The sequence below is a fragment of the Bartonella sp. AP3QHHD genome, assembly GCF_042195765.1.
Classification (GTDB): Bacteria; Pseudomonadota; Alphaproteobacteria; order Rhizobiales; family Rhizobiaceae; genus Bartonella.
The window spans coordinates 1-55,835 of the sequence record NZ_JBHIPC010000049.1; the positions used below are offsets into that span (position 1 = coordinate 1).

Below are 55,835 nucleotides of genomic sequence, written 5' to 3' on the forward strand. Positions count from 1 at the left end.
GTTTAGGGTTTCGCCTTTTTTGTTTACTTTTTCATGTGCCGCGTCTGGATTGGCTTTTAGATATTCCCCAAGACGTCTTCTGCCTTGCACGTGTTTGTATAAACGAGCTGGAAGATATGGATCTAATTTTTCAGCAGGTAAAGGCGTGTCTGGTTCACATAACACACCCTTAATATTATCTTTGTGTAGTCTTTCTAATTTTTGAGCTTCGAGATAAAGCTTTTTGGCAAGGCTTAAGCTGAACATCCCACATTCAGAGGAGCTTCGTTGAATATCCATTTCTACCATGGCAAAATGAATATTCGGAAATTGGTGATGTTCAATGGATTGTCGCGTCCTTAATGCAAGTAATGCGGGAAGCGTGTCACGCAGTAAGGTCGGTTCAAAAAAGATCAAAGATGTTTTATTATCAATGGTTTGATGATCGACAACCGCAAAATGAATTCCCCTATCTTGTGCGTTAACGATCAGCCTAGAAGATTTTATGCCCTTTTCGAGCGTTTCTTTGAGTGCAAGGGCAAAGCCGTCAGGGGGGCTTGTAAGTTTGAGATTCATCTCTGGATATTTACGATTTGCTTGATCGACCAAGGCTGGCATCATGTAAAGATCTAAAATATCATAATAATTTTTGATCCAACTGCCATCGGCATTATGCTGTTCTAAACCAGCAACAATATCTTTTAACTCGGCACGGTTGAAAGGGGTGTTTTTTATTTTTTCAATGTTAAGCCGTTCTAAATGTGCAGTAAGAGTGTCTAATGATGCATTTGCATGCGCTCCTTCAGGTGCGCTTGCTCCTTCTGGTGTTTGTGAGGAATGAGGTGGGGGAGAATCTTGTGGCTTCATAATCTTAGCCTCTATGTTGATGATCGATAGGTGGTATTATCTTCTTCAATTTTGGCTAAACAATGTTTTGAAAAACAAGCCTTTGCATCTTGAAAGGTGAGGCGATGAGAGCATAATGATGCCGTTTTCATATTTTTATGCGTGTATTGCTCATCATTGCTGTGATGTATTATATTGGTATTTTATGGGGGGATTATTAGGGCGTTCTATTGGGAGCCCGTGAATACGGCTTGTTTTGAAAATCTCAAAATTATAGAGTTGTTGGTGATGCAAATTGGGTGATGCAAAAGAAAACAGTCAGAAAAAGACGAAAGATACCTTCAAACCGTAAAGTTTTAAACATTGTCGCAAGACACACTGTTTTATAACAGTCTATAATAACTTATAATAGCCTATAATAATGCGAAAATTTTATGATGAAATCTGGACACAGAAAACCCCTTACCGCACCCGTCATTAAATACGATTTTTCAGATTCTGTCAACCGCAAAACGATTATTTTTCCTCCTTTATCGCGGGAAAAATCTACAGAAAAAAGCTCATTCATTGGCTATGCAGCAAAATATCTTGTTTTAATGGAAAAGTTTTTGATGTGGCAAAAAACATTTTCTCCTTTGAGAAAGGAGGGGACAAGATGAAGGGAGAATTGTGGTTTTGAAATCCGTGGTATTTTATTGATGGAATTGGGAAGGCGGTGGTTGGAAGGTATTGCGGGGGCAAAGCTTTAGGTATTGCGCAGGGGGTGTTCCGAGGGGGATGACGAGGTGGGGGGCTCGTGGGTGCTTAGAGGCGTGATGGCCCTTCGAGTGGCTGTTGGGGTCTCTAAAGATTTCTGTATAAAGATTTATTGAGTAAATGCTTTTTCTCCTTTGAGAAAGGCGGGGACAAGATGAAGGGAGAATTGTGGTTTTGAAATCCGTGGTATTTTATTGATGAAATTGGGAAGGCGGTGGCTGGATGGTGTTTGCGGAGCAAAGCTTTAGGTGTAGGCGATTTGTGTGGGTGAATTGGGGCTATGCTGGCTGTCGTATTAGTGGTGATGTGATGGGGGGGGGAGGGTTATCGGTGCAGTTGTTGATGAGGGAGGAGATTGTTGGTAGGGGCTTTTTCTTTCGTTTAAGGGATGATGCTTTTAATTGTGTCAAAAATCAACGGGTTGTTTTAATGATAAGCTATTTATTTATAGTGGATATTTTATCGTTATTTATCTTGAATGAGAAACCCAGATTATGCTGAAATAAAAGCCATAGCTCTTGTCCGTCATAAGATCAGAAGAGCCATATAGAATTGTACAAGAAAAGATGTAAAATGACGATAATGAATTATCTGAAGAGCTAAGGATGTCGCGATATTGGGGGAAGCGTATGATGAGGGTGATTTGTTACAATGGGGGGTAGAGGGGAGAATGTTGCTGTTTTAAAGAGGGGGCAATATTTATCCTGCCCATGCCGTGAATATGCCGTGAAATATTGTCCTTTGAGGCATGGATAAGTGAGGTATGGGTAGATATAAGGTTAAGTCTCTTTGACAGTTGAAGTATTTTTTTAAGGGCGTGGTGGATATTTTTAAGCTTGTTTGTTGTGCGCTTTAAGCTTGTTAACCCATGAAATTTTATGAAAGGGCAAGCTCAGTGGATCTCAAGTGTCACTTGCCAAAGGGGGACTTTATAAAGGCGCTGGTTATAAAGAGGCATGTTATAAAGGAGGGGGAGAATCTTTATCCTGTGAGGGGGAGGAAATGATGGGTGTTTTAGCCAAGGCTCTTTTGGGTAGAACTGTCAAAATGTTTATAAAGGGCATCAAGAATAATACGCAACGAACCAACAAGATTAGGCAGCGGTTGATCTTCTATAACAAGATAGTGTAATGCCGCATGAAAGTTGTGTTGACGATGTAGATATTGTGCTTCTTTAATCGCTTCTTGCATAGCTTCATAGTGTTCGGTTGCTCTTTGGACCCATTGCTTTTTTGCTTTCTCATCTGATGCGCTGTGCGTAAAACCATCATAATAACCGTTTGGTAAACCTTTTGCACATAAATAGTCGTTTCTAATTTGCAAGTATTGTTGCGCCGTGTCATATTGCTCTTTACTGATGCCTGATGAAGCCTCTTTATAGCCAAGCAAACAAAGACGCCCAATATAGGTTCCGACAAGCGGATTTTTCGCTTCTTCGAAGCTTAAACCAAAGTGTTTTGCACGCATTTCAATCGCAGATTGAAGCGCAGATTCGCTGGAATTTTGGGCACGTGAAATACAGCTATTGGGCTCTCGCTTTCCTGTTATTTTCGATCTACTGCGTTTTTTACGTATTTTCATGAACTTAACCATTTGAATGAAAAAGAAACTGTCTGTTGATGGGGGACAGTGATGTAAAAAGCACTTGGCGCAAATATTGGGGGGAGCAAATACTTAAGAGGGGGAAAATACTTAAAAGGAGGAAAATACTGGGGGAGTGAGCAAATACTGGGAAATATTAGCCGTTGCAGATCAAAAAACAAACGATACTAAAGGCGTTTTAAATGCAAAGAAAAGCAACGGTGTGGGGCGAAAAAATCATCTTTAAGGTGGTTTCTTACCTTTTTTATCTTATCCCTATCAGTCTTATCTTCCGCCCCTATCATGCTTATTTTTTTATTGCTAGCGGATTATTTGCTTTTTAAATATTTCTTAACTGTTCTTGAGAGATTGAAGGAAAATTTTTGTCAAATGTGAATGAAAAAATAACAATGGATTTCAAGGGCATGTCATCGTCTTTCTAATAGGAAGTTTTTTCTAATGGGATTATTTGTCTCTTTTTTCACGAGCGCTTTGTGGAAATTTTTCAATTCCACTTTTGAAAGGTCATTGTTTTCTTAAGTTGGAAGCTTTTTATTTGGGTTCTCTTATTTTTTTGTTGTTGGGCGCTTTCCCAAGATATTTGATATACATCACGCTGTTAAGCATACTTTTATCCTTTATAGGAGATATATTGTCTTCTGTTGAGTGGCAGAGAGCGGCAAAAAGCAAACCTCTACATTCTATTATAATAGCATAAGATGCCCTATATTTTCAAATAAAATATCGTTTATCGGCTTAAAATAAACTGTGAATGATCTCGCTATTTTGTTTGGTGTATCCTTTATAGCGTATAAAAATCTCCGTTTTAATGGATCTCATCATAAGACGAGGGGATGTCGTTTAAAGGACGGAATGCATTATCGAAAGAAGCTGTTTTTATAAGTGGAAAATGCCTTTATAAAAAGATGCTTTTATAGGAGATGCCTTGATGAATGTAGGGGCTGTGAGATATTTCATCTTTAATGAAGAATTTTTAAAATGAAGCCTTTTTGATTAAGAAGCTTTCAAATGAGGATTAAGGTTGTTTGTCGCACGTTTTTCATACTGGATAATCGATTGCTTGTTTGACTTTGTTTTGTGTTGCTTTTTAAAGAGCCATGTCTTAGGGCTCTCTTTTGCCCATTTTTCAAGGGTGCTCATGAAGGGTATAACGATAAAGTCCCCAATGAAATCCATATAAAGTTTGAATAATATAAAATCTATTGCACACTTCCATTTTTACGCTTGTGAAGAAGAAAGTCCGTAGCATCACACATTTTGCCAGTCCTCTTGATCAAGACGTTTTACTCTATAGAGAAAGGGCAACAATGCTTTTAAAGACCTTGGGGTGGAGGGGGAAAATTGAAAGAGAAGAGGGACATCTATTTATTTACGAGACCGTGAAGGACAGTTTCTCTCTCTGGATGAAAAAGATTTTGTGCAATTTAATTATGGAATTGTGAGAGGCGCTGGTATTCATGCGGCGGCGTGCCAAATAATTAATCCTTATCATTTTAGGGCTTTGCCAGATTGACAACGAGGCTTTAAGGCAAAGGGATTGGAAATTTTTGAGGAAAAGGTAAGCCGTCCAGTGATTACGTTGTGCACTCGAGAAAGCTTGAGAAGAGGCAATGACTAAGGTTGATTTGGGACTGAGGTTGATCTTGGCCGCGTGCTTGGCTTTCAATAGAACACCCTTCCTTGGGAAAAGGGGTGTTTTGGCTTGTAAGCGCGCATGTATAAGCGCGTATAGGGCAATGAATAAAATATTTAGAAGGGAGATTATAGTGCTTGCATTACTCTGAGAAGGGTGCTAAGCGAATTTACCGCGCTGGTGGCGTGCTATCAAATATTGAAGAGTGGGAATTTTAGAAGTGGGGGAGTATCCGTATGATCGAAGATAAATCACAACACCAATCTGCCCATAAGGGAGATAAGGCTTTTGTATCGCAGCCAGTGTTGGATCAATCAGAAGCTTTCAAAAAATGGACGGCTCTCTCAACAGGCGATTATATCATCATTTGTTGTTTGGCTATCCTCTTGTTGGTGCTTTTTTCCGCGTCTGCCTATATGAGCCCTTTGGAATTTTTTCACGTTATATCCAAGGAACAGCTCCAAGCACTGGGAAAAATGAAACAAGAAGATTTTCAAGAAATGAGTCAGAGTTTTATACAGATTCCTGCGATCGAATTTCTTCGTAACTTCGGGTGGAATGGTGTTTGGGCTTTTTTATGTCTCTTACCGCAAATAATTTTTGGCGTCCTTTTCGTGTTGTTTCCGCTCTTTTCTATTTTTAACGCCATTTCTAAACGGGATGCGAAGGAAATGATGAAGCTGTGGGAAACATTGCCAGAGCAGCAACAGCCAGACAACCAATCTCTCAACAAAATATGATAGGGGAGAAAAGTGATCACTTCTATAATGCCTCTTTTAATAACTACATTATTGATCTCCTTAGGGATAGCTATCTTTATTTATTCTGCGTGGAGCATGGTACTCTTTTCTACCGTGAAGATCATCTTGGCCATTTATTATTCTTTGATAAAACGGGCAGTACTGTTATGTAAGATGCGAAGGAAATTAAAAAAGGGTGCAGCGCAGAATTTGAGGCATAATCAGGCAGAGGGTAGAGGACAGAATACAGTTCTTGCAACACAGTTCAGTGCCTTTTCTTTTCAAGAATCTTTGCTTCTCTCAAAAAAAGATTATAAAATAATCTCTTGGATGGCTTTCATTGCAGTTGCGCTTTTTATACATGCTGTGCTTTTTTCGTCTTTTATTGCACGATATGCGACTGTTTCACACAATAATCCGTTGTTTTTTTTGTTATTGATTGAAGCGCTGCCGTTTTTGTTTATTTTGGTATGTAGTGCCATCACTTTACCTGTCATTTTAATTCTCCATAGTTTCCTTCATTATGGCGTGAAAAAAACAGTAAAGAAATTAGAAACATTTGCTTGAGAAGAGAATGAAAATGATGATTTCATATCAATGCGATAGGGGAAAAAAGTGAGCATTATGATACAATATTTGAGTTTTTTAGGGGGCATCATCATTGCCATTTTAATGTTTATGGTTATGATTAGGCTTCCTTACCTGTTGATCAAGCATATGAAGTTGTCTTTTAAACTCACTCAAGACGTGAAAAAGAGTACGACGCAACAAAAGCAAGCCATACAACAGTTGCGCAACGATCTGGGAGAAATGAAAAGACACAATCTCGCGCATAAGACACTTGATGCGAAAATACGCTTTCTTAACTTTAAAGAATCTCTGCCTCTTTATTCAAAAGAATGTAAAATAATTCTTTTTATTTTTATCCTCTTTACCGTTTTGCAATTTGCTTTCTCTATCGTACATTTGGTATGGTGGAAGGATAGTATGGTCAGTTTTATAGTACCGCGGTTTTCAATAGGTCGCATTATTTATGGCCTTCTATGGTTAGGGGTTCTTCTCTTTTCTCCGATCATTGGGATCATGTGTATAAAATTAACGAGAAAATTGAACAAAATGCTTCAACAATTGGAAGAAGCGATACAACAACGTGATCAGGTAATCCGTATGCAGAATGTGGTAGGGAGACAAAATGACGAGTAGTCTTATAACATTAATAGCCATTTCTTTCCTGTTCTTTACGCTCTTAGGTGTTTTAATATGGGCGCCAATCGTTGTCATTTATTACCTGTTTATCAAGCGTGCGAGGCTTTATTGTCGCGTGAAAAAGGAACTGAAATGCGTGCTTAATGAACGCGATATCGCCTTAAAACAGAACTCCCCAAAATAAAAAGCAGCAGAATGTTTGATAAAAAGCAGCTTTCTCTTGTTTGGCAAGACTATAAAAAAATATTCTATCTTTCTACGGTCATGGCGACTGCTCCAATAGTTATAACTGTTGTCGTTAAGATATGGAGAGGGCAGGACTTTGTTTCTCTTGTCGTATTCGAGCCACTGGCATGGCTGCTTGCCTGTACTTTTTTATTCTTACCGATTGTTTTTATTATGCGTTTTATCGTGACCCGTCAGTTGAACAAAATGATACGGCAATTAGAAGAAGAGGTTGAGCAGAAAGGAGCTCCCGTCATATTATATGATGTGAGTGAGGGGAAAATGAGCGAGGGGAAAAAGTGAAGAGGGCTTTTATTGAGCCTTGCCTTTGACTTGTTCATTAAGGAGCATGGGGGACACTTCTCGTTTTATGCCTTTTTATATTTGTGTCGTGTTTTTGAGAAAAATTGAGGCTCTTGCTTGAGTGCTGGGGGGAAAATGAAGAGGGGCTGCTCTTGGACTTTACTTGCTGTTGTTCTCTTAAAGAGAGAAAATCTTGTAACTTATTTTCTTTTTATCAAGCATAAAAATGTGTCTTACCAAGCGATATTGAGAGCGAAAAATCTATACTTAAAGCAAAAGATATTCTGGTGTTTGGGGAAGAAAAGCCCATTTTTTGCAGGTGGAGAGGCAAGACGCATAGAGAAGGTGAGCCAAAAGCACACGTTTTGCTCCATAGAAAGTGTAACAGTGCTTTTAAAAAGCTTGAGGTGGAGGGAGAAAATTGAAAGAAAAGAGGGACATCTATTTATTTACGAGACTGTTATTTATTTACGAGACCGTGAAGGACAGTTTCTCTCTCTGGATGAAAAAGGTTTTGTGCAATTTGGTTATGGAATTGTGAGAGGCGCTGGTATCCATGCGGCGGCTTGCCAAATAATTAATCCTTATCATTTTAGGGCTTTGCCAGATTGACAACGAGGCTTTGAGGCAAAGGGGTGGATTTTAAGGCAAAGGGATTGAAATTTTTTGAGGAAGAGGTAAGCGTAAGGCATTTATGCTGTGTACTTGAGGAAGTTTTCGATGAGGGCAATGAATGAGGTTGATCTTGTCCGCGTGCTTGGCTTTCAATAGAACACCCTTCCTTGGGAAAAGGAAATTGTTCTATCTCTCAAGTGGACTCTTCTTTGCTACACTACCTTGGGGCTTTGGTATTGAGGGCTGATGTTAACATTTGGCAGCTTTCTCATAAAAACTTTATGGAAGATGAAAGTTTGGGCTTTGAAAAAAAATATCGAAAAAATCTATTTGGGCCGGTTTTGCTAGATGATTCAAATCGTCATAAAGACAAAGCAACTTCGTTACGATTTTCTTGCACTCGTTTGCTTCTTCTTTGGAAAGCAGCTTATCTTCCTGAAAATAAAAAGAGCACTTAGAATTTTAGAACCATAGACCCAAATTTGTGCAATAGAAGAAGATATTTTTATGAAAATTTGATCGAGGAGAAAAGAGAAGCCTTAAGACAATAGGGGGTACACTGTGAGTGATGAAAACATGATGTTTGAAGGTGATGGAAAAAAATGCACCGCTGATATTGTCTTTATAAAAAATGAGGGATACAAGCGCGTGATATTGATTGAACCCTCATCCATTGTGAGGACGAAAGCTTCAGTTCATGAAAATGGCTTAGAAATTGAAACAAATGAGGGGTAAAAATGAGGGGCAATGGAAAAAATGCACCATTGGATGAAGAGCCACGGTCTTTTTCGCTGGAAGAAACGTTTCTGACAAGCAAAAATTATAAAGTCATCTTTTGTATTGCTTTCATTGTGTCAGCTTTAAGAACGGCTCTTCTCTTCTTACTCATGTGGCTTGAGTGGAAGTTGGCGGGGTGGGAAGGGGATGTCATAACAGTTCTCTTTTGCATCGTGCAGGTTATATTAGATTTAATTTTTGTATTCATTCCTGTTGCCTTTGTGGTCCGTATCATCTTTACGCGTTTGTTGAAAAAAAAGCTCGATAAATTGGATCAAGTAATTTGGCAGCGAAGAAAAAACAATTATCAACAAAACCGCGCGTGAAGGGCGGGCAGAAAATGAATACAGGTCTTTATATATTCTCATGTGTTGTAGGAGCACTTCTCTTCGTGCAATGTTTGAAGGTGATGAAAAAAAATGCACCCTTGATATTGTCTTTATAAAAGATGAGGGATACAAGCGCTTGATATTGATGAACCCTCATTCATTGTGAGGACGAAAGCTTCGGTTCATGAAAATGACTTAGAAATTGAAACAAATGAGGGGTAAAAATGAGGGGCAATGGAAAAGATGCATCATTGGATGAAGAACCACGGTCTTTTGCGCTTGAAGAAGCGTTTCTGACACGCAAAAATTATAAAGTCATCTTTTGTATTGCTTTCATTGTGGCAGCTTTAAGAACGGCTCTTCGCTTCGTACCCATGTTGCTTGGGTGGAAGTTGGCGGAGTGGGAAGGGGATGTCGTGGCAGCTCTCTCGTTAATTATGGAGCTTATATCATGGTTTATTTTTTTGTTCATCCCTGTTGCCTTTGTGGTTCGTATCATTTTCACGGTTCTGTTGAAAGAAAAGATCGATATGTTGGAGCAAGCAATCTGGAAGCGGAGAAAAACCGCTTCTCAACAAAACAGCGCATGAAGGGGCGGAGAAAATGATAGATATTAAAATGATGGATATTATTGTTGTACTCTCGTGGGGTGTGGGCTTGACGCTTTTCACGCTGCTTTCTGCCGTGGTCGTGATGTTTATTTGGGCATTGTATTACTCTACTTTCAAGCGGGTGAGACTATATTGCCAAGTGACAAAAGAATTAAGCCGCGTGCTTGAACAACCTGTCGCTTTTGAGCCGTCCAGTGAGGAAATGCCGATGATTAAGCCGTTATCTGAGGTAAAAGAGTTTTCTCTTTCTGATGAGAAAATCCTAACGATGGAAAGTGCAACGGCGCTTTTAAAGAGTTTGGGATGGAGGGTGGAAATTGAAGGAAAAGGGGATCATTTGGCCACCTATTATTTACCAGATCGTGAAGTGCAGTTTCTTTATAATGCTGAGAAGGGGTATCCGCGATTTGATTGTGCAATTGCGGTGGTTTCTGGTATCCATGCGGCGGCTTGCCAAACAATAGACCCTTATAATTCTGGAGGTTTGATTGCTCTTGAATTGAGTTTTGATGTGAAGGGGTTGGAAATTTTTGAAGAAAAGGTAAGCGTTGGATGTTTACGTCGTGCACTCGAGAAAGCTTTAGATGAGGCAATGACTGAGGTTGATCTTGGCAAGATGCTTCACTCTCAATATAGAATCCTGCCTTGGGAAAACAAAACGGTGGTCCCTCGGTTGGCTTCTTATTCCCTGCGTTATCTTGCGGCTCTGGCTTTGATGGGCGATGTTGAAACTTTACACTCTTATCACAAAAGCTTTATGGAAGGTGAGAAGCTGGGCTTTGAAACAAGCATCGAAGAAGAGCATCTGGAACGCGCGATGGTGATTGCTCAGGCGGTAGAAAAGACAAAGCAACCCAGTTACGATTTGCTTCAACAGGCGGCAAAGGATTTTTCCATGGAGGTAGAAAGCTATGAATGTTTTAGAGCTACAGATCCCAATTTGTGCAATAGAAGAAGAGATTCTTATGAAAATTTGATCGAGGAAAAAAGACAAGAATTAAGGCAACAGGGATATTTTGTTTACGAAAAGGACGCAATTTGTGAGGTTGATGGAAAAAACTATCGTCCTCATATTCTTTACATAAAGGATGGGGAGTTAGAATATATGGATGTAGAAATTAGGATTGATGAAAAAATTTATTGAGAAAAATAAAGAGTTTAGATAAATTAAAAAGAGCTTAAACCTAAAAATAATGCGTAAAAAGCGCGAAGTGTAAAAGCAGAGGGGAACAATGCAGGAGAAAAAAGCAACATTTGAAGTGTCTTTCTTTTCATTCAAAAAATTTATGGTGTCTTCAGTGGAAAGGCGTAAAGGGGTGAGGAGCTGTGAAATAATAGGGCGCCGCTTTTTCACTATGTTTTGCACATGTCTTATCATGATGGCTTTAGAAGTTCCTGCTGGTGCAAAATCTCTGGTACAGCCGTTGCAATGGATAAAATGGGAAGGAATTGGTTATCTTATTTTTCTCTTACCAGTGTTGATTTGGTTTTGTCTTCTCACTCCTCTTCCGATCATTTGGGGGCTTTATCGTTTTAAAGAGCGCAGATTGGAAAAAATAAAGAAAAAACTAAAAGAAAAAATAAAGCAGCAAGAGATTAATCAATGAGACTATACGCATGAGGGGTGAGATCGCGCTTTTTATTTTGTTTCTGCCGTTTGGATATTTTCTTCTAAATGCAGTTACAGTTTTTGCCATTTTCGTGAATATGATTATTGTGGCGCCTTATTATTCTTTAATCAAGCGTTTGAGGCTCTATTACAGAGTGAAAAAACAAAGACGTTTGATGAAAGAACACCCACAGCGTTTTTGTTTCTTTGAAAAAAGCGGAAAAGAAAAAGAGAGAGTGCCGCAAAACTTAGCACTAGAAACACAGATAAGTTCCTATTCGTTAAAAAAATGGCTCGCTTTTTCACGCAAAGATTATATCCTCCACGCATGCCTCTCTTTCATCATTATGTTTTTCAAAGCTTATGTCTATGTGATTTGCTCTAAAGGGATAGCTGAGATAGATGAGAGCAGATTTGAATATATTATCATTCTCTTGTTTTTCTGGTTTTTTTTATCGGTATGTATTTTTGCAACGATCCCTGTTGTTGTGATCCTTCGTGAAATTTTAACCCATCGATTGAAAAAGAAGATTCAGCAGTTGGAAGAAGTGACTGAAGCAACCCAATCAATCAATTTATACCATACAAATTAATTTATAAAGGGAAGGGGATAAAATGCATTACGAAATAGCGGCATTTTGGACGGTGATTTTGATCATTCTGCTGGGGGGTGTTTTTGATTTTTTCTTAACAATACCCATTGTGGCACTGTATATTTCTTTTATAAAGCGTTTGATATCGTATTACAAGGTTACACGGCAATTAAATGCAGCGCTGAAAAAGCGTATGTAGCGCTCATGTCATGGGGGGAGGTGTGAGTTTTAGATCATGCCATTGCTTCACAGCTTGGGAGGAGGGCATGGATTATTTTTCTCATTTTACGCTGATCTCTGTTTGAAAAGGGCTGATGCCAATTAATAGGCTTGTAATAGGCTGTGGCTGTTTATCAGAAGTTTTCCTGTTTTCTGTGAATTTGCAAAATCGTAAAAACGTGAAACTGTAATGGCAAGGATGTATGGTTGCTTAAGAGCTGTGAGGGTTTTGGGGCGGTTGGGGAGAAGAGAGTGGCAATGGAGGCGTAAAGGCTGGATTGTGAAATGCGTCAAAATTGGAATGGGGGATTGGGAGAATGGAGGGCGTTGGGGGAAAAGGGTTGATGGCAATGAATAGGCTGATGATAGGCTTTAATGGGGCTGTTGATCGGCAGTTTGCTTGTTTTCTGTGAATTTGCAAAATCGTAAAAACGTGAAACTGTAATAGGGTATGTGGTTGCTTAAGGGCTGTGATGGTTGTGGGGAGGGGATAAGCCCGTGTGAGGAGGAAAAAACGTTTGGTTCTGAAGCTGTTGATATAAGGATGCTGTTTAGAGGCGTAAAGGAGGGGAACTGTTCGTTCACAAAGCTTATGATGTAGAGAGTATAGGCTATTCAAGAGGATGTTCGGGTATGGATAGAGATTGAGGGGGCTCGGCTTCTTTGCATGGCAAGAGGTATTGATCATAAGTTTTGTTTATTCATATGGTTTTTTATGGCATCCAGTACCTGTTGGCTTATCTCCTGATGTGTTAGCCATCGTAAACCTTTTGACGTTGTTTTTTGTCCTAATTGAATGGGGATAAAATCAACTTTGTTTTTGCGCGCGCACTCGAGGATCATTTGATCATGCGTGTTGGAACCAAGAATATGAAGAATACATGGTGGTTTAGGCAAAAGAGCTAACTGCTCAATTAATGCGCAAGAAAATGCATGGGCAGGTGAATGAATCCATAATATGCAATATTTTAGATCATGCCATTGCTTCACAGCTTCTAAAAATTGTGCCTTTGATGCTGCACAATCATAATCCAATGGCACACACATATGCTGTTTTTGCAATGCCTCAAGCTGGACTTTATGGGAAAGAAAGCGTGCAGCAATAATCACTTCTTGCGGCTCTAGTGATTGATACAAAGGGGCAAGCATCCCTGTGCCCCCTACCACTAAATAACGATAGTGCGCATCCTTTTTTTTCATGCCCCCTCCCTTATTGCTTTAAATCCCACCTCTTTGCTTTAAAAATGTGTACATTTCATCAGCAAGTCTTTCACAACGTGTTTGTACCTCGTCACTTATAACTTTCCAAGTACGACCTTCATCATCTGAGGAAAAATCTTCGTTGGAAGAGGCGATTTGACATTGGAGTGCATAGCCATAAAGCGTGCGCACCAACGGCAATAAATGTTCACACGGTTGTGCGCATTTTTTGGCGGTACTTCCATGAGAGATAAGCCCAACAGGTTTATTTAAAAAGGCATTATAGCTCAAATTATCAAGAGCATTTTTTAAAACACCCGAATAAGACCCTTGATAAACGGGGCTTGCTAGAATAACGCCATCAGCCGCTGCAATGGTTTTTACAAACTTACGAACCGCAGCACTTGGATTAGCCTCAACCTGCTGATGATAATCTGGATCTGTCATCGGCAAGGGCTGTTCACGCAAATCAACCCAATGAAGTGATGCACCCCGCTTTATGAGGCAATCGGCTAAATAATTGGCTAAAGTTCTTGTTAAGGAAGGTTGACGCACAGACCCCAAAATAATTGCTATATTCAACAGGATTCTCCTTTATCTTTTCCCCACAAGCCTATAACGCAAGGCTTATAAAGAATTGTGAGTAAAATGGCGCGTATCATTATGCTGTCCATAAAGAGCAATTGTGATGATATCGCATCATCATAGAATCAGTCCATGCTAACAAGATTGTTGACAAAACAACACCTCAAACTTGTAAGAGAATGTTAGTGCTTTCATTAATATTAAAATGCTTGATCTCAAGAATCGCGGCTGTCTCGTGTCTTAGAAGCGCTTTTATGAATATATTCTGAGCTATTGGCTTGCAAGAACTCTAATGAAAAATGGAATGTATCGTCATATTTTGATTTATAATGATCATTGAGCCTTTTTAATTGAAATAAGAAAGTTGTAAGATTTTCTCATTTCAAATGTTCTTATTGCGCGATCATTTGCAAATCAATGGAAGTTCCTTTTTTTATGTCTTAAGTGGGCGGAAAACAATTGAGAAAAGAATAAAAATGCTTCTGTCTTTTCAAGGGATAAAGACTATCGTAAAGGCGGGGTATGCCTGTTTTTGGGGCAGGGGTGGGTTTGTTGTAGGAGCCTTAGGCTAATGGGGGTTGTCCGTGTTGAGGAACGAGTTATGGCGTGGCTTGTCGCAAGGGAGGGTAAGGCTATTGTAGAGGCTACAGGGGGCGTATATGAATGGTGCCGGATTACATTTTTTATTGAAATAATAGGGGTGATAGAGTTTATAGTAAGGGGGATATATTCATGGGGGCGCTATTGTTATCCCCTTCATGGGGGCTGTTCATGAAATGGGGGTGATGCGTGTTGGTTTGCAAGTGTTGAGAGATGTTTTTTTAAACAAGCACGTGAATTGGCAAAAGTATTGGCAACATAAATATGCAATACGAGTGTTCTCTGGGGTGTTCTGTTTGACGACAATGGATGCAATTGTGCTTGAGAGATTATGCGTGTCCTTATAAAGTCAGGGACAAACAGTTGCATAAAAGGGAAGAGCAAATGAAGGGGGAAAATTCCACATTTTATAACAAACGGTGCTCTCTTGTTTTTGGAAAATCATTTCGTTCTTATAAAGATCATATTATTATTTGTCTTATTTCTATCCTTATTGGGATAGGTTATAAAGCTCTTTTGATCCCATTAGAATCCAAGTGGACGTTGAGTGTATCACAGGATAGCACTCTTTTGGCGCTTTTTGTGCTGCGTGAAGTCATCATGGTGTGTGTTGTTGCCTTGATGCCTGTTTTATTGGTGCTTTATCTCATCTTAACGTATTTGTTGAAAAAAAAGATTCAGCAGTTGGATGAGGCTATCCAGCAACGGGGGCACACAACCGATCAACAAAATAATCCGGTAAAAAACAATAGAGAAAGAATAAGCAGTTTTTTTATCGTATACTTTTGGTTGATATTTCTGCTAAACGTCTTTTTTCCTGCGGGTGTTGTCATGCTCATTTTAGAATTTTATTATTTTGTTTTCAAGCGCGTGAGAACGTATTGTAGAGTGAAACGGGAATTAAAACGCATAAGAAAAGAGAGTGACAAGGCGCTTGTGTAGCTATCGTGAGGGGTAAGAGGTAATATTTGGAAGCTCATGACACAAGAAGAGGGGATGAATGGTTGGAAAATCATCAGGCAAAGAGGATAGCCTATTTTCGTTTGTAATGAGGAGGATGCTCTTAATCATTTGGAAGAGCAACAGCGCTTTTAGAAAGTTGGGGTTTTTTGTTGAAAACAAGGGAAGCGCCATGCATCGCACTTTTCGTGGTTCTTAAAAAAGCGGGCATGAGATAAAGAAATGCGTTTTTCATAAAAAAAAGGAAGAGCAATGAAGGGGAAAAATTCAGCATTTTGTAATGAACTGCGCCATTTTTTCGAAAAAAGTGTTTTTTCTGAGAAAGAGCGTGTTGTCATTTGTTTCCTCTCCCTCATTATTGAGTTGTGGAACAGGATTTTCTTTCTTGAGCTGTGGAACAGGATTCTCTCTCTCTCTCATCCTTGGATAGAAAAGAGTACAGCTTTTTCTCTCTTGAATTGTGGAGCAAGATTTTCTTTCTCCCATCCTTAGGCAGCAAAGAGAACTTGACAGGGTGGCAGGATACACCCCTTTTTCTCTCTTTGTGTACGTTTTGGCAAATTATTACAGTGTGTGTTTGGGTCTTGTTCCCAGTTATGTTGATACTCTGCATAACATTGTGGCTTTTGTTGAGAAAAAATACTCAAAAATTGAAAGAAATAAACAAGCAACGGGGTAAAATAACCGATCAAAAGGATTGGTATAAAAAAGGCGATAGAGAAAAAAGGGGTGATATTCTTGTCATGATATTTGTTCTCGTGCTTATGTTCGTGACAGTGTGGGTTGCTGTTATTCCCATGATGATTTTACAACTTTATTATGGTGTCTTTAAGCAGGTGAGAACGTATCGCTGTTTAAGAAAAGAACTGAAAAACATCTTGCAAGAACAGGATACAGCGTTTGAGAAGTCATGAGAGGGGGAAAAATAATGAAAAAATTATGAGAGATTCAGCCTTTATAGGGATTGCTCTCTATACCATTTTGCCTCTGAGATGGTTTGGTGCTCTTTATGGGTTGTCCCGTAAACATTGCTTTAAAGGGGCAGTGTTGAGGATGGCATTGAGTGGAAGAAAAGCCGATACTGGATCAGTGTTGATTAAAGGGAATAAGAGCCCGTGGGGTTTAGAGCCTAGAGTGAACGCTTGGGACTTACTTTATCGTTTGAGGCGTGAGGAAGGAACGGTTTTGCTCGTAGGGGCGCGCGGTATATGGGTTGTTTTCGTATTTTTAGGAGCCTTGTTCATTCAAGCTTTGAAATGAATCCTATTGAAGGTGGGGATGCAGGGTCATTTTCTTGAAAATAGGAGAATTTTTAGGAAGAAAAAGCTGAATTGTGACTATTGTTTATAGATTGGCGTGGTTTGAAAATCTTTATTGTTTGCAATGTGAGGAAGGTAAGAGGGTAGCAAGGTAGCAGGAATATTATTATTTTTATTATGACGCAATCCATAATGGTCTGTGTACTTTTCTTGATTTCGGTGATATTTGGGTTTTGCATCATCATAATGCGTAAATTGGAAAAAAAGATCCAGAAACGAGAAGAGGCAATCTCTGTGTGATAGCAAATAAGCTCTCTGTCACACGGGTCTTTTCAAAGAGTGAGAGGGGAATACATGAAGGAGCAAAATTGGACATCAGAGCAAGAAACGCATAAAGGAGCGCATTCTTTTTCGCTCCAGAAAGTGTTGCTCTCAGCAAAGGATTATAAAATTATCTTTGCTATTGCGGTTCTCATTATCATCTGGAGAATGGTTCTAGAAATACCAGGTGTATTAAATTGGCAGCTGACAGGGTGGCAATATGTTGTGCATGCCGTTCTCTTTAAAACGACGGTCGCCATAACGGTCTGTGTCATTATTTTTATTCCGGTTATGTTACGGCTTCGCACCAAAGTGACGGGTGAGTTGTACAAAAATATTCAGAAACTAGAAGAAGCAATCTCTGTAGGAGAGCACATAAGCTCTCTGTCGCACGGGCTTTGTAAAGACTGAGAGGGGAAAAATGAACAGTGATCCTATAGCCGTATTTCTATTAGATCCCCTGTTTTGGGTATTTATTGTTATTTGCATGATCATTATCATGCTTGTTTTAGCTCTTTATACCTCTGTCTTCAAACGGATGAAAATGAATTTCCAAGTGAAAGGCGAGCTGGAAAGAGTGCTTAAAGAAAATGATCTTGCAACGCAGCAGTTTTGGAAAGATGAAGCCGTGGTACAGAAGAGGCGTTTGCAACTAAAGGAAAAAGAGTTCTCTGCCGATTATGATGATGATGAAATTCTCACGATAGAAAGTGCAACAGGGCTTTTAAAAAGCTTGGGATGGTCGGTGGAAATCGAGGGAAAGGGAGATTATTTGGCAACCCTCTTTTTACCAGATCGCGAAGTGCAGTTTCTTTATAACGAGAAACGAGTGGAAGAGTTTTCGCCTTTTGATCGCGGACTTTTAATTATGAGCGGTATTTTTGCGGCGGCTTGTCAGACGATTAATCCGCATAATTCTGGGGTTTTGCCAACAGTATTTATGAATTTTGTGCCCAATGGATTGGAAATTTTTGAAGAAAAAGTGAGCGCCAAGCTTTTAAAGAAAGCACTCGATACAACTTTAAAATGGACAATGGAAGATGATTCTTTGCATGAAATGTTTCGCTCTCAATATGGTATTCCCCCTTGGGAAAAAGACTCTTTATCATGGGCAACGGATGGAGACGTAGAGTTCGCACCTTATGCTTTGCTGCATCTTGCTGCTCTTGCCTTGCTGGGCGATGTTGAGACTTTAGCTTCTTATGACGAAAGTTTTACGGCAGGGGAGAAGCTTGGCTTTGATGAAACCATTGAAAAAGTCCATTTGGAACGCGCGATGGTGATCGCTCAAGAAGTGAAAAGGGAAGGAAAGTTCAGTTACGATCTACTGGAACGGGTTGCTGAGAAGTGGTCTATAGCCATGGACTATCAGTTTTTCAGAGTGAGACCCCCTAATACGTGTAATCAAAAACGAGATTTTCATAAAAAAATAGTCGAGAAGAAAAAACAAGAATTAAGGGAACAAGGGTTTGAAGGGGTGAGTGATGAACAGTTCGTGTTTGAAGCAGAGGGGGTAAAACATGCTCCTGATATTACTTATATTAAAGATGGTAAAATCGCATTTATGGATATAAAAATTGATTAGTTTATTCTCCTGTTGAAGAAAAGTACCCTTATTTGAAAGAAGAAAAGCGCCATGATTGAGGCGCTTTCACACCTTTCATACCAGAGCAAAATAAAGTGCTCGAAAAATCAAGAATAATAGCCAAGATTTTAAAAAATAGACTGAAAATGGCTTGATCCTCAAGAATAGGGGAGAAAAATTGATTATAAATTCTACTCTCTTCTTTAAGATGGTTTTGTTGTTTTGTTAGAAAATTCTCATAAATCATTGCTTATTCAAGCGCCTTATTTAAGCGGTATGAGGGGAAGCTCTATTGACTAAAGTGCTATGGGAGGGAAGCTAGGGGGTAGAGCCTTTGTCATTTGAGGTGAGAGGAAGGCAAAAAATGGCATTTTTGAGCAGTGTTAAGCTCTTTTGCCTTTGAGGTATTTTTTGTCTTTTTAAGAAGTCCTTGCCAATGAAACAGCGCTTGTTAAGCTTCAACAGTGTTTCAGTATGGTGATATTGATATAAAAAGTTATGGTGTTTTTGTGTTTTTCAGTCTGCTTCATGGAGATCTGTAAGCCAATCCGATGACAGAGGAGATGCATGGTCATTTTCTTGAAAACAGAAGAATTTTTGGGAAGAACAAGAAGATTGCGGACCCTTATTAACGAAAGCGCTATGGGAGCGAAGCTAGGGAGTTAGAGCCTTTGTCATTTGAGATGTGAGACAAGTAAAAATGGCACTTTTGAAGGCGATGATATTTGGCCAATAAAAATAAAAACACAATAAAAACTAAACTAAAACAAAGGAAAAATTAAACTAAAAAAGGCCCCATTTTATAAAGGGCCTTTTTATTTAAATTTTACAATATATACAAAATGTATATAACCTTACTTTAAGAACTTTTTGTATCTTATATTCTAGTAGCAACAAGTTGTACGAAATATATAATAAGTGATCCTAAAAAACCAGCTAGTGCATTCAATAAATTTTCTGCTTTATCGTATATATCGTCGATTGATGCTTGTTCTGATGCGCTTCTATTACTGACTCTCAGTATATTCAATGTATCCGATGTGTCCATTACTTGTTTAACAAAATGTAAATTTGTTTTCTCAATAGTATAAGGAGCAACAATAGGAGAGGGTTGTTTATTGACTATACGATCAGATTTTTGAATCGCGAGAGCTAAACCACTTGTAATAGCCCCAGCTATGAAAAAATATCTGATATTCATAGTTTTTCTCCTATATTTATTTCGATAAATAAATATCGATACGTATCATATATAAATACGATTTAAATAACTATAGTAAAAATACAACAATCACAAAAAAGAATAAACTTTGCCTACAAATTGACAAAATTTACCCTTAATTGCCTTAATGAATTCTTTCAGATTTGATTTTATGAAGGCGTAAAAAAGTTTGAAAGCTCTGTAGGCAAGTGGAATCCCATAAGGTGGGTGATACAATAGTTGCTAGCAAACTTCTTTTTGTGCCTTTGACCAAGGATTCATAAAAATGAGGGTTCATAAAAATGAGATGCGATGAAATTTGAGTAAAACCCTTGAAGGGAAGGATTCACTCTATTGAAGGCGGAGTGCATCTTTTCCATGGATTGGATACTGCTTCATGAGGGTTTGGCGGTATCCGTTGAGGGGAAGGATGCACTCTTTTGAGGGCTAGAGTGCATCCTCTCATGGATTGGATACTGCCTTTATGAGGGTTTGGCGGTATCCGTTGAGGGGAAGGATGCACTCTTTTGAGGGGTTGAGTGCATCCTCTCATGGATTGGATACTGCCTTTATGAGGGTTTGGCGGTATCCGTTGAGGGGAAGGATGCACTCTTTTGAGGGGTTGAGTGCATCCTCTCATGGATTGGATACTGCCTTTATGAGGGTTTGGCGGTATCCGTTGAGGGGAAGGATGCACTCTTTTGAGGGCTGGAGTGCATCCTTTCCATGGATTGAATGCACTCTTTGGAGGCTAAAGTGCATCCATAGGGAAAGGCATATTCCATAAGAAACAGAGATAACCAAAAGATTTGTTTTTATATTTTTATTGATAGGTTGCTGTATTTGCGAGGGCTATTCATTCTTTATTCTCAATATTTAAGATGATTATGTGATAAGGGTTGTTCGTCAATACAATCGTAAAAGACGCTGAGTATTTTTATAAAAATTGAGATATTTTTGTGCCTTTTTCTTGTTTTTTTTGTGTTTACACAAGATATGCACGGCTTTTCAACAGTTTGTTTTTTTAGCTTTGCTAATGGCGATGGCGTTGGCTAAACACTTCAATCGTTTTAACTGCTTCAACACCGCCTTAAAAAAACAGTGCTTTATAATATGACAAAATAAGCTGTATAACTTTTGATTCTTACGCGATGCTAGAAAAAGGGGAATGTTAGGAGAGATGTTGTCTATATTCTTAGTTTATCTCTTAAGGTAGGAAGATTAACATATTTTCCGGATCTATTTTTATTCGGTTTGACGGTTAAAGAGCAATATCTGAATGGAATCACACTTGTCTCATGTTTTTATTCTCACGCTTTAGATTTTTTCTTATAGGGATTTTGTTTTTAATGGGGGATTTTGTTTTTTAATGGGAGGTTACGCGACTCACGTAAAACAGAATGTTCTAAATAGAATATATTTGTGTTGCACACTTACCTACTTGTTTAAAAACATTATGTTATCTTATCATCACAATTATATTGGTGATTGGGGATATTGGTAAATCTGATAATGGAGAAATCTCTTGCGAAGTGGATAAGTCCTTCTTTAAATTCTCATAAGGAAAAGCCAGTATACTATTATACTATTCGCGTCTCATATGATGACAGCCTTTGGCTCTTGAGCGTGTTCATAAGAGGCATTTTGATTCTTTATCTTTGAAATCTTTGAAGTGCGTTATTTCATATGTTTCTCATGTTTGTAATGTGGAAAAGACAAGGTGTTGATTGATGCAACATGAAATAAATTTAAAATGAGAGAATCCCTATGATATCTGCGTCTCTTAATTTTATATGGATAACGGGATATGATTATAAATCAATATGTTGTCGTGATACATCAACCTGTTGGGGGGCGATAAAGAAAGTTATCCAATAGTTAAGTCATTCTGTTATGCCGTAAAACACGGTCATTTGAGGTTTGGTGATATGAAGCAAGCTTCCTTGGATATGTTTTAAGTGTTTTTTTAAGGGCGTGGTGAATTTTTGAGACAGAGCAAGCTTCTGTTGCGCCTTGAGTTTAGCGGAAAACCCTGAATAGAAGCCAAGAGGGAATGGCAAACCAAGAGGGAAGTGTATCCAAGCTGTTTGTAAATCAGATTGAGTTAAGAATCTTTGTTCTTTAAGAATGGAACGCAAGTCAATTTGACAAAAGAATGATCTATTTTGCGGGTAAACCTTATGGAGGAATATCACAAAGCTCATAAGGAAGTGATTTAAGACAATACAGTTATAAAAAAGTACAGTCATAAAAAAAAGTCCTCCGTCGCAATCAGAGGACCAAAAAGCAGGAGAATTTTAACATTGACTCGCAGGACGTGTCAAAAAAGAATAAATTCAAAAGGCCGTACTAATACAAAAAAATCATACTTAAATAACCTACCACATTATAATTAGCAGAGAATTGAAAAAATAGCAATATAAAAAATACTTTTTACAAAAAATTTTGTCATTTTGCATTAAAACTTAATACTTTTTTCAATTGAATATTTATTTTAAGACTCGATATTAATTAAACTATATTTAAAAATATTATGATGCATGCAAGCATCTTGAGAATATTCTTCAATAAAAAACGAATTAAGAGCACCTCATGATTATAGGATTGATATGGGGGAAGGCTTTTTGTTTTTAAGAGTTTAGGGTGTATCTTAAGTATGTGTGTGGGGGGTGAAGTATTGTCCTTTTGGGTGGGGGGGCAAGGTAATAGAAATGGGGGCGAGAGCTGCTCAATGCTTGAGCCCGTGTGTGTGGGAAGGGCTTTAGAGGGGGCGGGGGCAACATGGGAGGCCGCTTAAAATGGCGAGGAGGGGATTATTCAAAATGTTTATGGTTTGCATATCCCCAATGAAATGCGAGCAAGTCTAAACAATCTCGTAAATGATCGGCAAGAGAGTTTTGTTTGCGTTTTGAAGAACTTAATTCTTTTATCGCTTGTCCATAGCCGATAACGCGTTCAAGCAGTGAATAGCCAAGAATACCCAGTTGAACTTTGATTGTTCTTAAATGATTGGATGCTTCTATTTGACGTTCAATAGGGTGTGTGTACCCTTGGCTACAGGAAACCTTTTCACGGGTGTAGTCAAGGCTCATGTGGAGATCGGCTTGGCTTTGACGCCAGTAAAAATAAAAACGTTCTGCTGCTTTATATTGGGCTTTGCTGAGATGTCCTTTCGCATATAAAAGGGCAATGGGATGGCTTTGTGCATTGGCAATGGCATTGATGGTGCGCGGATTGCTGGAACTTTCTCGATGATTGGGTTTAAAATAAGGATTACTTGTTTCAACAGGGATTTCTTGCGTCTTTAAATGACCAATGTGCTTTCCTTGATCTTGATGTTCAAGCGGGCAGGTTTGCGTATTTTTTTTCTGCTTATGGGTCATAGCATCTCCTTAAAAATTTTAATTTTGCTTCTCGTTTTTAAAAAATGTTGCTTGCTCTAGGCAAAAGAGAGGGATGAGAGGAAGACATGTGTTGGAGTGTGCCGTGTGGGTATGCGCTCTTTGGGGGTGACTTGGACTGTTGCGCTTGTGTGTGGGAGCCCCATGGATTTGGCTCTTGAAAAGAGAGGTGTTTTGTCGCATGGTGGATTTTCCTTGAATGGCTTGATGGGGGAGGTGAGTGATGGCGCGCGGGCTTTTGTCTCTGAAGGGATTGGTGTTTAGCTGTATTGTGGCCTATGTCTCTGTGGCTGTTTATGTGGAAATGAAGGCGTTGGGGATGACGTGGGGCGTATTTTTACGGGCTGTGGCGTTTTATGGCATTCCCGGTATTTTCCTTATGTTGGGTTATGAAGTAATGCAGCGGCGTGGTGTAACGAAGGGTTTGTTCCTCAAGATGGTGTTGTTGAGCTTCATTTTGGCTGCTGTCATTGATTTTATTTATAAGCAAGCTGAGCATTTTGGTTTGACTCAGATGTGGTTCTCAAACAGGTGGGTGTTTAACATTCTTTTTGGCGTTGTCTTTGGTCTTGTCCTTGGTCTTATTTATCGTGGGGCAAGGCGTTTTGGGTTTAGACTTTCATTCTTTGTAAAGGATTGATCTTTTGCTGCATTTTTGGCATGGTCTCTGATTTTTGCTTATGAAGGAGCGGGGCGTATGGTGGTTGCGTGGGACATGTTTTTGAAGGGGCTGGCGTTTTGCTGCGTTGTTGGCATGGTCCTTTGTTTTGCTTATGAAGATGCGGGGCGACCGGCTATTACGTGGGAGGTGTTTTGGCAGGGGGTGGTGATTTCTTGCATTGCTGGAGCGGCCTTTTGTTTTATTGTTGTGGGAGCAAACAGTAGAACTGTATCGTGGGGCGTGTTTTTCAAGGCTGTGGTGTTTTGCACCATTGCTGTAGTGGTTCTTGGCTTTGCTTATAAGGGAGCGAAGCATTTTGATATATCATGGGAATTTTTAGTGATAGGAGCGGTGTTTGTTGTATTGCTGGAGCTGTCCTTGGTTTTGCTTATGAGGGTGCGGGGTAAATGGATATCGCGTGGGGTATTTTTATTGAAGTTTCTGGTGTTGGGTGGCGTTGTTGGAGCTGTTGTTGGATTGGCGTATAACGGAGCCAAGCATATGGGGGCACTGGTTTGTGATCTCGAACAATGGGGTGTTTGTGAGCAGTGTTGGATTTGTTCCTTTTTTGTTTTGGAGGGGGTACGGTGAGTGCGTGTACTGTTGGGATGGTGCTTAAAAAAATGAGCATTTTTCTTTTCCACGGGCATGGTCTTTGATGTTCTTTCTGTGAGGGGTATTTGATGTCGAACGATGTGATGTTTTGGCTGTTGTTGGGGTTTTTCTGCTTTTTTGCTCTAGCCTTGGTTTTTATTTATAAGGGAGCAAAGCGTCGCTCTGTTACAGGGTGGATGTTTTGGAGATGGGTGGTGCTTTATGGCGTTGTTGCCACCTACCTTGGTTTTATTTATGTGGGCGTGGGCAGGCGCACTGTTGACGGGGAGCTGCTCTTGAAGGGGGCGGTGTTTTCTTGCATTTTTGCAACTGTCCTTGGTTTGGTGCATCTGGGTGTCAAGAGTATGCCTGTTGCGGGGCAAGTGTTCTTAAAGGCGGTCATATTTTGTTGCATGATGGGCTTTATCCTGTGGTTTGCTGCTGTGGGCGTCAGGGATATGGATAGCATAAGGGCGGTATTCTTAAAGGGATTGCTCTTGACTGTATTGTTGAAAGTGCTCTTGGGGTTCTTTATACACGAGCAAGGTGATACGGTGTTACAGAGGTTGTTGCGTGCTTTGAATTTTGTGCTGTTTTGCTGCATTTTGGCACTAATCCTTTTTTTTACCCGTCTGGGAGCAGAGAATCTAGGGTTGAGCTGGCTTTGGTTCTCGAATGATGGGATGTTTTCCTTTATTGTTGGATTTCTTTTTCCTTTGATTTATCAGGGTGTAAGGCGTGCGCGTGTTCTATGGGCTTGGTTCTTAAAGTAGGGGGTGTTTTTTTGTCTTATGGGTGTGATCTTTAATGGGCTTGCTGTGAGGGGTATTTGATGTCGAACGATTTGTTTTTTTGCTGTTATTGGTGTTTTCCTACCTTTTTATTGTTGTCGTTATTGGTACTTATAAAGTTTCCAAGCGCTTCGATATTCCGTGGTGGCGGGCGGCGTTTTATTGTATTTTTGGTGTTTCCCTCTTTTTGAAGGAAGTGCTGTTTTATTGCATTTTAGGAGTCGTTCTTTTTTTAGCTCTTGAGGGGATGGAGAGTATGGACATACCATGGGGACTCCTGTCCTTGATGGGGATCGTGTTTGCTGCACTGTTGGAGTGGTTTTTGATTTTGCATATGAGGGGGCGGCGAGATGGGGTGGTGACGCGTTGTTTGTGGTTATTGAAGGGGGTGGTGTTTTGCGCCGTTGTTGGAGCGACCTTTTTTTGTTTCCGTCTGGGAGCAGAGAATCTAGGGTTGAGCTGGCTTTGGTTTGCGAAGGATTGGGTGTTTTTCATCATTTGTGGATTTATCCTTCCTGTTGTTTCTGTGGGAGCAAGGCGTGCGCGTTTGAAGGCGGAGGCGTTTTTAAAGAGAGTGGGGTTTATGGGGTATTACAGATAACGTCGAGGGAATGATTGTTCAAAAGAACAGCGATAGCGGTAGGTTTGGGGATCAAACCAAAGCCCTATTTTGCCTTCAAAATCACCAGAACGTTGTTTGGCAATATTCATAATGACGCCAGGGCGTTTGGCTAAATCTGCTTTTTCTTGTGCGAGAGAAGCGGCAAAGATTTTGTCTTCTAACGGTCGATTGCGCCAAATGGTGATAATGTTAAAGGCATTGGCACCAATTTCTGAGGCGCCTTTAATGTCTTCTGTGCTGGGGATATCTTTATCCAGACCGCCTTTTCGGGCATGGGCTACAAGGTGAATATGTACATTGTTTAAAACAGCCCAATCAACCATTTTATAAACGGCTTGTTCTTGTCTTGCATAATCATCAGAGGCAATGCCAAGCCGCATCAAACTGTCGATGATAAATTGATCGCAGCCATAGCGCGCACGGCAATAGTCAAAGACTTCAAGCAAGGTGTCAACGCTCGATTTGCCAACATGCTCATAAAGAATAAGCCCTTCGTCTAAAAAATGAAGAATCCGTTCAATTGTCTCTTTTGTAGGCTGTTCTAAGCCGCCCGTTTGTTTGGTTAAACGGCGGAGTGATTGTTCTCCTTTCATCTCTAGAGACGCTAAGCAAAGCCGACTCTTTTGTGCAATCCAATGGGGAATACAGTCTGATAATAATTGGCTTTTACCTGCACCACTCGCACCACTCCAGAGCGTTAATTCTGCTGGGCGGAAATGCAATTTGTCCTTCAGTTTAGGATAGGGAACCGTATAACCAAGATGTTTTTCAGGCTCTGGCCAAAAAAGCCCAATCACTTGATCTTTATAGTCTGAGGCGCGCCGTAAACCTTCTGGTGCAAAGCTTTGTGCTGAGGAAAAGGCGGCTTTTATGGTGGCTTTATCAATCCCTGCGGTTAAACAGTCATTGGCATCTTTAAGGGGTAAACGGACACGGTAGCAACGGTGGCGTCCAAGCCTGCTGGCAATCTCACGGGCTGCTTCTTCTCCGGGCTTGTCCATATCGGTGGCTAAAAAAATCGTTTCAAAAGATTCTAAATGATCAAATTCATTTTCAATCCAGTTGTGTTTGCCTCCACTGCCTCCTCCAAAGGGAACAGAGACCGCCGGATATCCATAGGCGGCTAAGGAAAGTGCATCAATTTCTCCTTCAGTGATAACAATGGTACGGTTTGTTGAAGAAAAAATGGGGAATGGCGCCTGTTGGGGCGCATGCGTGGGTGCCTGTTGGTGTGTGTGTGTGGAGGTGGGGTTGGTTGAGGGGGTGTTTTGGGGCGCCTGTGTAGAGGTGGGGTTGGTTGAGGCGGTGTTTTGGGGCGCCTGTGTAGAGGCGGGGTTGGTTGAGGGGGTGTTTTGGGATGCCTGTGTAGAGGCGGGGTTGGTTGAGGGGGTGTTTTGGGATGCCTGTGTAGAGGTGGGGTTGGTTGAGGGTCCCTGCTGCTGAGGTGTGTGTTGGAATGCTTGCTGAGGTGCGTGCTGGGTTGCTTGTTGGGGCGTGTGCGTGGCGGGGTGGTTTGTGGGGTAAAGGGCTTGCCAACCAAATAAAATCGGTTCACATTGGGAGGCTGTTGGTTTGGTTTTTGCTCCTGCTTGTGCGAGCCGTTCTTTGACTAAAGCAAGGGTGCCGTCGGGTTTATAAAAGGGAAAAATGATTTTTTCACCATCTTCTCCTATGCGGTAACGCTTTATAATCTCTAAAGGAATGTGGCGTTTTTCGTGGAGATAGTTTTTTACAAGATTCTGCGGGCTCTGCCCTGTAGGAACCGGTGGACGGCGATAGGAACGATGGGGCGCCATAAAGGGTTTGGGGCGTGTCAGATTGAGAGTCGCGCGTGCTTCTTCTAAGGCTTGAGAAAGGCTAATGCCTTTGACTTCACACCAAAGGTCTAAAAGATCTCCTCCAGTGCCTTCTGCAAAATCATACCAAAGTCCTGCTTTACTACCACTCAAGCAAATCGATAAACTTTGACCAGCTTCACCACGTGTGTTGCCTACAATCCAATTGTTGCCTCGTTTGTGCCCTTGGGGAAGAAGCATTTCTGCTATTCTATCTGCTTGTGAGATAAGTTTTTGTTTGATTTCAAAAATTGTGCTCATGGTCATTCGTGATATTATTGTCGTTTTTCTCAAGATGTGAGAAGTGAGGACTCTGTTTTTGCTGTTCTCACCGTTTGATCTGATCGTAAAGTCCCGTAGTGCTATGGGGCTTGCCAGTCTACTTTGAGAGCTTCTTTGCCGCTCTTTTCTTGCCAATGGTCGCGAAACTTCTTGGCTTGCCAATGGGCTTGGCTCTCACTCAAACCTTCTGAAATGGCTGTGTTGATGTTTGTTTGCCAAGAGCATGGGGAAGTGGCGCCTTGGGAAAAGGAGGAAGGTGGAAAAGAGGAAGGGGGTGCAAGAAGGGTGGGGTGGATATGCCTGTGAGGGGGTGGTGCATGCTGGAGTCCTGTTGGGGTGTGTATTGGGGGGTATGCGGGGGGTGCCTGTGGGGGTCCTTGCGTGGGGAAAACGCTTTTGTGATGAGAGCAAAATGGTCGATGTTGTCTCGTTTTGCTGTGTGAAGAGCTTATTTCATTGTTGTTTTGCCGCCCTTTGTTTTGTTCTGTGTTATTTTGTCCGATGCTGTTGTGGTTTTGAAACATTTTTATCCCCGCGCGTGCTTGAAAAATACGTTGTTTTTGTGATGTCAAAAATTGTCGTTATAGTTGATCAAACTGCGGTAAAGCGTGTCGTTGTTCTCAGAGGTAAAAGATGAGGAGCCTCCCTGTTTTTGCTGTTCTTGCCGTTCGATCTCACGGCGAAACCAGTTGCGCCATGTGGCTTGCCAGTCTACTTTGAGTGCTTCTTTGCCGCCCTTAGCTTGCCAATAGTCGCGAAACTTCTTTTCTTGCCAATGGGCTTGGCTCTCACTCAAGCCTTCTGAAACTGCCGCCTTGATGTCTGCTTGCCAATGCTCAGGAAGACGATGCCCTTTGGCAACTGAGGTTGTGGTTTTTTTGTTGGAAGAAGGAGGGACGGAGGCAGGAAGATTGCTGGGGGGAAGAGTGGTGGCAGATTTTGTTTTTTCCCCCGTGACAATTTGCGCGATAGGGGCGGGAGTGAACTCGGCTTGGGGAGCATTTAAAGGGGAGGCGTTTTTTTGCTCCGTTTCTTCTTGTGGAGGAGAAGGGAGAGGTGAATCAAGAGCCGATAAGGGTGATGGGTGATCGCTTTGTTCAAAACTCTCTTCGCAGAAAAAACAAGGTTCTGTCTCATCAAACAAAATTTTCTTTTCTAAAACACCGTAAGGTGTTTCCTTTTCTTCTGCCTTTTGAGCTTTTGAGTTTTGTGCAGCATCTTTTGTACTTTCGTTAAGCAGTTGTTGCATCTCTGCATTGATTTTCTTGCGTTTTTTTGCCGAAGAACGACCCGCAAAGGATTTTTGTTCAAGCAATTTTTCACGCTCTTGAAAAACATTTTCGCAACGCTTGTTCCATAATCCATTGGCTAAATTTAAAATCTTACCCTCTTGGATGAGCATCTCTAAAACATTAACAAAAGTTCGCTTGTCACAACCACAAAGACGCGCTAAACGTTCTTTCGATATTTCTAAAGGTCGGCCACGGGCATACATTTCATTGAGAAGAATCGTATAGATTCCAATTTCGTGTGCGCGCATCCCACGTACACCTCCTAGAAAGTCATTTTGATACCAACAAACATATGGAAGCCTAGACGATTCATAATGAGGAGTTTCTTGTTGATTAGCGTGTTTCATACTGCAATCTACTTTCTTCTTTTTTATACATTTTTATTGATGATAAAAGCTCAAATAAGGATTTAACTTGTGTTGCTTTTGGCTCTGTTCGATGATGACTAGAGGCTTCTTTACGATGCTTATAAATGATTGGCTGTGCTTGAAGCGCATGCAAACTTACGATTTAAGATTGCGGTGATGGAAAGAATAAAGAATACCACACATTCTCAACGTACTTGCTTTTGGGCAGAAGCTTTGGAGGTGGTCTTTTATATCCGGTAGGGTGGTTAAAGTGTTTTTATGATCTAAAAATAAAAAAAATTCCCCCTAAAAAGTAAAATTTGTTTCCTTAATTTTATCCTTTTTAGAGGATAATGCAAGCCCGTTTTATAAAAAGGACGTGTTTTTTTAAAAAGACGCGCTATATGGTGAAATTATGAATATCGATGGTTGGCGTCAAAGATTAAGAATCGCTTTGGAAAAAAGTGGGCGGTCAAAAAGATCTATCTCCCTCGCTGCCGGTAAAGGTGCGGGGTACCTTCATTCTATTCTTTCTGAAGGAAAAGAACCAACAATCGAATCTCTCTCGCGAATTTGTCACGAAATTAATATCAGTATGAATTATATTCTTTACGGTAAAGGGGCTAGCCCTGAAGATAAAGAATTTATAGAGCTTATTTCGAAACTCTCTCCGCAAGAGAGACAGGCGATTTTGACTCTTTTGCGGCGACCAATTGACGAAGCTTCAAAATAACTTCCTTCTGTGCTTTTGAATCAAGGCGACTCCAGTGTTTTATTAATATTATGTCACTCATTTTATCTCTCCTGTGTGTTTATAATTGCAATTTTGTAAGAACAAATAGAGAACAACAAAGGGGCATGAGAGGAACAAAGAATAATAGATTTTTCTTTACATATGTCATTTGAACCCCGTAGATATTTAAAATATATCTTTTATGAAGGATAAAATGGTTGACATCTCTCCTATAGAGGATATAAGACTAACGCTATATTTAGTCTTGTCAAGACAAGGCTATGCTTTATCAACTATCTAAAGGGGGAAATCATGAAAAATATTCCATTCGTTAAAGAGGATGAAATCATTATCGTTTTATGCGAAGAGGAAAATCCTTGTACTTATGAAGGAACAATCGACGAAATCGAAGAAGTGCTCGAACTGATTGAAGAATGTGAAACTGTTTATAGAGTTTTACGACTCGATCTGACAACTTCTCATGCTGAAGATATTACGGAACAAATCGCTGATTTTTATGTCGAAAATCATGAAATGAATGAAGAAAATACACAATTGCAGCCTTTCATTTTGAATAGTGAAGCTTATCATGCTTGTTTGAATGAAAGAGCGGCTTGCGATTATGAAGATAATCTCTATGGCTCTTATGAAAAACAGCATCGTTTACGCCCATGTGATGTCTTGACAGATTATTGGTGGTAAACATGCCAAGTTATCTCAAGACTTCGTATCAAGGGATTCCGCTTTATTATGCTGGAAATATGCGAAATTTAATCAGACTCGAACCACAAAAACACAACGCTATACTTTTTATATCGCAAGAAGTGGCTCAGTCTATGGCAAAAAAATTGGAGGAAGAATATTGCCGCCATGATTTTTCCGTCGTGCAGTAGCAGGGTTGAAAAAGAAGCCGCAATGATGGGCCAAAGTGCTTTTTCATTGCGGTGACAATGGTGCACGTTATGCTTTCGTTCTTGGAGGGAAGCTTAGGGGAGCCGCTTTGGGGGGGAGAGCTTTGCGCGGGGATTTTCTTAGCCGATATGGGAAAGGGGGGCATGAAGAAAAGAGCCTATATATGAGGAATTGTGGGCGCTTGTGTGGGGGAAGTTGCCGGCTGGTTCATTAGGGGGATAAGGCAATGAAGGGGCAGGTCGTCATTCAGTGACTTGGAGTGATACGGAAAGCATGCTGGAGAACAAAAATGAAGGCTTAGGGGGAAGAAAAGCAGCAGTACAGACAGGTTCCAACCTATAAAAAGGCAAGTTCAAGGGGAAAGAGCCGGTTTTTGTGTTTTTTTAGGGCACAATATTGAAGGATGTTGTTGTCTTTAGTCCGTGTGAGGGAAACAGCTTAAAAAAGGTGAATGCTTTAAAGAGGATATATTACAAAACACCTTAAAGATGAAGGGGAGAAATACTATGCCAATCATTATCGATTGTATTCAAGGAACAGAGGAATGGCAGCAAGCGCGTAATGGTTTGATTACGGCTTCTTTGTTTGAGATGGTTATGGCGCAAAAAAAACAAGGGCAAAAAACGTCACGCTATCAGAGTGTGATGATGAAATTGGCGGGAGAAAGAATTACAGGAAAAACTGTTGATGAAGGAACAACGCTTTCTCAGCGACGCGGGACTGAATTAGAACCAATCGCACGACAGCTTTATGGAAAACTTACACATACAGAACCTGAATGTATTGGCTTTGTTTTGGCAGATGATCGCGGACAAGGATTTTCCCCCGATGCTTTTGTGGGAAAAAATGGCTTATTAGAAATTAAAACAAAAAAACCTGAAATTTTGATCCCTCATTTCATGCAAAAGAGTTTTCCAGCAGAACATAAAGCACAATGTCAAGGGGGATTATGGATTTCTCAACGCGAATGGGTGGATTTAATGCTCTATTGGCCGGATATGCCCCCTTTGATTAAACGGGCTTATCGTGATGAAGCGTATATTTGCAAACTTGAAAATGAAATTAACCGTTTTAATGAGGCGTTGGAGAAGATGGTACAGCAAATTAAATCTGTTGGGACAGGTTTTCATATAAGAACAGAAATTGCTTTGAAGGAGGGGAAAGAAAGGGTGCTTGGAATGAAGACAAGGCGTATGCTGGAGGGGAAAACGAGAATGAGACGGGGTGGGAAGGGATCTTGTGTAGCGTTGAGGAGAGGCAAGCTTTAGTCATAAGGCAAGAAGTAAGCGGAAAAGCAGGTGGGTGTTGAAGGGAGAGAGACTTCGCGTGACAGCTATTGCTTGGGAAAATGGAAGAAGGTGTTTCAGAGGGGCAGTCAAGTGAAAAATAAGAGAGATAAGGAAGTACTTTGGGGGAAGATGTTAGGGAAGTGAGATAGGGGATGTGGGGTGCGGTTCTGTCCGCTTTTGTGTTGTGCCGTGTTTGGGGGCGCGATGAAAGGCCCCATGATGGCTAAGTTGCCGGACAAGTGCTTTTTCATTGGAGAGGAAATGGTTCTTGTGGTGCTTTTGTTTTTTGGGAAAGAGTCGTTTGAGGGGCGTTTTTTAGCCAATATGGGGAAAAGGATGTAGGGACATGAGAAAAAGCCTGTGTGGAGTCAAGTAGGCTTGTTGGGGGAAAGATTGGGGGGCAGGTTGTGGAAGAAAATAGAAGGGTAGGGAAAACGGGAGAATAGGGAAAGAATGGATAGAGACATTATAATCTTTATGTTTTTCTACACTACCTTGTTATAGAAAATCAAAAATGACCACATTTTGTGAATTCACTGTGGGGCTGATCTTAAAGCTCTTCAAAAGCACTGATCAATAGATACTTCTCCATATAAATTTGATAAATGATATTAGTATGAGCCCGAAGATAAATGCACCAATCTTTACCAAATATCCTTTTATGCTTATGAGAATTAATAACCCTATACTTATTTATTCAGAATATCTTCCATGTAAAATAAAATTATAAAATACATTACAGGTATTATTCCACAAATAATGAAAATTACATACGCGATACTATCAATTACACGCTTGGTATTATCTTGTCGTCTGTTCTCTTGGTTTCTACTAATTTCAGAAGCCTTGTGATTATCTTTAAAAGTTTTATGATAGAACTGATTGTAAGCAGCTCTCTTTTGAGGATCTTTAAGAACTTCATAGGCTTCACAAATTTTTCTGAATTTTTGTTCTGCTTCGGTACTAGAATTATGATCAGGGTGGTATTGCAGAGCTAATTTACGAAAAGCAGATTTTATCTGTTTATCGTTGCATTCGTAGCTTACACCAAGAATTCCATAATAATCGTCTTCATTGACTATCATTAAATACAGCCACTTTGTGTATTGCTCTTATTTTACAAGATCATTTAATTGATCTCTTTTGAATGTATCAACATGTGTTATTTTTATGTTAGAAATATGGTTAAAATCGTATTGAATGGCATGGCTGTACTTGGGGCTATTGTCTCTAAATGAGAGGAGATACAGTTCAAAACGCTTAAAAATGCAGGGTGTTTTTAATATTTTAGAAATATTTTTTTACAAAAATAGATTAAAAGAGAGACGATAAATCAAATGTAAAAGGGACGGCAATAATAGCCAAGGTTGTCATTATTGTAAATAAACAGGCAGGAACCTTAAATCTAAAACGCCAAAGTAAACTTATGGGAACAGACATTATCGTTGTTATTACGAGTGCTACGATAAACCATTGCAGGAATAAGTTCATTATATTAATTTCATTATTAAAACGATTTTGTTTTAGTTCTTCCTCTGAAACACAATCGATAATAGAAACGCCATAATAAACAGGAAATTTTCCACTTGGACAAGCGCTAACAGAAAATTGTTCAAGCTCTAACCATTCTCTTTCGCGTTCTTTTTCTAATAGCTTCTTTTTTATTTTCTGTCTTATATATTCTTTTGAAATACAATTGATCGGAGAAGTACTTCCAACAAAAAGACCATCTGTTGTACATCCACTCGTTGTATGATGCGTAAATAAAACAGTGCTTATTGCTATAGCAAATAAAGTGTTTAAACAGAGGGTATTTATTGGCTTTTGTTTCTAACAAGCTTTTATAAGTCATTTCTGTTAAATAAATCAATATGTGTTATTTTTGTGTTGAAAATATATGTAAAAACGTATTTAATAAAAATGGTTATAATGATCATAATGTGTCTAAATAAAGGTGTGGTACTGGCTAAAACCCCGCATATGTAGGGTTTTAGCTTATTGGAGGAGGTATGACAGCAGAAAATATAAGGGGATCTGTAGCCAAAATGGTTGTCCTAGGGTGGGGAGAGTAGGCAATATCCAAAATACTCCAAATGAAATATACTTGTTGTTGTACATTCACGCACTTGTTTTAATAAAGATATCTCGCTCTAAGCTCATTTCACAGCCATTTTATGCCGGCGTTCGTAAATTTCATACTGGCGCCTGTGAATAATATCGTGAGGGGTATAACGGTCAAGCCCCGTAGATTATAAAGTCCGTAGATTATACCCCCCAGAGATTATAAACATTGCGCACCCTATTTTTACTTTATGAAAAAGTAAGTTGGTACTATTGGGGGGCCGTTGCCAAAATTGCGGCATGGGCTGTAGCTCTTGAGACGATTCATAATCTCGTTTACTGGGAGGCTTTTTACGAAGAGATATGCTTTTCTTGGAAAGTTTCTCGCCATACGGATCTTTCTGCTTGTGAAGTGTAAGCGAAGAGGGGTGATTAATTTCAATAGAACAGAGGGAGAGAGCTTTTCACTCTTGGGGCTCTTATGCAAGACGAATAACGCTATCCGTATCAATCAAAGTATTCGTATAAAAAAGATGCGTGTTGAAAGAGGGAGGCTTAGAGCACGTGGAAAACCATAGTGTATAAAATTGGTAATGAGGGATCTTCTTTGAAAAGGCAGGCTATCAATTTTCTGGTATATGGGGTGCCTAGTATATGGGGATGTCTGTCATATGAGATGTTTGCCATATGGGAGAGTGGGGTGGCTTAGTGAAAGCTTTATTGAGGGGGACTTTATCACTGTTTGGTTTTTGCTTTTGGTAAGGGGTGGGGAGAATGGGGAAGGAATTGAGTTGAGAGGAGGTTCTGGAAATGGCTCTGTTAGATCAGTTGTAAATGACGAATAAGATCGATGAAGCTTATTCTAATTTTTAGAGGGAATGCTTGTGTTGCTTGAGGTGGATAGAGAGGCTGGAAAGATAAGATTATGGGTTTGGAGGCGGCTAAAGGTATCAATGGGATATGTTCAAACAATGAGTTTATAATAATTCATTATTGAGATTCAATTTGAATTTCAATGAGAGCCCGAAATAGTGTGAGATGTTCTTATTTCAACCCTTCTTATTCAGACGCTCTTATATTGAATCAAGTAAAATCGTTTGTTTGCATATTACAAACAGGGTGAGCTTGTGGGGAAAAATATTCAAGAAATAAAATATTGAAAAAATAAAAATGTCTATACCGTCTCAAGTGCTAAGAGCTGTTGCAACAGTGAGGCTTGGTAAAGAGAAGGATAGGGCAAATCTTACAGAAAGGAAAGAGGGGGGAGGCAAGGAAAGGGGAGGCAAGGGGTGGGGGGATATTCTTTGGGGGGCGGTCAATTTCAAAAGCCATTCGCAAAGCATTTTAGAGATTAAGTGTGTCATTGAGTCCATTGATTTTGAAGCTACTGATTTTGAGGCTATTGAAACGCATGGTTTAAAGGATGGAGGATTTGATGAAGCTGATGGAGGTTGGGGGAAAAGATTTAGGCTTATAGGGAAGACTTATAAGGGCAAGAAGAGAGAGGCAAAAGAAGAATAAAATGGTGCTGCGAGAGAGGATTGAACTCTCGACCTCTCCCTTACCAAGGGAGTGCTCTACCACTGAGCTACCGCAGCCCTTTTCAATCTTTGCGCTGTCTTGTGCCATATTGTCAGAAAATAGGCAAGAGAACATTTGTATATTCTTGCAAGAAAACGTATCTTATGTCATGACATATGTTTCTTATATGCTTAAATATCTAAATGAGTTGCTTGGATAGAAGCTCAACACTGTTTAAAAGGTTGCGCAATGACACAAATGCATCAAAAACAAAAACAAAATGAAATTAATCATCAAGATGAAAAAGCAAAACGACGTCAAGAAAGATTGGCACAACAATTGCGTCAAAACCTGAAACGTCGAAAAGAGCAAAGCCGAAAAAGAGCACAACCAGAGCTCTAAAATGCAAAAAGCTCTAAAATGCAAAAAAATGTTTTTTAGTAAATTTTTGCAACCAAACTTCTCAATAATTTGTTCTCATAGTTAGAATGCGTTCTAAAACGATTAATAAAGCATAACTTCCCGAAGGGGGACAATCCTTTGGAAGGGCAGGCACAAAGGAAAAGAGGGAAAACACGATGGATTCTATTCAAATTGTTGGGGGAGAAAAACTTCAAGGAACAATTCCTATTTCTGGGGCAAAAAATGCTGCATTGCCTCTTATGATTGCGGCGCTGCTTACAGAAGAAACGCTCACTTTAGAAAATATTCCGCATCTGGCCGATGTTGAATTGCTTATTCGTATTCTCAATAATCATGGTGTTGGATATGCCGTTGATGGACAAGAGTTTAAAGATGAATGCGTGAATTCAAGAACAATTCATTTTACGGCGCAAAAAATAGCTACAACACGGGCACCATATGAACTGGTGAAAAAAATGCGTGCAAGCTTTTGGGTTATCGGACCTCTGCTTGCACGATGCGCAGAGGCTTATGTTTCGCTTCCTGGAGGATGCGCTATTGGAACAAGACCTGTCGATTTTATCCTTGAGGGACTTAAAACTTTAGGCGCACAGATTACTATCGAAAATGGATATGTTCATGCAAAAGCGCTAAAGGGGTTAAAAGGTGCTCACTATCGTTTCCCTAAAGTCACTGTTGGTGGAACCCATGTGCTGCTGATGGCGGCGACAATGGCAAAGGGAACAACCACTCTTGAGAATGCAGCTTGTGAGCCAGAAGTGACAAACCTTATTCGAACTCTGAATGCTATGGGGGCTCAAATAACCGGTGAAGGAACAACAACGCTTACAATTGAAGGGGTTAAAAAACTCAACGGTGCTAGAGTACGCGTTATTGCTGATCGAATCGAAGCGGGAACATATGCAATGGCTGTTGCTATGACGGGAGGAGATGTCTTTCTTAAAAATGCAAATCCTAATCATCTCACAAAGGTGCTTAAGGTGCTCCAAAAAACAGGACTCGAGATTCAAATAGAACCTCAAGGAATTCATATTAAGCGAAATCCAAAGAACACCAAAATTATGCCCGTTGATATTAAAACAGGACCTTATCCTGCTTTTCCAACTGATCTCCAAGCGCAATTCATGGCGCTCATGACACGGGCTGAAGGAATCGCGCATATTACAGAGACGGTTTTCGAAAATCGTTTTATGCATGTTCAAGAACTCAATCGCTTAGGAGCACAGATAAAGCTTGATGGGCAGACGGCAACTGTCTATGGAACAGAGAATTTGCAAGGGGCTCCTGTCATGGCGACGGATTTGCGTGCTTCTGTTTCTCTTGTGATTGCAGCATTGGCAGCAAAGGGGGAAACAATCGTCAATCGTGTTTATCATCTTGATCGTGGATTTGAGAGATTAGAAGAAAAATTGGCTCGTTGTGGCGCAAAAATCCAACGTATCACAGTGTAAACCTGTTAAAGTGTAAACCTGTTAAAGATATGCTGAATGCTTTGCGCTGTGGTTGAGGGGGGCGATTGCTTGGGGGCGTTTTAACACAATGTTTGCTTGTTGGGAGGGGCTGGGCTTGGCTGGTGCATTTTTAATGGTTTACTCTCTTGCTTGTGGAATTTTGGAGCCGTATATTCTTGATGATTTTCTCAATAGTTCTTTCAAATCTCCATCTTTCAAGGGTATGGCTTTTGTGGCTGCTGTTTTCTTTTCGGAATGGTTTTTCTTTCGTGTAAAGTTTTGCTTCTCTCACTCTTGAAGAGGCTCGTGATTATTGTCTAAGTTTCGTTCATGGCGCTCATGACGCGGGGTTGAGGGAAGCGCGCATATTACAGAGACGGTTTTCGAAAATCGTTTTATGCATGTTCAAGAACTCAATCGCTTGAGGGCGCAAATAAAGCTTGATGGGCGAGAGGGCAACTATCTCATGGAACAGAGAATTTGCAAGGGGGGACTCATCATGGCGACGGATTTGCGTGCTTCTTGTTTCTCTTGTGATTGTAGCCCTCTTACTCTTGTTACATTGGCAGCAAAGGGGAAAACAATCGTCAATCGTGTTTATCATCTTGATCGTGATTTGAGAGATTAGAAGAAAAATTGGCTCGTTGTGGCGCAAAAATCCAACGCATCACAGTGTAAATCTGTAAGATGTCTCTCAAAAATGGCTTTGGGAGGGGGTGATATGTTGTTAGGTGTGCTTTTGGGAGGTGTGATCTCAAAAAACAAGGTTTGTTAATCTTCTCAATGAACGTGGGTTTTATCTCATGGTTTTGGAGTTTTTACGAGCGGGCATAAAAGTTTGAGAGGCGGGGGTGGAGCTCATAAAATAAAGACTGTTTTTAAATTTTATTGCTAATTTCATGAAATTACTTTATTGGTAAGAGAATGTTTTGGTCGTCTACGCAGCGATCAACAGGGAATGAAAGACCCTAAACTTGAGACACGTATTTATCCAGCTTTATGGATATCCCGGATTTCCGGGAGCTTTTGTTATGTCCAGGTGCGCTCTAGCACTAAAAGCAAAAGGCTGAGTCAAGTTTCAGCTCTTTCAACTCCCGGAATACCAATGCGAGGGCGCTCGCAACCGGCAGGGGAGCTTGAAGTGAAAGCTAAAAATCCACACTTTAACGACATTTCGATAGGCAGAAAAATTCGCTTTAAAAGAACAATGCTGGGAATGTCGCAAAAGAAATTAGGCAGTCAGTTAGGGGTGACTTTTCAACAAATCCAAAAATATGAAAAAGGCTCTAATCGTATAGGGGCGGGGCGTTTACAGGAAATTGCTGATATTTTCAATGTTCCCATTTCTTTTTTCTATACGGATCTCTCAACAAAAGAAAATGTCTTGTATTGCTGTGATGAAGGGATCGCAAGTAAAGAAGAGCACATCCTTTTGAAAAGTTTTAGAGAGCTCAAACCTAAAAAGCAGAAAGCAATTTTGTGTTTGATTGTCTCATGAGATAAAAACACTGTTTTAAATTTTATTGCTGGTCTCCAGAAATTATTTTATGAACAAGCACTAGGGTTCTCGTCGTACAGTGTGGTTGAATGGTGAAACCCAAAGCCTGAAAATCCAAGATGAAACATTAGCCTGCTTTATAAGTATCGCGAGATTCCGGGAGTTTTTGCTATGTCCAGGTGCGCTCTAGCACTAAAAGCAAAAAAGCTGATTCGAACTCAGTACTTTCAGACTCCCGGAATACGCATAAGAGGCGCTCGCAACCGGCAGGGGAGCTTGAAGTGAAAGCTAAAAATCCACACTTTAACGACATTTCGATAGGCAGAAAAATTCGCTTTAAAAGAACAATGCTGGGAATGTCGCAAAAGCAATTAGGCAGTCAGTTAGGTGTGACTTTTCAACAAATCCAAAAATATGAAAAAGGCTCTAATCGTATAGGCGCAGGGCGTTTACAGGAGATTGCCGACATTCTTAATGTTCCCATTTCCTTTTTTATTCTGGTCTCTCAACAAAAGAAGACGTCTTGTATTGCTGTGATGAAGGGATCGCAAGTAAAGAAGAGCACATTCTTTTGAAAAGTTTTAGAGAGCTCAAACCTAAAAAGCAGAAAGCAATTTTAAGATTAAATTTTCGTTAGAATTAAAAAAAGATTAAAGAGGCTCTTGCTAAATAATAAATTATTATATAAAGCTTTTTCTAGAGAAGGGGGTTAACATTTCTCCTCCCCCCCCCCCGCAGAAATGTCCAAATAAAACCTCCTTCTCATCGTTTTAAAAATCACGAAAAATTTTATCCTTTATCCTTTATTTTTTTTAAAAGAGTGACTTATTTGTGCTAGAAAAGTTGCTGTATTAGGTAAATTGGAGGGCGGGGTGTTTTTAGTAGGGATTTGGGAAGGGCTGGAAAAGTCGTCTTGCCAAATAGAGTTCTCAAAAGAAAATCTTGGAAAGAAACTATCAAAGGGGTGGCTTAAAAGAAGCTACCAAAAATCCGGAACTTCAGGCTTTAAATGAGGACCAATCCGTACCGCCGAGACCTTTTCTGCTAAACCGGTGCGATCTGAAATCTCAACCGCTAAACCACAAAGGGTGGCAGGACCACATGCCGGTTCAAAACGATCTTGCTTCGTCTTATAAAGAAAACGGTGTAAGGGTTCTTCTTTATCCATTCCAAGAGATGAATTATAATCTCCACACATGCCTGCATCTGTTAAATAGGCGCTCCCACCTTCTAAGATCTGCGCGTCAGCCGTGGGAATATGCGTATGTGTGCCAACGATAACACTTACACGACCATCAAGAAAATGGCCAAAACATTGCTTCTCGCTTGTCGTTTCTGCGTGAAAGTCAAAAATAATCGTATCGGCTTGCTCCATCAACGAACAGGCAAGCAGAATATTTTCCGCTGTTTCAAATGGATCTTCTACTTTACACGGCATAAAAACGTTGCCCAACAGATTGGCGACAAGAACACGGGCGCCATTTTTTGCCGTAAAAACACCAGAACCTTTTCCGGGAGTTTCTTTCGAAAAATTGGCAGGGCGTAAAAAACGATCACTCTCATGGGCATATTGCAATGCTTCTTTGTGAGAAAAAGCATGATTACCTGTGGTGACAACATCAACACCGGTTATCAAAAGATCTTGATACGTTTCTTGTGTGAGACCAAAACCACCAGAGGCATTTTCACCATTTACCACAACAAAATCAAGCTGCCATTTCTCAATCAGTTGAGGAAGGTATTCAAAAACAGCTTTACAGCCTGTGTTACCAACAATGTCACCTAAAAATAAAAAACGCATAGGCACTTTAATCACATTTTAACATTTTAAGAAACCTTTTTCTGTAAAAATTCCTTGTACCTGTAGATCATGTTCTGCTGCGGGAATAGAGGAAACCTCCTGACATGAAAATCCTATGCCCCATAATGTCATTTGATGCCCTTGTTTTTCAAGAGCTGCAACAGCACGGTCATAGTATCCTCCTCCATAGCCAAGACGGTGACATTGACGATCAAACGCAGAAAGCGGAACAATAATATTATTGGGGGCAACAACGCCATTGTCTGCACCCGGACCAAAGGTGCCAAAACGCATGGGCTCTAAAATCGTGCTGGGCGAAAATGCACGGAAAATCATGGTGGTGGAATCAAGAACTGCTGGTAAGGCTAAATGCCCACCGCGTAACGCTACAGCATCCAGTAAAGGACGCGGGTCAATTTCCGATTTAATGGGCCAATAGCCTGCTAAAATGAGGCGTGAAAAATCGGTTCCCTTCTTTTCAAGGTATTCAATAAAGTGGCAACAAGCACGCTGTGAAAAGAGTGCACGCTCTTCTGTTAAAAGAGCATCACGACGCGATAAACCGCTTTTGCGTTGCTGTGTGCGAAGGGATGAAGCAGATTCATAGAGGGGATTATTTGTCATTGTCTCGTCAATTATTTTATAAGATGCTGGTATTTTATCCATTGTTGGCGTTTTGTAAATCTCTGTTAGGACAAGAGCTGTGCTCATGAAAAAAAAAGCATGAAAAAAGTGTGTGCTCTTTAGGGGGTATCTTGGTGCAACAAGCCGCTTTTGCGCTGCTTGCGTGCGAAGGGATGAAGCAGATTCACAGAGGGGATTATTTGTAAGTGCTGTCTGTTCTACAAAATAAAGCCTATCGTAATTTTTATTTCTTGAAAAGAGTATCGTCATTGGTCTTATGTAAAAAGACGCTCTCAATTTTAGCTGGAAAAATTTGATGTAAAAAAGGGTGATCCACAACAGCCGATGGAAAAAGCTGATCCCGGGAACCTATACAAATAGGTGGGCGCCATATGAAAAAGCCCACGGGCTTGATCAGGGACAGCTCCCTTGGAGATCATTAAGGTCTCAGGAATACGTTATTTCCTGTCGAGAAGCGCAGAACACCCTCCTTAATATAAAACAATTTCAGAGCTTCTGCTAGAGATAAAATAACCTCGCTCTCTTCTTTTTCAAAAAGTATTTCAGGAGAGTTTTTATAACCTTGCTGGTGGCTGCTCGAAATGGCTGTATGATGGATGGCTTATTCAAAGTAAAAAAGCAAAAAATATGAGTGGGGGTGGGTGTTTGAGTGACGCAGAACGATTTATTGGCAATGGCTTGATTGGCTCTTTTGGGACAATGCTTGATTTTTATGTTTCGCGGGAATACTTGGAGGAGGTTTGAAGGGAAATATTTCTTATTCAAGGATGTTGGTTGAATTGGTGTTGCGTCTTTGAAGTTTTTGCTTTGTGAATCCATATTTCAGGGCTGTTTTATCAACTTTGAGGGGTGAAGGAGAGCCGATACGGTATGTGCTGCTATGGTTGAAGCTTAAAAATAAAAAACAGATGATGATAGTTTATCAGAGGCGCTAAGCGATGTTTTAAGCTTTTTTCAAAAAGTATTTTTTGAGGATCGTGTTTACAAATTTTTTTTATCCATGATGGAAGGTGTGAAAAGAAGAAACGGCGTGAAGAGGACTCCGGCGTGGAAGCGTTTGCTTGCTATGAGAAGAAATTCTGTAGGGAGTATATTGGCAGTGTTTGGAAGATGCCTTCAATACAAAAAAGTCAAAATTCAAAAAAAGTACTGTGAATTGTGTGGGGGGTGATGGTGTGGTTATAAGCAGGGGCAGTTTATTGAGTGGAATGTGAAGCCGGCTTGTGTCTTATCTAGGTTTGAAAGGATGCCGTAAAGCGTCTCGTTTTTGAATGGTTTCAAAGAGCTTGTGGTGATTGTTCGTCTAATAGAGCTTGCACGCGCTTTTGAATCCTGCGCATTTGTGGATAGTAATCCAATGCTGTTTCATAAGCTTTAAGAGCAAGTTTTGGACGCTCCGTTGCTTCCATGACAACGCCAAGTTCAAAAAAAGCACTATAATTGCGCGGCTCAAGTTCAAGAGCATGGTTGAGATCAAGCAGGGCAAGTTTGAAATCGTTCAGTTGAATGTGAATCCAAGCGCGTCTTATCCAAGCTTCAGCATGAGTAGGTAAAAGTGCAAGAGCATTATCAATATAATCAAGCGCAAGTCCATAATCGTCGCTGTTGAGTGCATTTTCAGCCCATGACATCAAAAGATCAATCGTCTCGCTCCCCGATTGGGACCATAAATGTTGAAGCTGTTGACTGATCTTTTTCGCTTTAGCAACATCAGCACAATATTTCAATTCTTTGAGTAAACGTGAAATTTCTGCTTCTTTGCGCTGCTTAACTCTGTCAACATGGGAAAGCTGCTCTTTGTCAAGATCTTCAAGAATAACCGCCGAAGAATCAGAATCGGAGGGCGTTGAGGAGGAGGGAGGAGAATTGGGAATAAGATCATCTAACGGTAAAAGCGATTGTGGAGAAGGCCGATCTTCAGGAAGAGAAGAAGGATTTTGCCCATAGCTCGAGGGAACAAAACAAAAAACGCCAACAAAAGAAAGAAAAAACGCGCGCTGGAAAATACAGAAAAAACGCAGCTGAAAAAATCGAAAGGCTTTTAAAAAAATAGAAGAATCCATAAAAACAAGCCCCCAAAAGATAAATCACCAAATATTATCAAATACTAGACTTGTAATCAACGGACTTATAACAAAAAAACGCAAGAAAAAATTTTTAAGCCTACAATTAAAGTAGGCATAAAAACATTGACCCTAAAGAAATTAGCCCTGACGTGCTCTAAAACGTGGGTTCGTTTTATTAAGAATATAAACACGACCCTTACGACGCACCAAACGATTGTTACGGTGGCGCTCTTTTAGTGCTTTAAGCGAATTTTTAATTTTCATCATATTCACCGTTTAAATAGTTTACGTAACACAATACTATAATACAATATTAAAATACGAAAATACAATACCACAACCCCAATAGACTGCTCACTTTAATGAGCATTGCATTGCGATATCGTACTTGCATCATAACATCACACGATACACTTTTTCACTGTGATCACAAAAAGAAAAGCGTACTCTTAAGGTACGCACTAACCACTTCATTAGCACAACGATAAGTGAAAATTGCAAAAAAGTAGGAGAGATCTAACAAGAAGTCTTATTCTTGTCAAGGGTATATCCCTTACAAATTCCTATAGTGTGTGTTAATGGTTGCCTTGGAGGTAAAAATTTTCTCGTAAAAAGAAGGACACAAAAAAGCACAAAGAGTGAAAAAAAGTAAAAGCTTCCTATTTGTGAGAAAATAATCCTGTTTTTTCGTAAAATATCATCGTTTAGTAAGGCTCATGTAAAATTTATAACATGAGGTGTTTTTTGTTCGTGTGTGAGGATATTCTTAAGGCTTATTCTTAAAACCTAAAAAATAAACCGCATGATGATGACGAAGATGATGAATTGATAAGGATAAATTTCTATTGTTCAGAGAAAACATAGTAAAATAAGAGTTTCGCATAGTCTTAAGGTTTTCTCATTGCAAATCTGTGTATCTTTAAGCATAGCATTCGCTGCTTGCATATCACAAGCGGGATTGATTTATGGTAAAGATACTTGAAGATAAGGAATAAAACGGTCTTTTATGAATGCTTTCAAGTACAAGAGAGTGTTGTAACATTGGAGACTGGCAAAGCGGTATGATGAGGTTGGCGTTTACGCTTCATAAGTTTAAAGAGGGTGGTGCACTATGAATGTTTAAGTTATTATCGAGAGTTTTTATGCTCTATGACCGGGGCTGCTGTTGTGAAGTGGTGGGGCAATGTGCATTGGCCAAATGTTTCTTTAAAATAAGCGCGTGGTAAAACAAGTGCGTAAATTGGCAACACAAGTGTCTTCTGTTTGAGGCTTTTTATTTTACGTGAGGGGTGAGAGGATATTTGGTTTGGGAATGGATAAGCTTAGTGCTGTAATCATATCCTGTAATTATATCTTTGATGTGGAGATCAGGGACGGAGCGGAGCGCTCGGTACTTTTAATGAGGGATTAAATCTGTGTGGTTAGAGTGAAAGATTATGCATAAATTTCTCTTTTAAGGCAATAGTTTATGATTCTTTGCAACCCAATTATTTCTACGTGGGTGGAGTGCTGGATATTGTCAAACGGAGGGGGAATTCAAATTATCCGGTGAGGGAACCAGTATAGTGAGAATATACTTTGGCTCTTGAATGTGGATAGTTTGAATTCCTTTTAATATCCATGCTGTAGAAAAATTTGACCTTCCCAAGGGTGGTCTATGATGATGTTTATTGAAAGAGTGAAAGCTTCACATTGTCTGGCGATAGACGTAATAAAAGTATGTCATAATACCAATTTATATACATGTTACAAATGCCAAAGAGAGCTGACGTAATGATCATTGGTATCCCGATCAATAGGGGCAGTGTTTCTCTTCCTCCTGTGAGGTATATTAGACAAAGAATTCCTGTCATTAATAAAAAGCCTATCGACAGGATTTTCGTTACGAAAACAATGGGTTTACGAAAAGTTAAAAGAAAAAGGAACAACATGTGTCTAAATGGACCCCCTTTACGTTTTTTGGGAAGAACAGACTGTACCTCATTTAAAGTTTTATTATTGTTAGAAATGAAGTGTTTTTTGCCACAATAAGCGTTTTAAAGGCAATGATAGTGTTAAAATGATCGTATTAAAAAGTATAGTTTAGCTTTATCAGGATAATAAAATAAACATTTATATTTATAAATTATTAGGTGCTCTTGAAAGAAGCTTGGATTGAGAAAAATTGTGGGAACTTCATGAAGCGCTGGTCTGTTGGGGGTGACGAATGTCATTGCTGAGCAGGATTAGAGAGTTACAGACAATCTCTTATGGGTGGTTAAGAATATGCGTAAACAAAGTGCGTTTACGATAAGGGGAGTTCATAAAGAATTGTGCGAGATGCCATAAAATCAATGCGCATTATACGGTGGTGATGTGCCTTATAATTCATTATCTTAACAGGATTAAAAGGTGAGAAAATTGATGCACTAAAAAAGGGGAGGGTTTTGTGAGAGAAGAAAAATTGATCTGAAAAGAAGAAACTTAAGCCTTTGGGGAGAAGTTCAGGAAACCTTTTCGAGGAATGTGTTGGGGGAATTAACGAAAGGAGAAAATCTTCTATCCGTTGAAGGAAAAAGAGAGAGGAGAAAAAGAAGAAAGTTGCTATGCTGGAGGGGTGCTATCGTCTGGCTGATATTGGGCCGAATTCTCGAGAGTTGTTTGGGGAGAGTAATACGTTTTACCTCTTTGCAGCGATTTTATGGAAAACAAAACGATGCTTTTGTGAAAATGCTTTTGTGAAAAAATGAACATAAGAAGAGAAGCTAGAGACAATAAAAGCGCAATCATGGGGATTGGTATCTATGGGGTGCAATAGATCAGTCTATTTCTTAAAGATTGGCATTAAAAGAAAAATGAAGGGGCTGCGTATGTTATGGGGGAATATTTATGTTGTGGAAGGTATCCGTTGAGGGGAAGTTGGGGGCTGGTGGATTGTTTTGAGCCTTGGGGGGATCTTTTTGAGAAAAGGAAGGGGAGAAGAGCTAGGGGGTGGAGTTGAAGGGTTGGGAGCGCTTGTTGTGCTGCTTGGATATCGGTGTGGGGGGGAGAGGTTGTTTTTGAGGGCGGATGAGATGTTCGTGTAGGATGAAGCGGTTTGGAGGGGGAAGAGGTGATGTTTTTAAAAGAGCAGGGCTTGTAGGAGGGCGTGAAGCCCTGCTAGGGGCGAATTAAAAGGTTAGGGGCGCTTTGAGCCGCTGGATATCGGTGTGGGGGAGAGGTTGTTTTTTCAGTTCATTTTGGGGAAAAGTGTGAAAAAGTATTTGTATATATGTGGGCTTAAGATTTGTTGGCTGGTCCCAGTAATTGGATGATATGCCCCATTTTGCGGTTGGGGTGAGCAGTGCTTTTGCCATATAAATGGATCGAGGTGCGCTCTTGCTTCAGAAAATATTTTAACGTGCTAAAATTGTTACCAATAAGATTGGTCATTTGGCAATCGCTGTGGCGATAGGGACTGCCTAAGGGAAGTCCGCAAATAGCACGGATATGCTGTTCAAATTGTGAAGTTATGCATGCCTTTTGTGTCCAATGACCAGAATTATGGACACGCGGTGCTAATTCATTCACTAAAAGATGACCATTCGTTAAGACAAAAAGTTCAATACAAAGAACACCAACATAATCGAGGGCATCCATGACTGTTACACTGATTTCTTGAGCTGCTTTTTGCACGTCAAGTGGAATATGTGATGGAACAAAGGATTTATGAAGAATTCCGTTTTTATGTTGGTTTTCAGGGCAATCATAAAAAATATGTTCTCCTTGTTTTGTGCGGGCCGAGAGAACCGAAATTTCCGATAAAAAAGGAACTATTTCTTCCAAAATACAAGGCTGTTCTTGAAAAGTCCTTAAGGCTTCGTCAAGGGTTTGTTCATCTGGGTGATCAAGCTTGATCTGGTTTTTTCCGTCATAACCAAAACGACGCGTCTTTAAAAGACCACGTCCGCCTAAGGTATCAAGAGCGGAAAGAAGAGAAGAAGAATTGTCAACAGCGTGCCATAACGCGGTGCCAATCCCTTGATCACGCAAAAATTGCTTCTCAAAAAGTCGATCTTGCGTGATCTCTAATGCTTTGGAAGAAGGATAAACAGGCTTACTCTTTTCTACATATTGAACCGTTTGAAGCGAAAGATTTTCAAATTCATAGCTGACAACATCACACTGAGAAATAAAATGATCTAAAGCTGATATATCGTCATAGGAGGAAACAATATGGTTGTTTGCTGTTTGAGCGGCTGGGCAATCGGCTTCAGGGCAAAAAATAACGGTTCGAAATCCTAATTCTGCAGCCGCTATGGCGAGCATCCGTGCTAATTGTCCTCCTCCGATTAAACCAATGACGCTGCCTGGAGGTAACATGGTGAAGGGAGTGGTGTTGGAGGGGGTGGCGTTGGATGAGGGGGGGGTGGAAAACGGTGCCATTTTAAACCTCCGTTACAGGCGTTTGGGCGACATTGGCTGTTTGTTGTTGACGCCAATCTTCTAATCGTTGGGCGAGATCATGGTCATAAACGGCCATAACGGCTGCGGCTAAAAGTGCTGCATTAATTGCGCCTGCTTTGCCAATTGCTAATGTGCCGACGGGTATCCCTGCTGGCATTTGCACGATTGAAAGCAAAGAATCTTGACCAGAAAGAGAGTGAGAATGCACTGGAACGCCAAAAACAGGAAGAGGAGTAAGGGCTGCTAACATACCTGGAAGATGCGCTGCACCCCCCGCACCGGCAATTAAAACTTTAAACCCTGCTTCTTTTGCTTCTTTTGCAAATTGATAAAGGCGTTCAGGAGTTCGGTGTGCTGAGACAATATGCGAACTATGAGAAATACCAAGATTCGTCAAAATATCTGCACTATGGCACATCGTTTGCCAATCCGATTGGCTCCCCATTAAAATCGCCACATCACATGATTTTTTCATCATTCTCTATCCTTTTCAAAGGTTCAATGCGATTCTTTATCATTATTTTTTTAAAGTTTTATATTCTTTTTGCAAAGCCAATTGATGACAGAGAAACAGTTATTTTTCAAATAAGGTGGAAAGCTAAAAATTTAAAGGGGATCTCGAGAGATGAAAAACTAAAGTATTGAAGGCATGAAGCACTTTTTGTGAGGGGGAGGGTAATGTCACGGGGTGGCGTGGGACCCATGAGGCTGTTGAGCTTGCGGCATTGTCTTTTATTTAAGATAAGAGGGAAAAGTGCATTGGGGAAAAGCCATTGATTATAAGTTTTTTTTAAAAAATGTCTTATTTTTTATTTGCTAAAATAAACAAGATCACCATATGATATAAAATCTGTTGCAATTTGAAACATTGCTTATGAGAAAAAGAGATTTTTATGTCAAAAATGTGTTGCAAAATGAGGATATTCTTTTGAGAAAAAAAGAGATGTATATCTCTCGATTTCAAAGCCTATTTATTTTGTTGTTCAAGTAATTCTTTTGTGAGTGGGGGGATATAATCTTTATAGGGGATATAATCTTTATAATTGTCGATATATCTTTAACAATGGCTGATATAAGGGGAAGCGAATAATCAACGCTTTTGTGCTTTTAACGCTTTTGTTGAGATGTGCTTCTGAGCGATTATATCGTTTTTTCACTTAAATATAATGGCAATATCAATCGCGAGTGACGAATTGTGAATAATAAATCCATGGTCTCTTTTTTGCCCAATTTTGTAATATGGTAAACGCTGAAATAAATAAGAGTTAAACAACGGATGTAAAGGAGATTTAAAAGCTATGTTTCTTCCATTTTTAATCGCTTTAGGTACTGCAGTAACGACTATGTGTGGTAAAAAAAATATAAGTTATGCTTTGTGGGCAATTTTATTCGTTGTCATTCTTCTCACTTTCAATCATCACGCAACTTCCACTTTAAATTTATCTTTTTGAGAGAATAGCCATGGAACATGTTGAACAAAAAAATCCTCACTTCGTCATCTTTATGAATACGCTAGGACTCTTTGGGTTATCTATTGTCTTGGTGGTGGCTTTTTATTATCAATTGGTAAAGTTTGAGTTACCTTGTCCCCTTTGTTTGCTGCAGCGCGTTGGATTGATGCTGGCAGGTTGTGGGTTCTTACTCAATATTCACCATAAGGTGAAAAATACCCATTATGGTATGGTTATTCTTGGTTGTATGGTAACCAGTGCTGTGGCAGCACGGCAAGTGTTTTTGCATATCACACCCGATGATTTAGGATATGGTTCAACGTTCTTTGGATTGCATTTTTATACTTGGGCTTTCATTATTTCTGTCCTTTGTATCTTTGCTGTCTCATTTGTCATGATTTTAGGCGAATTGGCACACAAGTTCAAAGAATTTTCTCCTTTTCCAGTCTTGAGTAAAGCAGCAAGTTTTTTATTTGTGTTTTTGATTGCGGCAAATTTGATTTCTACCATACTGGAATGTGGTGGTGGGCAATGTGCCGATGATCCTGTAAGGTATGAATTGTTATCAAATTGGTTCCCTTCACAGTCTTGAAATTTTTTAATAATCCCTCATCATAATTTTTATTGTTAAAGAAGCGGAAATATTTAAGAATCCGCTTCTTTTTTATTTATTGGGAAGACATTTCAGCAAGATTGTTCGATAATCTGATCTTTTATACCAACGCTGGCTTTTATGAGCGCTGGCGATTGATATTTTTTTTAGCGAAGACTTGTACTGTGAACCTTTTATGCTGTCTTTTGAGAGAGATGAAGGGATTGATTGGCTTGGAGGCGTTTGTAGAGAAGCCCCGAACTTTTGAGCCGCGTGGGTTAAAAAGCCTCGTTTTTTTAAAGGTGCATTAACGATAAAAATTTTTTGTTCTTGATTTTTCTTAACATTGTGTTAAATAAGTTTTTGTATTCATTTTGGTGCTTCTAAAGCTTTTTATTGCTTCTAGAGGGATTAATTTAAAATTTTGAAAGTTATGTGAATAATTTTCTGCAGAGGTTTGTTTATTAGAGGCAAACCTTTTTTTTTATCTAAGTTTTAGATGTTTTCTTTCAGTGTGAAGCCTTTTTTAGAAAAAGGTAAGCGTCTTGATGATGACTCTCTTCTTTATTAATATATTGATTTATAATAATAAATAACCATTTTTTACCGTGAAGCGCGTTGCTGAATATAATAAAATTTCTCATCACCAGTTCTCTCATATTAAATCAATTAAAATTACTTGGCTTATACATCATAAGTGGTGGGTCGTGCATGTGGATCAAAACTGTACAAGAAAGGCATGCCTTTAATGAATTATCTCTTGAACCGAAGGCTGTCTGCAACATTGGGAGCTGGCAGAGTTTTTGTGATGATGCCGGCCTTGTTCTTCCATAAGCGTAAACGTGTTTTTCCATAAGCGTAAAGATAGGGGAGGGCTGAATGGATTTTATACACTTCATGGGGGCTTACCATTTCTTTACGGGCGGCGTTTTGCAAAATGGGTGTGATGAGCGTTGAGAGATCTTTCTTTAAAACAAGCGCGTGAATATGCAACACAAGTCTATTCCTTTTGGTGCGTTTTGTATTACGAAAAAAATTGATTTATAAGAAGGAGTTATCGTTGTGGATGTTGAACGAGAAAAACGAAAAGCTTCTCTCATTTCAAACTTTCTTATAGTCAATTAATTAAATGTGCTCTTCTACGTTACAAAAAAGCACTGGGTGTAAATAAAAATTCTTTTAAAAGTCGTAAAATGCTTCTTATGCACCCTTTTGATCGCTAGAATTTGTCGAAAAATTTTATGCTGTTCAATACAATAATAAGGCGGTTTATATCTATGATTTAAGTGAAAATAGGGGGATTTAGATGAAAAGGGAGGCGAGATTTTGATGACAGTTGTTGAAAACGTTATTGTATAATGCATTTTTTACAGATTTTCTGCTTTCTGTAAATATGCAAAAGCGGAAAAACGGAAATGTGTAAAAAAGGAAGCTGGGACTTTATGCGTGGTGTATGATTTTATCATGGCATGGAATGTGGAGAGAAGATTGGGGTGTGGGGATGAAGAGTTTTATGAAGGGGGGAAGCTTGGATGAAGAGGCGGGTGTGTTGACGAGAGAGGAGAGAGGGTGTGGGGAAAGTTGTTTTTGAAGTGGGATTGACCGGTGCTTTGCGTGTTCTTACTTTAGGGTGGTGAAGGGGCAAGAATATTTTAAAATAGGACGTATCTGTCGCGTTTGATGCAACATTATCCTTTGTGGTGTCGTGATCTGAAATCAGCAGGGGAATTGGCTAGAGTAAGAAGCTGTATTGTTGACAAACCTATGTTTACAAAGTGATGCGGGGGGAATTTGAAAGTTTCGTTTGGCTGCTTTCTGTAAATGTGGAGAAGCATCAAAACGTTGATCCGTAAAATAAAAACGTATGTCCGTAAAATGATGCGGAGAATTTATGCTTTGTGTGCACTTTTGCTTAATCAGAAATCAACCATAAGATTGCTTTTTGTTTTTTCGGCTGGAGCTCTCTAAAATTTTTCAAAAGGGAATGTTCTTTTTCGCTGTATGTTTCTTGATCATAGTGTGCGGCATGTGTTGAAAGATTTTCTTTTGTGGCAATATCTGCATAAAAAAAGCTTATGGGAACTTCCAGTTTTTGGGCGATTTTGAGTAAACACCCTGCGCTTACACGATTGAAGCCTTTTTCATATTTTTGGATTTGTTGAAAACTGACACCTAAATAGCTTCCTAATTCTTTTTGGGAAAGTCCCATGGCAATTCTTCTATGACGAATTCTTTTGCCTATCAGAATATCGATAAAATTTGGATTTTTGGTTTGCACTTCAAGCCCCCCCTCCGGTTGCGAGCGCCCTCGCATTGGTATTCCGGGAGTCTAAAAGTACTGAGCTTAATCAGCTTTTTGCTTTTAGTGCTTAAAGCACCTGGACATAGCAAAATCTCCCGGAATTCCGGGATACCCGCAATGCGGGATAAATTTATGTATTAAGCTTTCGGGCTTTTAGCTCCCTATTTGATCGTTGCGTGGACGATCAAAAACACGTGCTTATCAATAAAGTAATTTCAGAAAATTGGCAAGAAAAATCAAAATAATCTCAAAGACTATAAGATTGGGTACTTTTTAAAAAAGTGCGAAATATGGATTATAAATCGCGTCTTTTGCTTAATCAGAAATGTCGATAAAATGTGGATTTTTGGTTTGCATTTCAAGCCCCCCTCCGGTTGCGAGCGCCCTCGCATTGGTATTCCGGGAGGTTGGATTCACTGAACTTAAACAGTCTCTTGTTTTTAGTGCTTAAAGCACTTGTACATAACAAAAGCCCCCGGAATTTCCGGGATAGCCATAATTGTTTATGTGTTAAGTTTTAAGGAATACAACTCCTTATTGACCGCTGCGTAGACGACCAAAAAACACAGGCTAATTCATAAAGTAATTTCAGGAGATTGGCAAGAAAAATCAATATCCCATAAAATGGCGTGATTTGGAGGGGTGTGGAGTGCTGGTTTGAATTTGACTTAAGGGGTATATGAATGGAATAATATTAATTGTTACTCTTTTGCTTAATCAGAAATCAGCCACAAGATTGCTTTTTGTTTTTTCGGCTGGAGCTCTCTAAAATTTTTCAAAAGAGTGTTTTCTTTTTCGCTGTATGTTTCTTGATCATGGTGTGAGGCAATTTTTTCTACTGAGACATCTTCTTTTGTCACAATATCTGCATAAAAAAAGCTTATGGGAACTTCCAGTTTTTGGGCGATTTTGAGTAAACACCCTGCGCTTACACGATTGAAGCCTTTTTCATATTTTTGGATTTGTTGGAAACTGACACCTAAATAGCTTCCTAATTCTTTTTGGGAAAGCCCCATGGCAATTCTTCTTTGACGGATTCTTTTGCCTATCAGAATATCGATAAAATTTGGATTTTTGGTTTGCACTTCAAGCCCCCCTCCGGTTGCGAGCGCCCTCGCATTGGTATTCCGGGAGTCAAAAATACTGAACCTAAATCAGCTTTTTGCTTTTAGTGCTCATCGCACCTGGACATAGCAAAAACTCCCGGAATTCCGGGATACCCACAAAAGTGGGATAAATTCATGTTTTAGGTTTCGGGTTTTTGATCCCCTATTGATCGTTGCGTAGACGACCAAAGTTACAGTATTCATTTATAAGGTAATTTCAGGAGATTGGCAAGAAAAATCAATATCCCATAAAATGGCGTGATTTGGAGGGGTATGGAGTGCTGGTTTGAATTTGACTTTTAAGGGGATATAGAATGGAATAATATTAATTGTTACTCTTTTGCTTAATCAGAAATCAGCCACAAGATTGCTTTTTGTTTTTTCGGCTGGAGCTCTCTAAAATTTTTCAAAAGGGAATGTTCTTTTTCGCTGTATGTTTCTTGTTCATAGTGTGCGGCATGTGTTGAAAGATTTTCTTTTGTGGCAATGTCTGCATAAAAAAAGCTCATGGGAACTTGTAGTTTTTGGGCGATTTTGAGTAAACACCCTGCGCTTACACGATTGAAGCCTTTTTCATATTTTTGGATTTGTTGGAAATTGACACCTAAATAGCTTCCTAATTCTTTTTGGGAAAGCCCCATGGCAATTCTTCTTTGACGGATTCTTTTGCCTATCAGAATATCGATAAAATTTGGATTTTTGGTTTGCACTTCAAGCCCCCCTCCGGTTGCGAGCGCCCTCGCATTGGTATTCCGGGAGTCAAAAATACTGAACCTAAATCAGCTTTTTGCTTTTAGTGCTCATCGCACCTGGACATAGCAAAAACTCCCGGAATTCCGGGATACCCACAAAAGTGGGATAAATTCATGTTTTAGGTTTCGGGTTTTTGATCCCCTATTGATCGTTGCGTAGACGACCAAAGTTACAGTATTCATTTATAAGGTAATTTCAGGAGATTGGCAAGAAAAATCAATATCCCATAAAATGGCGTGATTTGGAGGGGTATGGAGTGCTGGTTTGAATTTGACTTTTAAGGGGATATAGAATGGAATAATATTAATTGTTACTCTTTTGCTTAATCAGAAATCAGCCACAAGATTGCTTTTTGTTTTTTCGGCTGGAGCTCTCTAAAATTTTTCAAAAGGGAATGTTCTTTTTCGCTGTATGTTTCTTGTTCATAGTGTGCGGCATGTGTTGAAAGATTTTCTTTTGTGGCAATGTCTGCATAAAAAAAGCTCATGGGAACTTGTAGTTTTTGGGCGATTTTGAGTAAACACCCTGCGCTTACACGATTGAAGCCTTTTTCATATTTTTGGATTTGTTGGAAATTGACACCTAAATAGCTTCCTAATTCTTTTTGGGAAAGGCTCACGGCAATTCTTCTTTGACGAATTCTTTTGCCTATCAAAATGTCGATAAAATGTGGATTTTTAGCTTTCACTTCAAGCTCCCCTGCCGGTTGCGAGCGCCCTCGCATGAGTATTCCGGGAGTCAAAATACTGAGCTCTAGTCAGTTTTTTTGCTTTTAGTGCTTAAAGCACCTGGACATAGCAAAAACTCCCGGAATTCCGGGACACCCACAAAAGTGGGCTCATTTTACGCTAGAGCTTAGGGTTTTTGAATCCCTCTTGATCGTTGCGTGGACGATCAAAAAACATTTTTTAATTTGTAAAGTAATTTCAGAAGATTGGCAAATGAAAATAGTTTTTATTTATAAACTTTATTTTTTAATGAGAGGCTTTCCGCCTCTCAAACTCTCCGGAACGCTCACCAAAATCATGAGATCAGACCCGCGTTTAATGAGGGGACTAACAATCCTAGGTTCTTAAGGTCAAGGAGACCATTACATGGCGCCTAACGGCATCCTTGACCCCCAGAACTTAACGGCTTGTTTTGTCCCTCTCACGCGGCTCCGAAATCATGATTAGAAGGGGAGCTTATAGGGGGGTGATATCAGGCATATCAATTTATCAAGGTGTT

The 55,835-nt window shown here is 39.8% G+C and carries 60 protein-coding genes, 1 tRNA gene, 1 other RNA gene and 3 pseudogenes; 39 read left to right on the forward strand and 26 right to left on the reverse strand.

Translation table 11 applies throughout. From position 1 onward, the window contains the following. Positions 1–846: YopJ/AvrA family T3SS effector serine/threonine acetyltransferase (locus ACFIL7_RS02630; RefSeq protein WP_375683312.1), on the reverse strand; the 846-nt coding region annotated here is incomplete at its 3' end. A gap of 413 nt (positions 847–1,259) precedes the next feature. On the opposite strand from ACFIL7_RS02630, the gene ACFIL7_RS02635 reads away from it, so the two are divergent. After that, positions 1,260–1,484, forward strand: coding sequence for a hypothetical protein (locus ACFIL7_RS02635; RefSeq protein ID WP_375633372.1), 225 nt, complete (start codon positions 1,260–1,262; stop codon positions 1,482–1,484). Between the two features lie 1,111 nt (positions 1,485–2,595). Here ACFIL7_RS02635 and ACFIL7_RS02640 read toward each other — a convergent pair. Further along, a complete protein-coding gene (locus tag ACFIL7_RS02640) occupies positions 2,596–3,162 on the reverse strand; it encodes a hypothetical protein (protein WP_375636890.1) in 567 nt (188 codons plus the stop codon). A gap of 1,890 nt (positions 3,163–5,052) precedes the next feature. Here ACFIL7_RS02640 and ACFIL7_RS02645 point away from each other — a divergent pair. After that, positions 5,053–5,556, forward strand: coding sequence for a hypothetical protein (locus ACFIL7_RS02645; RefSeq protein ID WP_375683313.1), 504 nt, complete (start codon positions 5,053–5,055; stop codon positions 5,554–5,556). A gap of 311 nt (positions 5,557–5,867) precedes the next feature. Here the strand turns inward: ACFIL7_RS02645 and ACFIL7_RS02650 are convergent, their stop codons facing one another. Further along, the gene (locus tag ACFIL7_RS02650) at positions 5,868–6,053 is read right to left on the reverse strand and encodes a hypothetical protein (RefSeq protein ID WP_375683314.1); all 186 of its coding nucleotides are present in this window, start codon (positions 6,051–6,053) and stop codon (positions 5,868–5,870) included. Between the two features lie 127 nt (positions 6,054–6,180). Between ACFIL7_RS02650 and ACFIL7_RS02655 the strand changes: the two genes are divergently transcribed. The 10 genes from ACFIL7_RS02655 to ACFIL7_RS02700 all read left to right on the forward strand — a co-directional run bounded on the left by ACFIL7_RS02655 (position 6,181) and on the right by ACFIL7_RS02700 (position 11,824). Then, positions 6,181–6,759 (forward strand): hypothetical protein, encoded by a 579-nt coding sequence (locus ACFIL7_RS02655; protein WP_375683315.1) that lies wholly within the window; start codon positions 6,181–6,183, stop codon positions 6,757–6,759. A 198-nt stretch (positions 6,760–6,957) separates the two neighbouring features. Beyond that, on the forward strand, positions 6,958–7,290 hold the full coding sequence (locus tag ACFIL7_RS02660) for a hypothetical protein (protein ID WP_375677009.1): 333 nt from the start codon (positions 6,958–6,960) through the stop codon (positions 7,288–7,290). A gap of 291 nt (positions 7,291–7,581) precedes the next feature. Next, a complete protein-coding gene (locus ACFIL7_RS02665; RefSeq protein WP_375683316.1) occupies positions 7,582–7,902 on the forward strand; it encodes a hypothetical protein in 321 nt (106 codons plus the stop codon). A 212-nt stretch (positions 7,903–8,114) separates the two neighbouring features. Then, positions 8,115–8,363, forward strand: coding sequence for a hypothetical protein (locus ACFIL7_RS02670; RefSeq protein ID WP_375634503.1), 249 nt, complete (start codon positions 8,115–8,117; stop codon positions 8,361–8,363). A gap of 103 nt (positions 8,364–8,466) precedes the next feature. Next, positions 8,467–8,640 carry a hypothetical protein gene (locus tag ACFIL7_RS02675; RefSeq protein ID WP_375636896.1) on the forward strand — a complete coding sequence of 58 codons (174 nt, stop codon included), beginning with the start codon at positions 8,467–8,469 and terminating at the stop codon, positions 8,638–8,640. 2 nt (positions 8,641–8,642) lie between these two features. After that, positions 8,643–9,008, forward strand: a complete 366-nt coding sequence (locus ACFIL7_RS02680; protein WP_375636897.1) for a hypothetical protein — start codon at positions 8,643–8,645, stop codon at positions 9,006–9,008. 227 nt (positions 9,009–9,235) lie between these two features. Then, positions 9,236–9,601, forward strand: a complete 366-nt coding sequence (locus ACFIL7_RS02685) for a hypothetical protein (RefSeq protein ID WP_375677010.1) — start codon at positions 9,236–9,238, stop codon at positions 9,599–9,601. 13 nt (positions 9,602–9,614) lie between these two features. Then, positions 9,615–10,766, forward strand: coding sequence for a DUF6990 domain-containing protein (locus tag ACFIL7_RS02690; protein WP_375683317.1), 1,152 nt, complete (start codon positions 9,615–9,617; stop codon positions 10,764–10,766). An 88-nt stretch (positions 10,767–10,854) separates the two neighbouring features. Continuing rightward, positions 10,855–11,229, forward strand: coding sequence for a hypothetical protein (locus ACFIL7_RS02695; protein WP_375662350.1), 375 nt, complete (start codon positions 10,855–10,857; stop codon positions 11,227–11,229). 10 nt (positions 11,230–11,239) lie between these two features. Continuing rightward, a complete protein-coding gene (locus ACFIL7_RS02700) occupies positions 11,240–11,824 on the forward strand; it encodes a hypothetical protein (protein WP_375662349.1) in 585 nt (194 codons plus the stop codon). 903 nt (positions 11,825–12,727) lie between these two features. Here ACFIL7_RS02700 and ACFIL7_RS02705 read toward each other — a convergent pair. Both ACFIL7_RS02705 and ACFIL7_RS02710 read right to left on the reverse strand, forming a co-directional pair. Continuing rightward, the gene (locus ACFIL7_RS02705) at positions 12,728–13,243 is read right to left on the reverse strand and encodes a short-chain dehydrogenase (protein WP_375683318.1); all 516 of its coding nucleotides are present in this window, start codon (positions 13,241–13,243) and stop codon (positions 12,728–12,730) included. 18 nt (positions 13,244–13,261) lie between these two features. Further along, entirely contained in the window at positions 13,262–13,825 is a 564-nt protein-coding gene (locus tag ACFIL7_RS02710) for an NADPH-dependent FMN reductase (RefSeq protein ID WP_375633355.1), read from the reverse strand. A 604-nt stretch (positions 13,826–14,429) separates the two neighbouring features. Between ACFIL7_RS02710 and ACFIL7_RS02715 the strand changes: the two genes are divergently transcribed. Beyond that, complete coding sequence (locus ACFIL7_RS02715; protein WP_375683319.1) at positions 14,430–14,603, forward strand: hypothetical protein; 174 nt, start codon at positions 14,430–14,432, stop codon at positions 14,601–14,603. Between the two features lie 209 nt (positions 14,604–14,812). Further along, positions 14,813–15,370: a hypothetical protein gene (locus tag ACFIL7_RS02720; RefSeq protein ID WP_375683320.1), complete on the forward strand. Its 558-nt coding sequence runs from the start codon at positions 14,813–14,815 to the stop codon at positions 15,368–15,370. 149 nt (positions 15,371–15,519) lie between these two features. Here the strand turns inward: ACFIL7_RS02720 and ACFIL7_RS02725 are convergent, their stop codons facing one another. After that, positions 15,520–15,726: a hypothetical protein gene (locus tag ACFIL7_RS02725; RefSeq protein ID WP_375683321.1), complete on the reverse strand. Its 207-nt coding sequence runs from the start codon at positions 15,724–15,726 to the stop codon at positions 15,520–15,522. Between the two features lie 291 nt (positions 15,727–16,017). Here ACFIL7_RS02725 and ACFIL7_RS02730 point away from each other — a divergent pair, with 291 nt between their 5' ends. The 4 genes from ACFIL7_RS02730 (at position 16,018) to ACFIL7_RS02745 (ending at position 18,553) form a co-directional block, all read left to right on the forward strand. Further along, positions 16,018–16,302, forward strand: coding sequence for a hypothetical protein (locus tag ACFIL7_RS02730; RefSeq protein ID WP_375683322.1), 285 nt, complete (start codon positions 16,018–16,020; stop codon positions 16,300–16,302). Between the two features lie 25 nt (positions 16,303–16,327). Further along, positions 16,328–16,648, forward strand: a complete 321-nt coding sequence (locus tag ACFIL7_RS02735; protein ID WP_375683323.1) for a hypothetical protein — start codon at positions 16,328–16,330, stop codon at positions 16,646–16,648. 353 nt (positions 16,649–17,001) lie between these two features. Beyond that, positions 17,002–17,379: a hypothetical protein gene (locus ACFIL7_RS02740; RefSeq protein ID WP_375633350.1), complete on the forward strand. Its 378-nt coding sequence runs from the start codon at positions 17,002–17,004 to the stop codon at positions 17,377–17,379. A 10-nt stretch (positions 17,380–17,389) separates the two neighbouring features. Continuing rightward, positions 17,390–18,553, forward strand: coding sequence for a DUF6990 domain-containing protein (locus tag ACFIL7_RS02745; protein ID WP_375683324.1), 1,164 nt, complete (start codon positions 17,390–17,392; stop codon positions 18,551–18,553). Between the two features lie 877 nt (positions 18,554–19,430). Here the strand turns inward: ACFIL7_RS02745 and ACFIL7_RS02750 are convergent. The 3 genes from ACFIL7_RS02750 to ACFIL7_RS02760 all read right to left on the reverse strand — a co-directional run bounded on the left by ACFIL7_RS02750 (position 19,431) and on the right by ACFIL7_RS02760 (position 23,137). Beyond that, positions 19,431–19,754, reverse strand: a complete 324-nt coding sequence (locus ACFIL7_RS02750; protein ID WP_375683325.1) for a hypothetical protein — start codon at positions 19,752–19,754, stop codon at positions 19,431–19,433. A 1,883-nt stretch (positions 19,755–21,637) separates the two neighbouring features. Further along, positions 21,638–22,003 (reverse strand): hypothetical protein, encoded by a 366-nt coding sequence (locus ACFIL7_RS02755; protein ID WP_375636910.1) that lies wholly within the window; start codon positions 22,001–22,003, stop codon positions 21,638–21,640. 564 nt (positions 22,004–22,567) lie between these two features. Continuing rightward, positions 22,568–23,137 carry a hypothetical protein gene (locus ACFIL7_RS02760; protein ID WP_375633347.1) on the reverse strand — a complete coding sequence of 190 codons (570 nt, stop codon included), beginning with the start codon at positions 23,135–23,137 and terminating at the stop codon, positions 22,568–22,570. 105 nt (positions 23,138–23,242) lie between these two features. Between ACFIL7_RS02760 and ACFIL7_RS02765 the strand changes: the two genes are divergently transcribed. From ACFIL7_RS02765 to ACFIL7_RS02785, 5 genes are all read left to right on the forward strand, one after another. Beyond that, positions 23,243–23,419, forward strand: coding sequence for a hypothetical protein (locus tag ACFIL7_RS02765; protein ID WP_375633346.1), 177 nt, complete (start codon positions 23,243–23,245; stop codon positions 23,417–23,419). After that, a complete protein-coding gene (locus ACFIL7_RS02770) occupies positions 23,379–23,795 on the forward strand; it encodes a hypothetical protein (RefSeq protein ID WP_375683341.1) in 417 nt (138 codons plus the stop codon). Before ACFIL7_RS02765 ends, ACFIL7_RS02770 begins: the two co-directional genes overlap by 41 nt. Before the next feature lie 15 nt (positions 23,796–23,810). Then, complete coding sequence (locus ACFIL7_RS02775; RefSeq protein ID WP_375683326.1) at positions 23,811–24,407, forward strand: hypothetical protein; 597 nt, start codon at positions 23,811–23,813, stop codon at positions 24,405–24,407. 92 nt (positions 24,408–24,499) lie between these two features. Next, positions 24,500–25,183 (forward strand): hypothetical protein, encoded by a 684-nt coding sequence (locus ACFIL7_RS02780; RefSeq protein WP_375634519.1) that lies wholly within the window; start codon positions 24,500–24,502, stop codon positions 25,181–25,183. 91 nt (positions 25,184–25,274) lie between these two features. Then, positions 25,275–25,802, forward strand: a complete 528-nt coding sequence (locus ACFIL7_RS02785) for a hypothetical protein (protein WP_375683327.1) — start codon at positions 25,275–25,277, stop codon at positions 25,800–25,802. Here ACFIL7_RS02785 and ACFIL7_RS02790 read toward each other — a convergent pair. The 3 genes from ACFIL7_RS02790 to ACFIL7_RS02800 form a co-directional block, all read right to left on the reverse strand. Beyond that, positions 25,793–27,919 (reverse strand): toprim domain-containing protein, encoded by a 2,127-nt coding sequence (locus tag ACFIL7_RS02790; RefSeq protein WP_375683328.1) that lies wholly within the window; start codon positions 27,917–27,919, stop codon positions 25,793–25,795. The genes ACFIL7_RS02785 and ACFIL7_RS02790 overlap by 10 nt on opposite strands. A 101-nt stretch (positions 27,920–28,020) precedes the next feature. Beyond that, a complete protein-coding gene (locus ACFIL7_RS02795; protein WP_375636929.1) occupies positions 28,021–28,512 on the reverse strand; it encodes a hypothetical protein in 492 nt (163 codons plus the stop codon). Continuing rightward, positions 28,509–29,579 (reverse strand): DUF1376 domain-containing protein, encoded by a 1,071-nt coding sequence (locus ACFIL7_RS02800; RefSeq protein WP_375634522.1) that lies wholly within the window; start codon positions 29,577–29,579, stop codon positions 28,509–28,511. Before ACFIL7_RS02800 ends, ACFIL7_RS02795 begins: the two co-directional genes overlap by 4 nt. Before the next feature lie 415 nt (positions 29,580–29,994). Here ACFIL7_RS02800 and ACFIL7_RS02805 point away from each other — a divergent pair, with 415 nt between their 5' ends. From ACFIL7_RS02805 to ACFIL7_RS02825, 5 genes are all read left to right on the forward strand, one after another. Further along, entirely contained in the window at positions 29,995–30,312 is a 318-nt protein-coding gene (locus ACFIL7_RS02805) for an XRE family transcriptional regulator (protein ID WP_273790852.1), read from the forward strand. Between the two features lie 312 nt (positions 30,313–30,624). Beyond that, positions 30,625–31,014, forward strand: coding sequence for a hypothetical protein (locus tag ACFIL7_RS02810; RefSeq protein ID WP_375633340.1), 390 nt, complete (start codon positions 30,625–30,627; stop codon positions 31,012–31,014). Positions 31,015–31,016: 2 nt separating this feature from the next. Beyond that, positions 31,017–31,205: a hypothetical protein gene (locus tag ACFIL7_RS02815; RefSeq protein WP_273790850.1), complete on the forward strand. Its 189-nt coding sequence runs from the start codon at positions 31,017–31,019 to the stop codon at positions 31,203–31,205. Between the two features lie 525 nt (positions 31,206–31,730). Next, the gene (locus tag ACFIL7_RS02820) at positions 31,731–32,492 is read left to right on the forward strand and encodes a lambda exonuclease family protein (RefSeq protein WP_375683329.1); all 762 of its coding nucleotides are present in this window, start codon (positions 31,731–31,733) and stop codon (positions 32,490–32,492) included. A 225-nt stretch (positions 32,493–32,717) separates the two neighbouring features. Beyond that, on the forward strand, positions 32,718–32,855 hold the full coding sequence (locus ACFIL7_RS02825; protein ID WP_375633335.1) for a hypothetical protein: 138 nt from the start codon (positions 32,718–32,720) through the stop codon (positions 32,853–32,855). Positions 32,856–33,364: 509 nt separating this feature from the next. On the opposite strand, the pseudogene ACFIL7_RS02830 reads toward ACFIL7_RS02825, so the two are convergent. Further along, positions 33,365–33,598: pseudogene (locus ACFIL7_RS02830) on the reverse strand (DnaJ domain-containing protein); the annotation flags it as partial. Between the two features lie 1,205 nt (positions 33,599–34,803). Here ACFIL7_RS02830 and ACFIL7_RS02835 point away from each other — a divergent pair. The 3 genes from ACFIL7_RS02835 (at position 34,804) to ACFIL7_RS02845 (ending at position 36,095) form a co-directional block, all read left to right on the forward strand. Then, entirely contained in the window at positions 34,804–34,992 is a 189-nt protein-coding gene (locus ACFIL7_RS02835; protein ID WP_375636919.1) for a hypothetical protein, read from the forward strand. A 253-nt stretch (positions 34,993–35,245) separates the two neighbouring features. After that, a complete protein-coding gene (locus tag ACFIL7_RS02840) occupies positions 35,246–35,419 on the forward strand; it encodes a hypothetical protein (RefSeq protein ID WP_375633333.1) in 174 nt (57 codons plus the stop codon). 325 nt (positions 35,420–35,744) lie between these two features. Next, positions 35,745–36,095, forward strand: coding sequence for a hypothetical protein (locus ACFIL7_RS02845; RefSeq protein ID WP_375634529.1), 351 nt, complete (start codon positions 35,745–35,747; stop codon positions 36,093–36,095). A gap of 2 nt (positions 36,096–36,097) precedes the next feature. Here the strand turns inward: ACFIL7_RS02845 and ACFIL7_RS02850 are convergent. Continuing rightward, positions 36,098–36,172, reverse strand: a tRNA-Thr gene (locus ACFIL7_RS02850). Positions 36,173–36,344: 172 nt separating this feature from the next. Between ACFIL7_RS02850 and ACFIL7_RS02855 the strand changes: the two genes are divergently transcribed. The 6 genes and pseudogenes from ACFIL7_RS02855 to ACFIL7_RS02880 all read left to right on the forward strand — a co-directional run bounded on the left by ACFIL7_RS02855 (position 36,345) and on the right by ACFIL7_RS02880 (position 40,104). Then, positions 36,345–36,497 (forward strand): hypothetical protein, encoded by a 153-nt coding sequence (locus tag ACFIL7_RS02855; RefSeq protein ID WP_375607050.1) that lies wholly within the window; start codon positions 36,345–36,347, stop codon positions 36,495–36,497. Positions 36,498–36,673: 176 nt separating this feature from the next. Further along, positions 36,674–37,969 (forward strand): UDP-N-acetylglucosamine 1-carboxyvinyltransferase, encoded by a 1,296-nt coding sequence (murA, locus tag ACFIL7_RS02860; RefSeq protein ID WP_375634530.1) that lies wholly within the window; start codon positions 36,674–36,676, stop codon positions 37,967–37,969. Positions 37,970–38,084: 115 nt separating this feature from the next. Further along, a complete protein-coding gene (locus ACFIL7_RS02865) occupies positions 38,085–38,267 on the forward strand; it encodes a hypothetical protein (RefSeq protein ID WP_375680861.1) in 183 nt (60 codons plus the stop codon). Between the two features lie 29 nt (positions 38,268–38,296). Next, positions 38,297–38,647: pseudogene (locus ACFIL7_RS02870) on the forward strand (UDP-N-acetylglucosamine 1-carboxyvinyltransferase); the annotation flags it as partial. A 235-nt stretch (positions 38,648–38,882) separates the two neighbouring features. Beyond that, entirely contained in the window at positions 38,883–39,467 is a 585-nt protein-coding gene (locus ACFIL7_RS02875; RefSeq protein WP_375683330.1) for a helix-turn-helix domain-containing protein, read from the forward strand. A gap of 281 nt (positions 39,468–39,748) precedes the next feature. Further along, positions 39,749–40,104, forward strand: a pseudogene (locus ACFIL7_RS02880) (helix-turn-helix domain-containing protein). A 342-nt stretch (positions 40,105–40,446) separates the two neighbouring features. On the opposite strand, the gene ACFIL7_RS02885 reads toward ACFIL7_RS02880, so the two are convergent. The 7 genes from ACFIL7_RS02885 to purE form a co-directional block, all read right to left on the reverse strand. Further along, complete coding sequence (locus ACFIL7_RS02885; protein WP_375634533.1) at positions 40,447–41,268, reverse strand: TIGR00282 family metallophosphoesterase; 822 nt, start codon at positions 41,266–41,268, stop codon at positions 40,447–40,449. An 18-nt stretch (positions 41,269–41,286) separates the two neighbouring features. Continuing rightward, on the reverse strand, positions 41,287–41,892 hold the full coding sequence (locus ACFIL7_RS02890; RefSeq protein ID WP_375627769.1) for a 5-formyltetrahydrofolate cyclo-ligase: 606 nt from the start codon (positions 41,890–41,892) through the stop codon (positions 41,287–41,289). Positions 41,893–42,218: 326 nt separating this feature from the next. Next, a non-coding RNA gene (gene ssrS / locus ACFIL7_RS02895) (6S RNA) lies at positions 42,219–42,379 on the reverse strand. An 811-nt stretch (positions 42,380–43,190) separates the two neighbouring features. Continuing rightward, complete coding sequence (locus ACFIL7_RS02900; protein WP_375633330.1) at positions 43,191–43,976, reverse strand: tetratricopeptide repeat protein; 786 nt, start codon at positions 43,974–43,976, stop codon at positions 43,191–43,193. 141 nt (positions 43,977–44,117) lie between these two features. After that, on the reverse strand, positions 44,118–44,243 hold the full coding sequence (ykgO, locus tag ACFIL7_RS02905) for a type B 50S ribosomal protein L36 (RefSeq protein WP_004863016.1): 126 nt from the start codon (positions 44,241–44,243) through the stop codon (positions 44,118–44,120). A gap of 2,994 nt (positions 44,244–47,237) precedes the next feature. After that, positions 47,238–48,383 carry a 5-(carboxyamino)imidazole ribonucleotide synthase gene (locus ACFIL7_RS02910; protein ID WP_375683331.1) on the reverse strand — a complete coding sequence of 382 codons (1,146 nt, stop codon included), beginning with the start codon at positions 48,381–48,383 and terminating at the stop codon, positions 47,238–47,240. Between the two features lies 1 nt (position 48,384). Beyond that, positions 48,385–48,882, reverse strand: coding sequence for a 5-(carboxyamino)imidazole ribonucleotide mutase (purE, locus tag ACFIL7_RS02915; protein WP_375610656.1), 498 nt, complete (start codon positions 48,880–48,882; stop codon positions 48,385–48,387). Between the two features lie 820 nt (positions 48,883–49,702). On the opposite strand from purE, the gene ACFIL7_RS02920 reads away from it, so the two are divergent. Then, the gene (locus tag ACFIL7_RS02920) at positions 49,703–49,855 is read left to right on the forward strand and encodes a DUF5993 family protein (RefSeq protein ID WP_273790835.1); all 153 of its coding nucleotides are present in this window, start codon (positions 49,703–49,705) and stop codon (positions 49,853–49,855) included. A 10-nt stretch (positions 49,856–49,865) separates the two neighbouring features. Then, on the forward strand, positions 49,866–50,447 hold the full coding sequence (locus tag ACFIL7_RS02925; RefSeq protein WP_375613594.1) for a disulfide bond formation protein B: 582 nt from the start codon (positions 49,866–49,868) through the stop codon (positions 50,445–50,447). A 753-nt stretch (positions 50,448–51,200) separates the two neighbouring features. Here the strand turns inward: ACFIL7_RS02925 and ACFIL7_RS02930 are convergent. The 5 genes from ACFIL7_RS02930 to ACFIL7_RS02950 form a co-directional block, all read right to left on the reverse strand. Beyond that, entirely contained in the window at positions 51,201–51,443 is a 243-nt protein-coding gene (locus ACFIL7_RS02930; protein WP_375633326.1) for a hypothetical protein, read from the reverse strand. A 916-nt stretch (positions 51,444–52,359) separates the two neighbouring features. Beyond that, complete coding sequence (locus ACFIL7_RS02935) at positions 52,360–52,725, reverse strand: helix-turn-helix domain-containing protein (protein ID WP_375634536.1); 366 nt, start codon at positions 52,723–52,725, stop codon at positions 52,360–52,362. Positions 52,726–53,462: 737 nt separating this feature from the next. Next, positions 53,463–53,834 carry a helix-turn-helix domain-containing protein gene (locus ACFIL7_RS02940; protein ID WP_375683332.1) on the reverse strand — a complete coding sequence of 124 codons (372 nt, stop codon included), beginning with the start codon at positions 53,832–53,834 and terminating at the stop codon, positions 53,463–53,465. 365 nt (positions 53,835–54,199) lie between these two features. After that, entirely contained in the window at positions 54,200–54,565 is a 366-nt protein-coding gene (locus tag ACFIL7_RS02945; protein ID WP_375683333.1) for a helix-turn-helix domain-containing protein, read from the reverse strand. A gap of 365 nt (positions 54,566–54,930) precedes the next feature. Next, a complete protein-coding gene (locus tag ACFIL7_RS02950; protein WP_375662276.1) occupies positions 54,931–55,296 on the reverse strand; it encodes a helix-turn-helix domain-containing protein in 366 nt (121 codons plus the stop codon). Positions 55,297–55,835: the final 539 nt, after the last annotated feature.

Coding starts and splice junctions, on each gene's coding strand:
- ACFIL7_RS02635 (WP_375633372.1), top strand. CDS start 1,260: ATGATGAAATCTGGACACAGAAAACCCCTTACCGCACCCGTCATTAAA.
- ACFIL7_RS02640 (WP_375636890.1), bottom strand. CDS start 3,162: ATGAAAATACGTAAAAAACGCAGTAGATCGAAAATAACAGGAAAGCGA.
- ACFIL7_RS02645 (WP_375683313.1), top strand. CDS start 5,053: ATGATCGAAGATAAATCACAACACCAATCTGCCCATAAGGGAGATAAG.
- ACFIL7_RS02650 (WP_375683314.1), bottom strand. CDS start 6,053: ATGACAGGTAAAGTGATGGCACTACATACCAAAATAAACAAAAACGGC.
- ACFIL7_RS02655 (WP_375683315.1), top strand. CDS start 6,181: ATGATACAATATTTGAGTTTTTTAGGGGGCATCATCATTGCCATTTTA.
- ACFIL7_RS02660 (WP_375677009.1), top strand. CDS start 6,958: ATGTTTGATAAAAAGCAGCTTTCTCTTGTTTGGCAAGACTATAAAAAA.
- ACFIL7_RS02680 (WP_375636897.1), top strand. CDS start 8,643: ATGAGGGGCAATGGAAAAAATGCACCATTGGATGAAGAGCCACGGTCT.
- ACFIL7_RS02685 (WP_375677010.1), top strand. CDS start 9,236: ATGAGGGGCAATGGAAAAGATGCATCATTGGATGAAGAACCACGGTCT.
- ACFIL7_RS02690 (WP_375683317.1), top strand. CDS start 9,615: ATGATAGATATTAAAATGATGGATATTATTGTTGTACTCTCGTGGGGT.
- ACFIL7_RS02695 (WP_375662350.1), top strand. CDS start 10,855: ATGCAGGAGAAAAAAGCAACATTTGAAGTGTCTTTCTTTTCATTCAAA.
- ACFIL7_RS02700 (WP_375662349.1), top strand. CDS start 11,240: ATGAGGGGTGAGATCGCGCTTTTTATTTTGTTTCTGCCGTTTGGATAT.
- ACFIL7_RS02705 (WP_375683318.1), bottom strand. CDS start 13,243: ATGAAAAAAAAGGATGCGCACTATCGTTATTTAGTGGTAGGGGGCACA.
- ACFIL7_RS02715 (WP_375683319.1), top strand. CDS start 14,430: ATGGCGTGGCTTGTCGCAAGGGAGGGTAAGGCTATTGTAGAGGCTACA.
- ACFIL7_RS02720 (WP_375683320.1), top strand. CDS start 14,813: ATGAAGGGGGAAAATTCCACATTTTATAACAAACGGTGCTCTCTTGTT.
- ACFIL7_RS02725 (WP_375683321.1), bottom strand. CDS start 15,726: ATGACAACACGCTCTTTCTCAGAAAAAACACTTTTTTCGAAAAAATGG.
- ACFIL7_RS02735 (WP_375683323.1), top strand. CDS start 16,328: ATGAGAGATTCAGCCTTTATAGGGATTGCTCTCTATACCATTTTGCCT.
- ACFIL7_RS02740 (WP_375633350.1), top strand. CDS start 17,002: ATGAAGGAGCAAAATTGGACATCAGAGCAAGAAACGCATAAAGGAGCG.
- ACFIL7_RS02745 (WP_375683324.1), top strand. CDS start 17,390: ATGAACAGTGATCCTATAGCCGTATTTCTATTAGATCCCCTGTTTTGG.
- ACFIL7_RS02750 (WP_375683325.1), bottom strand. CDS start 19,754: ATGAATATCAGATATTTTTTCATAGCTGGGGCTATTACAAGTGGTTTA.
- ACFIL7_RS02755 (WP_375636910.1), bottom strand. CDS start 22,003: ATGACTGTACTTTTTTATAACTGTATTGTCTTAAATCACTTCCTTATG.
- ACFIL7_RS02760 (WP_375633347.1), bottom strand. CDS start 23,137: ATGACCCATAAGCAGAAAAAAAATACGCAAACCTGCCCGCTTGAACAT.
- ACFIL7_RS02770 (WP_375683341.1), top strand. CDS start 23,379: ATGGCGCGCGGGCTTTTGTCTCTGAAGGGATTGGTGTTTAGCTGTATT.
- ACFIL7_RS02780 (WP_375634519.1), top strand. CDS start 24,500: ATGTCGAACGATGTGATGTTTTGGCTGTTGTTGGGGTTTTTCTGCTTT.
- ACFIL7_RS02790 (WP_375683328.1), bottom strand. CDS start 27,919: ATGAGCACAATTTTTGAAATCAAACAAAAACTTATCTCACAAGCAGAT.
- ACFIL7_RS02800 (WP_375634522.1), bottom strand. CDS start 29,579: ATGAAACACGCTAATCAACAAGAAACTCCTCATTATGAATCGTCTAGG.
- ACFIL7_RS02805 (WP_273790852.1), top strand. CDS start 29,995: ATGAATATCGATGGTTGGCGTCAAAGATTAAGAATCGCTTTGGAAAAA.
- ACFIL7_RS02810 (WP_375633340.1), top strand. CDS start 30,625: ATGAAAAATATTCCATTCGTTAAAGAGGATGAAATCATTATCGTTTTA.
- ACFIL7_RS02815 (WP_273790850.1), top strand. CDS start 31,017: ATGCCAAGTTATCTCAAGACTTCGTATCAAGGGATTCCGCTTTATTAT.
- ACFIL7_RS02820 (WP_375683329.1), top strand. CDS start 31,731: ATGCCAATCATTATCGATTGTATTCAAGGAACAGAGGAATGGCAGCAA.
- ACFIL7_RS02825 (WP_375633335.1), top strand. CDS start 32,718: ATGAAAGGCCCCATGATGGCTAAGTTGCCGGACAAGTGCTTTTTCATT.
- ACFIL7_RS02840 (WP_375633333.1), top strand. CDS start 35,246: ATGAGATGTTTGCCATATGGGAGAGTGGGGTGGCTTAGTGAAAGCTTT.
- ACFIL7_RS02845 (WP_375634529.1), top strand. CDS start 35,745: ATGTCTATACCGTCTCAAGTGCTAAGAGCTGTTGCAACAGTGAGGCTT.
- ACFIL7_RS02855 (WP_375607050.1), top strand. CDS start 36,345: ATGACACAAATGCATCAAAAACAAAAACAAAATGAAATTAATCATCAA.
- murA (WP_375634530.1), top strand. CDS start 36,674: ATGGATTCTATTCAAATTGTTGGGGGAGAAAAACTTCAAGGAACAATT.
- ACFIL7_RS02885 (WP_375634533.1), bottom strand. CDS start 41,268: ATGCGTTTTTTATTTTTAGGTGACATTGTTGGTAACACAGGCTGTAAA.
- ACFIL7_RS02890 (WP_375627769.1), bottom strand. CDS start 41,892: ATGACAAATAATCCCCTCTATGAATCTGCTTCATCCCTTCGCACACAG.
- ACFIL7_RS02900 (WP_375633330.1), bottom strand. CDS start 43,976: ATGGATTCTTCTATTTTTTTAAAAGCCTTTCGATTTTTTCAGCTGCGT.
- ykgO (WP_004863016.1), bottom strand. CDS start 44,243: ATGAAAATTAAAAATTCGCTTAAAGCACTAAAAGAGCGCCACCGTAAC.
- ACFIL7_RS02910 (WP_375683331.1), bottom strand. CDS start 48,383: ATGGCACCGTTTTCCACCCCCCCCTCATCCAACGCCACCCCCTCCAAC.
- purE (WP_375610656.1), bottom strand. CDS start 48,882: ATGATGAAAAAATCATGTGATGTGGCGATTTTAATGGGGAGCCAATCG.
- ACFIL7_RS02920 (WP_273790835.1), top strand. CDS start 49,703: ATGTTTCTTCCATTTTTAATCGCTTTAGGTACTGCAGTAACGACTATG.
- ACFIL7_RS02925 (WP_375613594.1), top strand. CDS start 49,866: ATGGAACATGTTGAACAAAAAAATCCTCACTTCGTCATCTTTATGAAT.